Raw genomic sequence first — 57,173 nt, 5'->3', positions numbered from 1 at the left:
CGCCTGCTGATCGAATTCGGCTTCGGCGACATTTACAGCCGGCCGCAACTCGATCTGCGCGCGCGTGAAATTGCCACGATTGCCTCGTTGGCCACGCTCGGCTGCGCGCAGCCGCAGTTGAAGGTGCATATCGAGGCGGCGTTGAACGTCGGCTGCACGCGCGAGGAGATCGTCGAGGTGTTCATGCAGATGGCGCTTTATGCGGGATTTCCGGCGGCGCTGAATGCGCTGTTCGCCGCGCGCGAGATTTTCGAGCGCCATGATCAGGCGTTGATTGACGGGCAATCGGCGAGCGCGACGCAGGTGTTGGAGGAGGAAGCCCACGCGGGTTGATATCCGCGAGGCACGGGCGACAGCAAGGGTAGGGCAGGCGGCTGCTTTGCGCGGCCGCTATTTATTAAGGTTCTAACGCAACTAACGGTCTGTTATTGGCAGCCACTGCAACAGCGTGTCAGTGGCCGAGGATCAAACTACCGTTCATCAGCGCGAAAGCCGCAGCCCCGTCAAGCCGCTGAATCCACCCGAAGCGCCGCGTCCGTATGCAAATACCGCTTGCTCACCACGCGCCAATACATCAGCAAGCCAATGCCCGCAATCGCCAGACTCGCGGTATTCGCCACCCAGAAACCGCGCGCGCCGGTCAGCCATTCCGGCGTGACGCCGGTCACGTTGAAGCCGAGCACATAGCCGCCGCCGAGCCCCACGCCCCACAGCGCCACCGCGTAGATCACGGTCGGCACGACCGCCACCTTGTAGGCGCGCAGCACGAACGCGGTGGTGATCTGCAGGGCATCGAACAGGTGATAGCACACGACGATCAACACCAGCGGCAACGCCGCCGCCGCCACCTGCGCATTCGGCGTATAGCCTTCGATGATGTATGGCCGCAGCACCAGCACGATCGCGCCATAACAGCAGGCGATCGCCACGGCCATCATGATGCCGTGACGCGATAGGGTGCGCGCGGCTTCCGGACGATGCGCGCCGAGTGCTTGCGCGACCAGCGTCGACGAAGCGATGCCGATCGACAGCGGCGTCATGTACAGCACCGCGCCGATATTGCCGGCGATCTGGTGGCCGGCCAGCGTCGTCGTGCCGAAGCGCGCAATGAAGAGCGCCATGAACGTGTAGGAGGTCACTTCGATCAGATAGGACAGGCCCATCGGAATGCCCAGCCGCAGTAACGCCGCCTGACGTCGCCGGACCGGCCAGCAAAACTGCGCGAAGATCGCAAACGGCCTGAAGACGTCGACGCGCGTCAGCAGCAGCATACCGACCGTGGCCAGCGCCCAGTTAATCGTGGTGCTGGCGAGCGCGCAGCCCGGACCACCAAGCGCCGGCACGCCGAAGCCGCCGAAGATGAACCACGTATTGAGCGGCACCTTGAGCAGCAGCGCGCCGATCTGCAGGATCATCACGAGCCGCGGTTTGCCGACTGCGTTGGTGATCGAACTGTAGACGCGAAACGCGAGGCCGGCCGGCAAGCCGAAGGCCAGAATCCGCAGATATGCAACGGTGCGGTCGTGCAGCGCCTCGGGCACGCGCGCCAGCTGCAACACCGGGCCCGGGAAAAACAGAATCAGGAAACCGATCACGGTCAGCGCCAGCGCGAGCCACAAGGCCTGGCGAACTTCTTCGCCGATCTCGGTGTAGCGGCGCGCGCCGTAGAGTTGCGCGGTAATCGGTTGCAGCGCGGTCAGAATGCCGGTCAGCCCGATATACACAGAGATATAGATCGACGAGCCGAGGCCGAGCGCGGCGAGATCGACAGCCGAGTAGCGGCCGACCATCGCCGTGTCGATCACGCCGAACGCGATGATCGCCAGTTGGCCGATCAGCACCGGCCACGCGAGGCCAGCGATTTTCCGTACATCGGCGAACATGCTCAGTCGGCCTTCTTGTGCCAGCTGCGGCGTTTGACGACCGGCGGCTTTGGACGGTCGATGCGCACGTACAGACGGAAGCGTTCGTCACGGTCGGCCACGCGGCGGCCTTCCCACACCAGCTTCCAGACGAAGTCGGACATCGCGCTCGGGTCGCCGTAGTCCTGCGTGTCCTGACGCAGGATCACGTCGCAGTCCTGGTCGAAGGAGAAGTGCATGTCGCCGAAATAGGCGAAGGTCGCGATCTGCGCATTGCCGAGGCGCACCGGCGAAATGCAGGTGTAGTCGTCCGGCAGATGGGCGGATATCTGTTCAGCGACGTCCTTATAGGTCCGGCTGTAGTTGACGACCGGCAGCCATAACGTCATGAGCAGCACCCACATCAAGGTGGTGCCGGCGCTCGAGAGCACCACGCTGCGCCACAAGACTTTCGGATGGCGCGCGAGACGCCACTGCACCAGCACGAACCAGCAGATCGTCACGGCGACCGCGCACACGAACGACAGGATCTTGAACTGCGGCGCGAAGCCCGGCGCGAGACGCGCGAGATTGCGAGCGAGCGGATGCGGAAAGCCGGTCAGCCCCGCGATATAGACCAGCCAGACGAAGCTGCCGAGAATCGTGAAGCTCAGGAGCGCGAACCAGTCGATCGCGTTGATCGCGCCACGTTTGAGCGTGGGCAGCGCGAAAGCGGCCAGCACCGCGAGCGGCGGCAGCAGCAGCATGTAAAGCCGGTTCGACTGATGGCTCTGCAGCACGACCAGCACGAACAGCGGCCCGATCACCGAAAGCGGAATGGCGACGTGCGGCGCGCGGCGCAGGCCCGACCAGCTGAACCACGCCCAGAGTGCCAGCGGCCACGCCGGCCAGGTGAAGAGCGGCAGATTTTTCAGCGCATAGCCGGCGACCGAGCCGGGCGGCCCGGCGAACGAACTCAAGCTGACATGCACCCATTGATTGAGATACCAGACGGCGTCGTTGGGGAAGGCGGCGAGCGCGGCGATCGGCCACGCCACGGACAGCACGAGCGCCACCGGCAGACCCGCCAGCAGCAGCCAGCGCGAGCGCGTCTCGCGCACGATCAGGGTCATCGCCAGCGTGCCGAGCAGCAGCGCGGCGACCAGCACCGGGCTGCTGGCCAGGGTGACGAGGGCGATGGCGAGCCCCCAGATCAGCGCGCCCTGAATCGGCTTGTCGATCATGCGCACGAGCCCGTACACGAGCATCGCGATGCCGAAGAATTGCGCGAGCTGCGGCGTGGTTTCGTGGCCGCGCTCGGCGAGGCCGAAGCAGGCGAGCAGGATCAGCAGCGCGCCGTCGGCGAGCGTGCGGCCGTAGTCGCGTGGTTCCGGCTCGCCGCCGAACGCGTACTTGAACGGCTGGACTTCGGCACGCCGGCCGAGCAGGTAGGCGGCGTACCAGACGAACGCGCAGCCCGCGCAGAACATCAGGCCGGTGAAGACGCGCGAGGCATTGCTCGCATCGACCCACGGCGCGAGCAGGCGGATCGCACTGGCGCCGAACCAGTAGCCGAGCGGGCCGTCTTCAGTGAGGTACTTGCCGACCAGATTCGGCAGCAGCCAGTCGTGCGCGCCGCCATTCGCCATGGTCCACATGACGCCGAAGCCGGCTGCGTCCTCGTTCTTCCACGGATCGCGGCCGAATAGTCCGAACGACGCGTAGACGATACAGATGGTGAGCAGCAGCCAGCGCGGCAACGCACTGGTCGCTGAGGCAGTGAGGCGAACGACAGGTCTCATGCGGTGTGTGGATATTGGATAAGCGGTGCAGCCGGGACCGGACGGCATGTCCGGCTGGAATGGCCAATTTGGAGCATCCGGCATTGTAGTCGTGCCGTGCGATGCGCGTCACGGCCGGTAACGGCTCGCAACGTCGTTGGGAAAGCTGTAACACGGATTTGACGGTGAGCCGCCCGCGAGCGTTTTCGTCAACCTGGCACTGGCGATGGATCAGCCAGGCGACAAAAAAGGGCAGCTCGCGCTGCCCTTTTTGCTCCTGCTTCGCTGCCGGTCGAAGCCGACGACGGGCGGGTATTACTTCGCTGCTGCCTTGCCGGTAGCGCGCGAGCCGAACTTGTTGCGGAACTTCTCGACGCGGCCTGCCGTGTCCATGATCTTTTGCTGGCCGGTGTAGAACGGATGCGATTCCGACGACACTTCGATCTTGGCGAGCGGGTAGGTCTTGCCGTTGAATTCGGCGGTTTCACGCGTCTGGATGGTCGAGCGCGTCACAAACTTGAAGTCGTTCGACACGTCGATGAACAGAACTTCGCGGTAATCCGGGTGAATGCCTTCTTTCATGGTCTTTCCTTTAATCTGGCGGTAGCCAACCCGCGTGCAGCCGTATTTGCACGGACCGCATCTAGGCGCGAGCCACTTGCCTATGGTCGAAAAACGGCGATTATGCCAGAAAATCAGTCGCTTGACGACTGTTGCGGCGGCTTTTTGCTAGCAAGGTTTGCCGTTTTCACGGCTGTCTTGCCGGATCGCGGCCGGCGTGCGCGCCGGGCGGTGGCCCTTGCCTGCCGGGCGTTACGCGTCAGGTGCAGTGAACGTCACGCCGACCCGCGCCGGATCCTGCCGGTAATAGCGCGCAAGCAACCGGTAAAGCTCAGGATACTCGGCTTCGAACGCCTGCGGCTGGACGAACAGCGCCTCGCTGCAAACGGCAAAAAATTCCGATGGATGATCCGCTGCGTACGGATCGATCAGCGAGTCGCGTTCGAAGCGCGCCCAGCGGCGCTCCGGCACCGCGTCGACTGTCGCGCAGAAGTGGTCGTAAGCATGGTCGAACACGTCGGCCCAAGCCTGCGAATCGAGCGGCGCGTGCCAGCGGCGCATGAGCGGCGGGTGGCCGTCCGCGTCGCCGTTCAGCATGTCGATCTTGTGCGCGAATTCGTGAATCACGACGTTGTAGGCGTCCGTGCCGTCCGTCATCTGCGCGTCTTCCCACGACAGCACCACGGGACCGCCTTCCCATGCTTCGCCGCTCGCGTCCTGTTCGACTTCGTGCACCACGCCGTCTTCATCCTCGACCGTCTTGCGGATTACGAACTCGCCCGGATAGACGATCACCCCGACCCAGCCGCGATACAGATCGAGGCTCAGGTTCAGCACCGGCAGACACGCCTGGGCGGCGATCGCCACCGTCATCGCGTCGGTGAGTTCCAGTTCGTGCGCGGTCGAAAATTCTTTTTGCGCGAGGAACAGGCTCGTCAGTTCGCGCAAACGCACGAGGTCCGGCGCGGCGAGATGCGCGAGGAACGGCAGGCCGTCGAGCGTGGCTTGCCAGAGCGAATCGTCGATCGCGTAGTCGCGTAGCGCGCGCTCGCGCCGGCGTGTGCCGATCCATTGAGTCAGTTTCGAGAGCATGGCCTGAAGCAACCCTTAGTCGATCTGTTTTTGCCACGCGGCAAACAGCCCGCCGCATATCGCCACGCCGATCACGAAGTAGAAGCCGTCCAGCGAGGCCAGAAAACTGGCCTGTTGCGCGACCGTGCGGCTGATTTCCACGACCGCTAGCGAGTGCGCCTCGGACGGCGAGCGGCCAGTGGCGGTAAAGCCATTCGTCAGCGCGGCGAGCGAGTTCTGGAACACAGGATTGTACGGATTCACGAACTCCGCGAGGCGAGTTTCGTGCAGCGCCTGCCGATGCTGCTCGACGATGATTACGGAAGCCGTCGCGAACGACATCGTCAGTTGCCGCACGATGTTTTTCAGCCGGTAGCCATGCGTGAATTCTTCGATGGCGAAAATTCTGAACGTCAGATTGGCGACCGGTAGCACGATGAACAGCAGCAACAGGCCGCGCAACAGCAGCGGCAGCATCAATGCCGCTTCGCCGACGCCGGGCGACATGCGCGTCATCAATGCCGCGGCGAACGCGGCCACGGCGAAGCCCGGCACGATGATCCACTTCTTGCGCGGCAGCAGCTTCGCATAACGCAAATAGACGAACAGGGCGCTAGCCGAAATCAGCGACGTCACGCCAACCAGTTGCCCGGTGTTTTCGACCGGATAGCCGAGACCGCTCTCGAGAAAGCGCGAGATCAGATAGCTGAACACCGTCGAGATGTAGTAATAGAACATGTAGAGCACGAGCCCGACCTGGAAGACCTTCTCGCGCAGCGCATTGAGGCGCACCAGCGGCGCGGGATGATGCCACTGGTGATAGGCGAACCAGCCTAGCGCGACGATCCCGGCGACGGTCAGCAGAATCAGTCCGGGCGACGTGCTGAACAACTGGAAGCGCACCTGCTGCATCACGATTTGCAGCGCGCCTTGTGCAAACGCGAAGATGATGTACGGCCAGAAATGCGCGGCGCCGCGTTCCTCGGGCAGGCGGTTGCCGGAGTCGGGCAGCGCGAGCAAGGCCAGGACCGCGAATAGCACGCCCACGGGTGCCGTGCACGCGAACAGCGCGCGCCAGTCGAAATGTCCGATCAACTGGCCGCCGATCAGCGGCGCGAGGGCACTGCTCAGGACGATCAGCACGAGAAACGCGCGGGTGGCCGCGGGCCGCTGCTGCGGCTTGAAACTCATCTGGATCAGGATGCGGCAGGTGCCCATCATCGGGCCGATGAAGTAGCCTTGAAAGCCACGCGCGAACGCCAGTTCGATCGACGATTCGCACAGCGCCGCGGCCACCGCGCCAGCGGCATAGAGCAGCATGCAGCCGGCCACGTAGCGCCGGTAGCCGAAGCGTTCGACCCACCATTGCTGCTGCAGGATGCCCAGCACCGCCGCGACCGCATAGGCGCTCGACGCCCATACCAGTTCATCGGGCGACGCGTTGATGCCGCCGGCGATATAGCTCGTGAAAAACGAGAAGATCGAATTGTCGAAATAATCGAGGCCGGTGACGACGGCCAGCACCCAAGGGAAGAAGTCGCCGCGCAGCTTTTCGACGCTGAACAACGGCACGCGGGACGACGTCGTGCTCATGAGGATTCGCCCGGCGCGGGGTCGTCCGGTTCTTTTGCCTGCCTTGAGGGTGGTGCGTTGCCCGCTTTGGCGCGCGCGTTGCGGCGCTGCTCGAGCAGCGCCTCTGCATTTTCGCCGGCGAGGCGCCGCTTGAGATAGTCGAGGTCGGGGCTCAGTTCGGCGCGCAGCTTCTGCGCTTCCTTCAATTCGCGGCGCACGCTTTCGATGCGGGCGTCGAGTGCTGCGACCTGCTGCTCGATGGCGTCGTGAATCTGCTGCAGCGACTCGGTCGAGTAACGGTGGCCGCCGTCGACAGGTTCCAGCGGGCGCTTGAGCATTTCGGTAACGCTGTGCAACGAGAAGCCGAGCGAGCGCAAACGCAGAATGCGGCCGAAGCGCTTCAGATCGTCCTCGTCGTAAAGCCGGTAGCGGCCTTCGCTGCGCGTGGGCGAGACGAGGCCGCGCTCCTCGTAGTACTTCAGGGTGCGCGGTGTGACGCCGAGACGTTCGGCGGCGTCGCGCACCGTCAGCAGAATGGGTGAGTCCTTGGACATAGGCGTGTGACAGACATGACGGACTGGTTGCATTGTACTTCAACGTGTACGTTTACGTACATGTTGTCCCGATCGACAGCATGGACCTTGGAAAGCTGATGGGTGGTTTGCGCGCCGCGCGCGAATGGCAAAAACGACGGACGAAAAAAAGCCGCTCGTTTGCGACGAGCGGCTTTCCTGTGTGGTGCAGTCAGTGCGGCTACATCAGCCCGGGGCCTTAGCTGCCACCACCACGACGCATCATGTCGAAGAACTCCGAGTTGCTCTTCGTCTGACGGATCTTGTCGAGCAGGAATTCCATCGACTCGACTTCGTCCATGTCGTGAATGAACTTGCGCAGCACCCAGATCTTTTGCAGCACTTCGGGCTTGATCAGCAGTTCTTCGCGGCGCGTGCCGGACTTGTTCAGGTTGATAGAAGGGTAGACGCGCTTTTCAGCAAGACGGCGCTCCAGGTGCACTTCCATGTTGCCGGTGCCCTTGAACTCTTCGTAGATCACGTCGTCCATGCGGCTGCCGGTTTCGATCAGCGCCGTGCCGATGATGGTCAGCGAGCCGCCTTCCTCGATGTTGCGCGCCGCGCCGAAGAAGCGCTTCGGACGTTGCAGCGCGTTGGCGTCGACACCACCCGTCAGCACCTTGCCCGAGGCCGGCACGACCGTGTTGTACGCACGCGCGAGACGCGTGATCGAGTCGAGCAGAATCACCACGTCGTTCTTCATTTCGACGAGGCGCTTGGCTTTTTCGATCACCATTTCGGCGACCTGCACGTGACGCGCGGCCGGTTCGTCGAACGTGGAGGCGATCACTTCGCCCGCCACCGAACGCTGCATTTCGGTCACTTCTTCCGGGCGTTCGTCGATCAGCAGCACGAACAGCACGACATCCGGATGGTTCTGCTTGATCGCGTGGGCGATGTGCTGAAGCATCACGGTCTTACCCGACTTCGGCGACGCCACCAGCAGCCCGCGCTGGCCTTTACCGATCGGCGCGATCATGTCGATGATGCGGCCCGTGACGTTTTCCTCGCCACGCATTTCACGTTCGAGCAGCAGCACCTTGTTCGGGTGCAGCGGCGTCAGGTTTTCGAACATGATCTTGTGCTTCGAGGCTTCCGGCGGCTGGCCGTTGACCTTGTCCACCTTCACCAGCGCGAAATAGCGTTCGCCGTCTTTCGGCGTGCGCACTTCGCCTTCGATCGTGTCGCCCGTATGCAGATTGAAGCGGCGGATTTGCGACGGGCTGATGTAAATATCATCCGTGCTGGCGAGGTACGAGGTTTCCGGCGAACGCAGGAAGCCGAAGCCGTCCGGCAGCACTTCGAGCGTGCCGTCGCCGAAGATCGTGTCGCCCGTTTTGGCTCGTTTTTTTAGAATGGCGAACATCAATTCCTGCTTGCGCAGGCGGTTCGCACTTTCGATCTCGAGGCCATTGGCCATCTCGATCAATTCGGACACGTGCAGAGTCTTAAGCTCGGATAAATGCATACGGAGAACCCGCAGGAGAAGGTGCGACGAAATGAAATCTGGGAGGAGAGTGAGCGGAACCGCTCAAGGACTTACACGTCTTTTCGACGTTTTGCGGATTCTAGCATAGCACACGCCAGTTTCCGTCAGTGCGACGGCATGGCATCTTTCTTGTTGAGCGTGTTGCCGGCTGACAACACGCTCAACACGACGCGCCCGCGGGCCTCAGAAGGCTCCGAGCACGCCGCTGCGTCTGCTTTTACAGATTGCCGTCGAGGAACGCGGTGAGTTGCGACTTCGACAAGGCGCCGACTTTCTGCGCGGCGACAGCGCCGTTCTTGAACAGGATCAGCGTGGGGATGCCGCGCACGCCGAACTTGACCGGCGTCGATTGATGTTCGTCGACGTTGATCTTGGCGATTTGCAGGCGATCGGCGTAATCCTTCGCGACTTCGTCTAGGATCGGCGCGATCATCTTGCACGGACCGCACCATTCAGCCCAGAAATCGAGCAGCACGGGTTTATCGGATTTCACGACGTCCTGTTCGAACGATGCGTCGCTAATATGCTTGATTTGTTCGCTCATTGTATGAATACCTCTATCGGTTCGAGGCCCGCCTGAATTGCTCGCCACGATACGTCAAAACCTAAGGAAACTTCCGTTCGCTTTGCCGCAATCGGAGCCTTGCCGACACACGCCGGAAAAGGTGAAAACCCGTTTCGGAATATGTGGAGGGCTCGCGTTTGCGGGTCATCCGTACGGCAGTTTAGCTTAATTCGCTATGCGTTGCCGGGGGCGATAGTACTCATCAGGGCAGTGGGGCCAATGGCTGCCGATGAAGTGCCGCCGTGTTTCATCAACCATGACGCAACCTATCTGGTGGCTCGGTGGCCAAACTCAAGTGGCGTCCGCACGAGTGGGTCGCGACATTCGTCTATATGGAGCGAACGGCGCGATTCGGCGCGCCGTTGACGCTTTGCTCGTATTAACAGTCGCACGACGGCCCAAGCGGTGATAGAATGTTTCGTGACGGGCCTCCTCGCATGGAGGGATGGTCAACCTGGTCAGGTCGGGAACGAAGCAGCCACAGCCGTTTTCCACCAGTGCCGAGGGTCAGGCTCGTCACCTTCCTTTTCTGTTTTCTCTTGTTGTTCTCCGCCTGTTCTTCCGCAAACGCTTTCTATCTCCTGTTTTACCCTGAGTGCAGCCGCATGCAACCATGCCTTATGGTGTTTTCGCGCGCCTCATCTATTTTTTTCTATCGGTCCGTTAGCCAGTTTCAATGAAGTGGCGCGAAGCGTTCGTGCGCCGCTGCGAATCGGTTTTGCGCGGCATCGTTACTGATACAATTTCCGGATGACCTATCAAGTTCTCGCACGCAAATGGCGGCCGAAGGATTTCGCTTCGCTCGTCGGACAGGAGCACGTGGTGCGCGCGCTCACGCACGCGCTCGACGGCGGCCGTCTGCACCATGCCTATCTGTTTACCGGCACACGCGGCGTCGGCAAAACCACGCTGTCGCGCATCTTCGCCAAGGCGCTGAATTGCGAAACCGGCGTGACCTCCACGCCGTGCGGCGTATGCCGCGCGTGCCGCGAGATCGACGAAGGGCGCTTTGTCGATTATGTGGAAATGGACGCGGCGAGTAATCGCGGCGTCGACGAAATGGCGGCGCTGCTGGAGCGCGCCGTCTACGCACCGGTGGACGCGCGCTTCAAGGTCTATATGATCGACGAAGTGCACATGCTGACCAACCACGCCTTCAACGCCATGTTGAAGACGCTGGAAGAGCCGCCTTCGCACGTCAAGTTCATTCTCGCCACGACGGATCCGCAAAAGATTCCGGTCACGGTGCTGTCACGCTGTCTGCAGTTCAATCTGAAGCAGATGCCGGCCGGCCATATCGTGTCGCATCTCGAGCACATTCTCGGCGAAGAGAAGGTGCCGTACGACGCCCAGGCGCTGCGCCTGCTCGCGCGCGCGGCCGACGGTTCGATGCGCGACGCGCTCTCGCTGACCGATCAGGCGATCGCTTATTCGGCCAATCAGGTGAATGAAGAAGCCGTGCGCGGCATGCTCGGCGCGCTGGATCAGAGCTACCTGATTCGTCTGCTCGACGCGCTCGCGGACGGCGACGGCGCCGCGGTGCTGTCGGTCGCCGACGAGATGGCGTTGCGCAGCCTGTCGTTTTCGACGGCGCTGCAAGATCTGGCGAGTTTGCTGCATCGGATCGCGTGGGCGCAATTTGCGCCGTCGTCGGTGCTGGACGAGTGGCCCGAGGCGGCCGACCTGCGCCGCTTCGCCGAAGCGCTGAGCGCCGAGCAGGTGCAATTGTTCTATCAGATCGCGACGATCGGCCGGAGCGAACTAGGTCTCGCGCCGGACGAGTACGCCGGCTTCACCATGACGCTGCTGCGCATGCTTGCGTTCGAACCGGCGCCGACAGGTGGTGGTGCCGTGGGTTCGGCGCGTGCGTCTGGCCAGGCGGGAGCGAGTGGGGCGAAACGTGCCGGTGCGCCGGCTGTGGCCGCGCAGCAGGGTGCGTCGGGAGCGCCTGCGATCGCGGCTGCAAGCGCTGTGCTGGGGAACTCGCGTGGTGCGAGCGTGAACGCCACTGCGCCGGTTCGTGAAACGCAGCCGGGCAATGCTGCTGTGGCCGACAAGGGCGCCGCAGCGGTTGGCGCATCGGTCGAGCCTGCGACGCATCCCGCGCAGCAAGCCAATAGCCCGGTTGAAGTGCAGCCTGCTGTTAGCCGCATTCAACCGACGTCGCCGGATTCTCCTCAAGGCGTGGCAGCAGAGCAATCACTTGACGCTGAGCCGGCAATCACCGCCGAGTCGGCGCCGGTTGTTCAAGACGTGAATTCGGCGCCGTTGCAGTCGGTGGACGATGCCGCCGCGGCATCCGCGTCGCCAGTCTCGTCTGCAGCCTCTGCGACCGCCGCCTTGGCGCCGTGGGATGACGCACCCGCCGCTTCGGCGGCGAACGAAGCTTCCGTAACCGCTGGCCCCGATGGTTCGGCCACCACTGAAGTCCCCGCTGCGGCCTCCCTCGATGACGCAGCGCCCGAGTCTTCGCTAAGCGCACCCGCAGCTGCCGCGCTCGCACGCACCGAGCAGGCCGCCGCAGCAGCACCGTCGCAGGAACCGTCATCCGCAGGCGATAGCGCACCGCGTCGCGCAGGCGGCGCGAGCGCCGCGCTCGACGTCCTGCGCAGCGCCGGTTTGAAAGTGTCCTCGGACCGTGGCCGCGCGACCGCGGCAGCGGCCGCGAAACCCGCCGCGCCGGCTACGCCGAAACCAGCCGCACCGCGCGTCGTCGTTCCCGTGCCAACGCCGGGGGCGCCGCGCCGTGCTTCGCAGCAGAATGCCGCGCCGGCAACAGCGGCCGCCCGCGCCGCAGGGTCAGCGCCGTCATCGCCCGCACAACGCAACGGCGCTGAGCAAAGCGGCTCGTCGGTGCCGCCGTGGGACGACATGCCGCCCGACGAATACATGCCGCTCACCGCCGCGGACGAAGGCTACTACGGCCTGCCGGACGACAGCTACATGCCCGTCTTCGGCAGCGGCCCGGACGACGTCCGCGTGAGTACCGCCGCGGCGTCCACACAAGCACCGGTGGTCGATCAACGTCCGCTGCCGCCCGCCGTTCCGCTCGATCCGCTGGGTTTCAAGGGCGACTGGCCGGCGCTCGCTGTCGACTTGCCGCTCAAGGGCATTTCATATCAGCTCGCGTTCAACAGCGAACTGATGGCGCTGGAAGGCAACACGCTCAAGCTGAACGTGCCGGTGCCGCAGTACGCGGAAGCCACGCAGGTCGCTAAACTGAAAACCGCGCTCGCCGACAAGCTCGGCCAGACTGTCGACGTGCTGGTCGAAGTCGGTCCGGCGCGCCGCACGGCGGCCGCGCACGACGCCGCCATGCGCGCGCAGCGTCAGCAGGAAGCGGAGCGCGAGATCGGCGCCGACCCGTTCGTGCAGTCGCTGATCCGCGAGTTCGGCGCGAGCATCGTGCCCGGCTCGATTCGCCCGATTACTCCGGACGCCGGCTCGAACGGCGCGCCGTCGGTCCACTGATTCGCCGCGCGACATACCATAGCGCGCCCGATTTCCGAATTTCACGCTATCAAGAAGGAGCATGTCCATGATGAAAGGCCAACTCGCCGGGCTGATGAAGCAAGCCCAGCAGATGCAGGAAAACATGAAGAAGATGCAGGAGCAACTCGCGCTGATCGAAGTCGAGGGGCAGTCGGGCGCCGGTCTCGTGAAGGTGACGATGACTTGCAAAAACGACGTACGCCGCGTATCGATCGACCCGAGCCTGCTCGCCGACGACAAGGACATGCTGGAAGACCTCGTCGCCGCTGCGTTCAACGACGCCGTGCGCAAGGCCGAAGCCACCGCCCAGGAAAAGATGGGCGGCATGACTTCGGGCTTGCCGCTGCCGCCGGGCTTCAAGCTGCCGTTCTGAGCGCCGCCGCCGCGAGGCGGCGTACGCGCCGCGGTTGCTGTCGCCGCGACGCGAATGGAACAGCGGAACACGCGAGTCGCACAGGCTGTCAGTGCGACACTCGCTGCGCGCGTGTTCCGGCCTGGCTCAACTGGCCGTGGCTCGCCCGGAGGCGCATCGCGCACCCTCGAACAGGCCATCGCCAGAATGATAAACACTGCCAGAATCAACCGCATCGCCACCCGGATAGCCGGGCAACACCCACTTCGACGCCGATCCGCATGAAACAACCTTCCGCCTTGTCGGCGCTCGTCGAAGCGCTGCGCGCGCTGCCCGGTGTCGGGCCGAAGTCCGCGCAACGCATGGCGTACCACCTGATGCAGCACGACCGCGACGGCGCCGAAAAACTCGGCCGCTCGCTGCTGTTCGCCACCGAACATCTGCAGCACTGCGAGAAGTGCAACACCTTCACCGAAGCGCAGATCTGCGAGGTCTGCCTCGACGAGGAACGCGATCCCACCTTGCTGTGTGTCGTCGAGACGCCGGCCGATCAGATCATGCTCGAACAGACCATGACCTATCGCGGCCTCTATTTCGTACTGATGGGACGCCTCAGTCCGCTCGACGGCATCGGTCCGAAGGAGATTCATTTCGACCGGCTGGTCAGACGCGCGTCGGATGGCGTCGTCAAGGAAGTCGTGCTCGCGACCAATTTCACCAACGAAGGCGAGGCGACCGCGCATTACCTCGGGCAGACGCTCAAGGCGCGCGGCCTCGCCGTCACGCGCCTCGCGCGCGGCGTGCCGGTGGGCGGCGAACTCGAGTATGTCGACGCCGGCACGATTGCCCGCGCCATGCTCGACCGTCGCTCGATGTAGCGCAAGGCACCTGCCACAACGGAACGCAACGCAACGCGCGTCAGGATCAGAATGGCAAACTATCTTGCATGGGACCGGAGTAAGTGCTTTGCATGGGACCGGAGTAGCGCGCTAAAGCACGAACTGCAGTCGACAGCTAAAGCGCCAACTCTGGCCGACAGCTTTGCATGGGACCAGAGTAAGGCGCTAAAGCGCCAACTCTGGCCGACAGCTTTGCATGGGACCGGAGTAAGGCGCTAAAGCGCCAACTCTGGTCGACAAAAGGAGACACATGAGCGCTACCCCTGAAACAGGCGCGAGCGCAGCGCCTCAAGGCCCGCTCGCCGGCGTCAAGGTGCTGGAACTCGGCACGCTGATCGCCGGTCCGTTCGCCGCGCGTTTTCTCGGCGAGTTCGGCGCCGACGTCATCAAGATCGAAGATCCCAAGGGCGGCGACCCGCTGCGCAAGTGGCGCAAGCTCTATCCGGAAGTCGGCGGCACGTCGCTCTGGTGGGCCGTGCAAGCGCGCAACAAAAAGTCCGTCACGATCAATCTGAAGACCGAAGAGGGCAAGGAGATCGTGCGGCGCCTCGCGAAAGAAGCGGACATCGTCGTCGAAAATTTCCGGCCGGGTTTGCTGGAGAAACTCGGGCTCGGCTATGACGTGCTGTCGGCAGAAAATCCCGGCCTCGTGATGGTGCGCCTGTCCGGTTACGGCCAGACCGGTCCGTATCGCGACCGGCCCGGTTTCGGTGCGATCGCCGAATCGATGGGCGGCTTGCGCCATATCACCGGCTATCCGGATTTGCCGCCGCCGCGCATCGGCATTTCGATCGGCGATTCGATTGCCGCGCTGCACGGCGTGATCGGCGCGCTGATGGCGCTGCATCACAAGCAGGTGAACGGCGGCAAGGGGCAGGTCGTGGACGTCGCGTTGTACGAGGCCGTCTTCAACATGATGGAAAGCGTGGTGCCCGAATACGGCGTGTACGGCATGGTGCGCGAGCGCACCGGCGCGTCGCTGCCGGGTATCGTGCCGTCCAATACGTATCCGTGCCGCGACGGCAGCATCGTGATCGGCGGCAATAGCGATCCGATCTTCAGGCGTCTGATGATCGCGATCGAGCGCGAGGATCTCGCGAACGATCCGGCGCTCGCACACAACGACGGCCGCGTGCCGCGCACTCAGGAAATCGACGGCGCGATTGCGGCGTGGCTCGCCACGCGCACCATCGACGAAGCGCTCGCCGTGTTGAATGCGGCCGACGTGCCGGTGGGCCGCATCTACAGCGTGGCGGACATGTTCACCGATCCGCAGTTCATGGCGCGTCAGATGATCCAGCGTTTCAAGTGGCAGGACGGCCATGAAATCACGCTGCCGTCGGTCACGCCGAAGCTCTCGGCCACGCCGGGCGAGACGCGCTGGCTGGGCCCGGAACTGGGTGAACATACCGATGAAGTCCTGCAATCGCTAGGTTATGATGCTGACCACATTGCAAGGTTGCACGCGCAACAGATCGTTTGAGTAAGCGCGCCGCGCGGGCATGCTCGCCGCGCGTGATTCACGGATGTCGCGCCAACAGCGTCGCGCAAGCCGTGACTCGAACACGGATACAAACGCGGATACAAACGCGGCGCTCACGAGCGCGGCGGCAGCAAAGAAAGCCGGCAAAAAAGCCGGACAGAAAACCGGACAACAAAAGTTTGGAGACTCGAGACCATGCAACGGAGAAGCTTTCTCGCCGGCACCGCCGCACTCGCGGGCGCCACGCTCGCCGTCACGCCACTCGCTTTCGCGCAGGGCAAACCTGAAACTAGCAAGGTGGCGATCGCAGTCGGCGGCAAGAACCTGTTCTACTACTTGCCGCTCACCATCGCGGAGCGCCGCAACTACTTCAAGGACGAAGGGCTCGACGTCGAAATCTCCGACTTCGCCGGCGGCTCGCAGGCATTGAAGGCGGCGGTCGGCGGCAGCGCAGACGTGGTGTCCGGCGCGTTCGAGCACACCTTGCTGCTGCAGGCGCAAAAGCAGATGTTCCGCGAATTTGTCCTGCAGGGACGCGCGCCGCAGATCGTGCTCGCGGTCTCGAAGAAGACCATGCCGAACTACAAGTCGATTGCCGATCTGAAGGGCAAGAAAATCGGCGTGACCGCGCCGGGGTCGTCGACCTCGATCATGGCGAGCTTCGTGCTGGCTAAAGCCGGGCTGAGCGCAAAAGACGTCGCGTTTATCGGCGTGGGCGCGGGCGCCGGCGCCATCGCCGCGTTGCAGTCGGGGCAGATCGACGCGATCGCCAATCTCGACCCGGTCATGACCAAGCTCGAGCGCACCGGCGAGATTCGCGTGGTGTCGGACACGCGTACGTTGACCGACACGCGCAGCGTATTCGGTGGCGATATGCCGGCGGGCTGTCTGTATGCGTCGCAAAGCTTTATCACGAAGAATCCCAACACCACGCAGGCGCTGACCAACGCGATGGTGCGCGCGCTCAAGTGGCTGCAAACGGCGACTGGCAGCGAACTGATCAACACGGTGCCTGAAGGCTACCTGCTCGGCGACCGCGCGGTGTATCTGGACGCGTGGCAGCACGTGAAGGAAGCGATGTCGCCCGATGGCCTGATGCCGGCGGACGGCCCCGCGACGTCGCTGAAGACCTTGCAGGCATTCGACCCGAACGTGCAGGGCAAGCCGATCGATCTGTCGAAGACGTGGACCAACGACTTCGTCAAGAAAGCGCTGACCACCGTCAAGGCTTGACAGTCGGGCCTGGCGTTCGGGCTGCGAGGCAACTCGAGCGCGTTCGCCTCAGCCTCGGCGCCGCTAGCCATGTTGTGATGACAAACCAACTCCGATCTTCGAAGCGAGCTGAACGATGACCGTTGCCGCACTGGCGCTCGATAACATCACTTGCACGTTCGCCGCGCGCGACAACCGCGCGCAGCGCTACACGGCGGTGAAGGACACCACTTTGCGCATCGCGCCGGGCGAGTTCGTTTCGGTGGTCGGCCCGACCGGTTGCGGAAAATCCACGCTGCTGAATGTCGGCGCGGGTTTGCTGGGGCCGTCGTCGGGCACGGTCAGCGTGTTCGGCGAGCCGCTCAAAGGCATCAACCGGCGCGCCGGCTACATGTTTCAGGCCGACGCGCTGATGCCATGGCGCTCAGCGATCGACAACGTCATTGCCGGTCTCGCGTTCCACGGCGTGCCGCCCGTCGAAGCCCGCGTCAAAGCCGACGAGTGGTTAAAGCGCGTCGGGCTCGGCGGCTTCGGCGATCGTTATCCGCATCAGTTGTCGGGCGGCATGCGCAAGCGCGTCGCGATGGCGCAGACGCTAATTCTCGATCCGGACATCATCCTGATGGACGAGCCGTTTTCCGCGCTCGATATCCAGACGCGTCAGTTGATGGAAAACGAGTTGCTCGACTTGTGGGCCGCGAAACGCAAAGCGGTGCTGTTCATCACGCACGATCTGGACGAAGCGATCGCGATGTCCGACCGCGTGGTGGTGCTGTCCGCCGGGCCGGGCACGCACCCGATCGGCGAATTCACGATCGATCTGCCGCGTCCGCGCGACGTTGCCGAAATCCGCTCGCATCCGCGGTTCGTCGAATTGCACGCGCAGATCTGGAGCGTGCTGCGCGACGAGGTGCTCAAAGGCTATCAGCAGCAACTCACCGCCGTTTAAACGCGTCACGTATTGGCCTCAATCAATCGTCCTAGGCAAACTGAGTCATGTGGAAGACGTTGCGCCCGAACCGGGCGAATCTGGTGATCTGGCAATGGCTGCTGCTGGTGCTGTGCTTCGTGCTCTGGTACGTGCTGACCAGCCCGACGCTGCTGCCGGCGTTCTATTTCGACGACCCCAACAAAGCCGCGTTCTTCTTCGGCGAGCCGCAGAAAGTGCTGCAGCGGATCTGGGAGTGGTTCACGGGCGGCGAGATCTATCTGCACCTGTGGATCACGCTGGTCGAAACCGTGCTCGCGTTCACGCTCGGCACTGCGCTCGGGCTCGGCGTCGGTTTGTGGCTCGCGCTCTCGCCGCTCGCGAGCGCGCTGTTCGATCCGTATATCAAAGCTGCCAACTCGATGCCGCGCGTGATTCTCGCGCCCATCTTCGGCGTGTGGTTCGGACTGGGCATCTGGTCGAAAGTGGCGCTCGGCGTCACGCTGGTGTTCTTTATCGTGTTCTTCAACGTCTATCAGGGCGTGAAGGAAGTCAGTCCTGTCGTGCTCGCCAACGCGCGCATGCTCGGCGCGAACGGCAAGCAGTTGCTGCGCTTCGTCTACTTGCCGAGCGCGATGAGCTGGGTGTTTTCCAGCTTGCATACGTCGGTGGGGCTGGCGTTCGTCGGCTCGGTGGTGGGGGAGTATCTCGGTTCGGCGCGCGGCGTCGGCTATCTGATTCTGCAGGCCGAAGGCACCTTCGATATCAATACCGTGTTTGCCGGGATTCTGGTGCTGACCGCGTTTGCGCTGATTCTGGATGCCATCGTCGGCATTGGCGAGCGGCGCTTGATGAAGTGGCAGCCCAAGACGGGTGATACGGAAAAGTTGTAGGTCGGCGAGGCGCGGGGTTGATACGCGCAAGGCTCAATGAAAACGACGCGCCGGTTGGAAAACCGCGCGTCGTTTCTTTTGGCTCCGAGCAGAACGAATTGGTCGCGCCAGGACTAAGGCGTCACCACTACCTTCCCGATCACGCGACGCTCCGCCATGTCCCGCAACGCGCGTCCCGTGTCCTCGAGTGAGTAGCGCGCCGACACATACGGCTTGAGCTTGCCTTCACCGATCCACCGCGTCATCTGTTGAAACGCCGCGTGATTGTGCTGCGGTTCGCGCTTCGCAAAGTCGCCCCAGAACACGCCGACCAGACTCGCGCCTTTGAGCAGCGTCAGGTTGAGCGGCAGCTTCGGAATCTCGCCGTTTGCAAAGCCCACCACCAGATAGCGCCCACGCCAGCCGATGCTGCGAAACGCCGGCTCCGCATACACACCGCCGACCGGATCGTAGATCACATCCGGACCTTTACCGTCGGTGAGCGCCTTGATGCGCTCGCGCAGATCGTCGGTGCTGTAGTTGATGGTGGCGTCCGCGCCGTGCTTGACGCAGGTCGCGAGTTTCTCGTCGCTCGACGCCGCCGCGATCACGCGCGCGCCGAGCGCCTTGCCGATCTCGACGGCCGCGAGTCCGACACCGCCGGCCGCGCCCAGCACCAGCATCGTCTCACCCGCCTGCAACGCGCCGCGATCGACCACGGCGTGATGCGAAGTACCGTACGCCAGCGTGAACGCCGCGGCCAGCTCGAAGTCGACATCGTCCGCCAACGGCACGCAGGCCGCGGCCGGCGCAAGCGCCTGCTCCGCGAAACCGCCCTGACCGGTAAAGGCGACCACCCGCGAGCCGGGCTTGAACTGCGTGACGTCGGCGCCGACCGCGCGCACCACGCCCGCGACTTCCGAGCCGGGTGTAAAGGGCAGCGGCGGTTTGAACTGGTATTTGTTCTCGATGATCAGCACGTCGGGAAAGTTGACGGCTGCGGCTTTGACGTCGATCACGACGTGGCCTGGCGACGGCTCGAGGTCCGGCAGGTTTTCGACGACCAGGCTCTCCGGCGGCCCATATTGTTTGCAGCGAATCGCGCGCATCGTGTCTCCATATCGATCAGGGGTTCGGAAGTATTCTGAGTGTAAAACAATCAGAACGACCGTGCGTTTTTATTGCCTTGCAACGATCAGCGAGCGACCCACGCGTGTCCGGCACGCGACTCGCACCAGCTATTCGCGCTGCCAACGCGTGCGTGTTGCATACGTCGTGCGCATGGCCTGCCGTGTCGTTCGCGCGTCTTCTTTCCTCGGTTACAATCGCCGCATGCGAATCCTACTCAGCAACGACGACGGTTATCTGGCGCCCGGCCTTGCTGCGCTTTACGAAGCGCTCAAGCCGATCGCGGACGTCACCGTGATGGCACCCGAACAGAATTGCAGCGGCGCGTCGAATTCCCTCACGCTGTCGCGGCCGCTCTCGGTACTGCGCTCGGCCAATGGTTTCTATTACGTGAACGGCACGCCCACCGACTCGGTGCACATCGCGCTCACGGGCATGCTCGACCATACGCCGGACCTCGTGGTCTCGGGCATCAACAACGGTCAGAACATGGGCGAAGACACGCTCTATTCGGGCACTGTCGCGGCCGCCACCGAGGGCATCATGTTCGGGGTGCCGGCCATTGCCTTCTCGCTGGTCGACAAGGACTGGGTGCATCTCGACGACGCCGTGCGCGTCGCCGCTGAAATCGTCGCGCATTATCTCCAGCAGCCGTTGCCCGGGCATCCGCTCCTGAACGTCAACATTCCCAATCTGCCTTACGAGCAACTCGGCGACTGGCAGATCACGCGCCTCGGCAAGCGGCATCCGTCGCAGCCGGTCATCCGCCAGACCAACCCGCGCGGCGAACCGATCTACTGGATCGGTCCGGCGGGCAGCGCGCGCGACGCGAGCGCAGGCACCGACTTTCACGCCGTCGCCAACGGCCACGTGTCGATCACGCCGCTGCAGCTCGACCTGACCCATACGCAAATGCTGCCCGCTGCGCGCGACTGGGCGCGCGCAGGCAGCGGCGCTTCATGACCAGCGAGCGCGCCAAGCGCTTTCCGCTCGGCCTCGAGGATCTGGTGCGCGAACCGCGCCGGCCCGAGGGACGCCCAGGCGAAATCCGCGCGGCGGCGCTGGCCGCGAGCGCGGCACTGAACGCGCGTCAGCAACCCGCGAAGAACGCGCCGCTCGGATCCACGGGTAAGTCCCAATCCAAGCAGGCGAGGGCGCAGACCGCGGTGCAGATGAAGCCGCAAGCCAAGCCCTCGGCGGTGACGCCGCCGAAGCCGATGGCCGCGCCTTCCGTTAAAACGCCGGCCAAGCCGCTCGTTCAAAGTTCAACCGCGCGTGCGGCGCCGCAATCGACTACATCAGCCAAACCCGCTGCCCGATCCAACGAGCGCAGCGCCGCGCCGAACGTCGCTTTGAACGGCGCGATGGCGCTGACATCGGAACGGGTTCGCGAACGGATGGTCGAACGCCTGCGTGCGAATGGCGTGACCGATCAGCGCGTGTTGAACGCGATGTCGGTGGTGCCGCGCCACATGTTCGTCGACCCCGGTCTCGCGGTCCAGGCCTACGAAGATGCGGCGTTGCCGATCGGTCATCACCAGACGATCTCCAAGCCGTCGGTGGTCGCGCGGATGATCGAACTGGCCGCCGCCGGCCGCGCGCTGAACAACGTGCTCGAAATCGGCACCGGCTGCGGTTATCAGGCGGCCGTGCTGAGCCAGGTCGCGCGCGAGGTTTACTCGATCGAGCGCATCAAGCCGTTGTCCGAACGCGCGAAGACGAACTTGCGTCCGCTGCGCATTCCGAACATCCGCCTGCACTACGGCGATGGCCGGTTGGGACTGCCGTCGGCGGCGCCGTTCGACGCGATCGTGATCGCCGCGGCGGGGCTCGACGTACCGCAAGCATTACTTGAACAACTCGCGATCGGCGGCCGTCTGGTCGCGCCGGTCGGCTCGCAGGACGGCCAGAACCAGGTGCTGACTCTGGTCGAGCGCCTCGGGCCCGCGCAGTGGCGCGAGTCGCGGCTTGATCGCGTTTTCTTTGTACCCTTAAAATCCGGAGTGATTTGACACCGATGAGTATGTTGCGCGCGATGCAAAGAACCAGCCTGAATGTCCCCATGACCGTAACCCAACGTAGCGTGTGCGTGCTCGCCTTGTCCCTGTTGATGACGGCCTGCGCATCCCGGCTCGATCAGGCGCCGGTCGTCGACCGCTCCGGCGGCGGCGCGCTCGGCACGCAAGCTGCGCAGCCGGCCGTGCCGCCCGGACCGCCGCCGCCTGGCTACTATCGCGTGAAGCCGGGCGACACGCTGTACCGGATCGCGTTGGAGAACGGCCAGAACTACCGCGACATTTCGGCATGGAACAATCTGACCAACCCGAATCAGATCGAAGTCGACCAGTTGCTGCGCGTCGTGCCGCCGGGTGCGAACACCGCGGCGCTGACGCCGGGCGTGTCGACCGCGCCGATCGGCAGCGGTGGTGCGGTGCAAAGCGCACCGCTTGGCAGCACGCCGCCGGCGGCGGCTGGGACCGCTGGCGCAGCCGGCGTCGCGGCGCCGCCGATCTACGGTTCCACCACGAACAACGCGTCGCTGACGCCGCCCGCCAACCTGGGCGCGGCTAGCGACTCGAACGCCGGCGCGTCCGGCAACGTGGCCTTCGCGTGGCCGGTGCGCGGGCCGCTGCTCGGCACGTTCAACGATTCGACCAACAAGGGCGTGAATATCGGCGGCGCTGCGGGCGATCCGGTGAAGGCGTCGGCGGACGGTCGCGTGGTTTATGCCGGAAATGGGCTGCGTGGTTACGGCAATCTCATTATCATCAAGCATGATGCAACTTATCTCACGGCGTATGCACATAACCGCGCTTTGATGGTAAAAGAGGGAGACGCGGTAACGAAGGGGCAGAAGATCGCCGAGATGGGCAATAGCGATTCCGACCGTGTGATGTTGCATTTCGAAGTTCGCCGGCAGGGTAAACCTGTCGACCCACTGAAGTATTTGCCGCCGCAATAAGCGATACGACCATGCCGAAATCGAAGCGCCGCCCGCCGCAAGCCGAGTCTGAGACGATCAGCCACGCTATGTCCGCTTCGGTGGAGGAAAGCGGCGCTTCGGAAGTGGAAGAGGAGATCGCAGAGGAGCGCGAGCTCGACGAACGCCAGGGCAGCGCCGACGAAGCCGGCGAGACCCGCGAAGGCGCGAGCGAAGCCGCGCCGGACGCGGACGATTTCCGCGCGCTGCTGCAAGCCGAGCTGACGGCCGACACGATTCAGCACTACCTGAACCGTATCAGCGTCAAGCCGCTCCTGACCGTCGAGGAAGAGCAGAAGTATTCGCGTCTTGCCAAGGCGGGCGAGTTCGAAGCGCGGCAGGTCATGATCGAGCGCAATTTGCGGCTCGTCGTCAGCATCGCGAAGGGCTACCTGAATCGCGGCGTGCCGCTACTCGATCTGATCGAGGAAGGCAATCTCGGCCTGATGCACGCCATCGAAAAATTCGATCCGACGCGCGGCTTCCGGTTTTCTACTTACGCCACGTGGTGGATTCGCCAGAGTATCGAGCGCGCCATCATGAACCAGGCGCGCACCGTCCGTTTGCCGGTGCACGTGATTCGCGAGCTCAACCAGGTGCTGCGCGCCAAGCGCCATCTGGAAAAAAATTCGATGAATTCCGGCGAGGCCGCCGAGCGCCGCGACGCCAGCATCGACGACATCGCCTATCTGACCGGCAAGACCACCGACGAAGTCACCGACATCCTCGCGCTGAACGAGCACACCGCGTCGCTGGACGCGCCGCTCGATCTCGATCCGGCGAGCAGCCTGCTCGATCTGCTGTCAGACGACCAGAGCCAATCGCCGGATGCCGAAGTGCAGCACCGCGAACTGGAAACGCTGACACGTGCGTGGCTCGCGCGCTTGTCGGACAAGCATCGTCATGTGATCGAGCGCCGCTTCGGCCTGAATCACATCGAACCCGCCACGCTCGAAGAGCTGGCCGACGAAATGGGCCTCACGCGCGAGCGTGTGCGCCAGATCCAACAGGAAGCGCTCGTGCGGTTGAAGCGCTTCTTCGCCTCCAACGGTGTTCGGAAGGACGCCGTTCTATAACCTGATGACACCGATTCTTGTTTTCGACATCGAGACGATTCCCGATGTCGCCGGCATTCGCCGCCTCGAAGATTTGCCCGCCGACCTGAGCGACGCCGAAGTCGCCGAGCACGCTTTCGCCGCGCGCCGCGAAAAGACCGGTAGCGATTTCCTACCGCATCATCTGCAACGGATTGCGGCGATTTCCTGCGTGTTCCGCGACAACAACGGTTTCCGGGTGCGCTCGCTCGGCACGCTGGAAGACGGCGAGGCGGCGCTGGTGCAGTCGTTTTATCGCGTGATCGAGAAGTACACGCCGCAGCTCGTGTCGTGGAACGGCGGCGGATTCGACCTGCCGGTGCTGAACTACCGGGCGCTCGTCAACGGCATTCCCGCCTACCGTTTCTGGGATCTCGGCGAGGACGACCGCGAGTTCAAGTGGAACAACTACATCAGCCGCTATCACGCGCGTCACACGGATCTGATGGACGTGCTCGCCATGTACCAGGCGCGCGCCAACGCGCCGCTCGACGCACTCGCCAAGATGTGTGGCTTCCCCGGCAAAATGGGCATGGACGGCAGCCAGGTGTGGCACGCGTACCAGCAAGGGCGCATCGAGGAAATCCGTAATTACTGCGAGACTGACGTCGTCAATACGTACTTGCTCTATTGCCGCTTCCAACTGATTCGCGGCGCTTTCTCGCCTGCGGAGTATGCTGACGAAATCAACCTGGTCAAGAACGCGCTGGCGCTGGAAACGGCGCCGCAATGGGCCGGGTATCTGGCGGCATTCGATCAGTAAGCTGCTCTCGGGGTCGAGTCGTGAAGGGCTCGCCGGGCGCAGGATAGCAATGCCGCTGCGGCCCGTTCGCTGGGAGTGCAGACGCTGTAGTCTCCAGCCCGCGTCACGCTCGGCCATAACGCGTGCGCCGGCCATTCGCGCCGCGCCGAATGACAGCCAGGCGCGGCGCTTCGTCTACAATCTCGCCTTTCCCCAAGTTTGTCAGGAAGTCGCAGGTGTCCCGAACTGCCCCCCATCGCCGCGCGCCGAAGCGCTACAAGACGCCCCCGCCCGCGCCGGCACACGTCGTCACCGGCAACGAGCCGGTCATCGAAATCGTTTCGCTCGATATGGAAGCGCGCGGCGTCGGCCGCACCGAGACCGAAGACGGTACGCCCGGCAAGGTGATCTTTGTCGAAGGCGCGTTGCCCGGCGAGCGCGTCAGCTATTCGACGCATCGCAGCAAGCCGAAATTCGAGCAAGCCGAAGTGGTCCAGGTGTTCCGTGAAAGCGTGATGCGCACCAAGCCGAAATGCACTTACTTCGATATCTGCGGCGGCTGTTCGATGCAGCATCTCGATATCCGCGCGCAGGTGGCGGTCAAGCAGCGCGTGCTCGAAGACAACTTGCAGCATCTGGCGAAGCTGCGCCCGGAAACGGTGTTCCGGCCGATTCACGGGCCGTCCTGGGGTTATCGCTACCGTGCGCGGCTGGCCGTGCGTTTCCTGCCGGAAAAGGGCGGCATGCGGATCGGCTTCCATGAGAAGAAGAGCAGCTACATCGCCGACATGAAGACCTGCGAAGTGCTGCCGCCGCATGTGTCGGCCATCCTGATGCCGTTGCGATTCATGGTTCGCAAGCTGTCCATCTACGACCGCATGCCGCAGCTCGAACTGGCGGTCGGTTCGTCGGTGACGGCGCTGGTGGTGCGCAATTTGGAGGCCATCACGGCCGCGGACGAGCAGGTGCTGCGCGATTTCGCCGACGAGCACAAGGTGCAATTCTGGCTGCAGCCGGGCGGGCCGGACACGGTCACACCGTTCTATCCGCTCGACGTGGAACTCGACTACACGCTGCCGGAATACGACATCCGCATGCCGTTCAAGCCGACCGACTTCACCCAGGTGAACCACGCCATCAACCGCGTGCTGGTGAGCCGCGCATTGCGGTTGCTGGCGCCGGCGCGCACGGACCGCGTGCTCGATCTGTTCTGCGGGATCGGTAACTTCACGCTGCCGCTCGCGCGCATTTCGAGGGAAGTGGTGGGGATCGAAGGCAGCGAAGTGCTGACCGCGCGCGCGCTGGCCAATGCCGAGCTGAACGGCGTGGCGGGGCATACGTCGTTCGCGTGCCGCAACCTGTTCGACGTCAGCGCCGACGACATGCGCGCGCTCGGCCACTTCGACAAGTTCCTTATCGATCCGCCGCGCGAAGGCGCGCTGGCCGTCGCCAAGGCGCTGGTGGAGATTGCCCAGAGCGGCAATGGACCGCTGCCGAAGCGCATCGTCTACGTGTCGTGCGCGCCGGCGACGCTCGCCCGTGATGCCGGCCTGCTCGTGCATGAGGCGGGCTACCGGCTGGTGGGTGCGGGCGTGGTCAACATGTTCCCGCACACGTCGCATGTGGAGTCGATTGCGTTGTTCGAGCGGGATTGAGTGGCGCCGCCGGCAAGGTAAGGCGCAAACAAAAACGCCACGACCCAAGTCGTGGCGTTTTGCATTTCAGCGTGTCGCGCGGCTCAGAACTGCCACCACGACTTTTCCTTACCCGGCCTTGCATGACCCGTGATGTACGGGCTGTCGGGGAAGGTGCCGGCCAGCACGCGCTTCGTGTCGTCGGCCAGTTGCGGCTGGTTCAGCCTCTGATACGACAGCATCATGATGTGCAATGCGTCTTCGATAGCCGGTGCGTTCTTGTATTGCGTGAGCGCCAGTTGTGCGCGGTTGATCGCGGCAACATAGGCGCCACGGCGGTAGTAGTAATCCGCCGCGTGGACTTCGTGCGAGGCCAGCGCGTTCACGATATAGCGCATGCGTTGCGCGGCGTCCGGCGCATACTTGCTGTTCGGGTACTTGTCCACGACGACCTTGAAGGCGTCATACGACTCGCGCAGCGACTTCGGATCGCGCTCGCTCATGTCCTGGCCGGAGAAGCGGCCGAACAGACCGAGGTCGTCGTTGAAGTGGATCATGCCCTTCAGGTAGTACGCGTAAGCGATGTCCGGATGATCCGGGTGCAGCTGGATGAAGCGGTCGATGGCCTGGTCGGCGGCGGCGTTTTCGTTGTCTTTCCAGTTGCAGTACGCGACGTTGATCTGCGCCTGCTGGGCGAAGTGGCCGAACGGATCGCGCCCCTCGAGCATTTCGAAGTACTTGGCGCACTTGCCGAAGTCACCACCGCTCAGGGCGTCGTTCGCCTCCGTATATAATTTGTTGTTGTTCCACGTTGCCGTCTCGTCGGTCTTTTCCGGCAGGCCGTGGCAAGCCGCGACAACGGCGACGGCTGCGGCGCACGCAATGTATCCGGCCACTTTCCGGGCTGCCTTCTTGATGGCCGCCAAATTGATCGCCGCTTTAGTGATGGTGTTCAAGGCTCGCATTTTCCAGTCTAGCTTTACGTCCAGGTGACCCAGACTCAATGACCCGCTCAAATACTCCAGGCGCCGCAACCGGTGCCGGGAATAGCAACAAAGATTATAGCGTAAGCGCTGACCCCTCCGACGCGTTGGGCGTCGATTCCCTCGACGACGATCTCGGCAGCGACGCGCTCGGCGCCGCCGTTCCGCCCAGCCACGTGCCGACAGTGGCGAGCCGCGTGGCGGACGAGACGCCGCGCAGCGTCGTCGTGCCCGACGAGATGGCCGGCGAGCGTCTGGACAAGGTGCTCGCGCGGGTTTTTCCCGAGTTCTCGCGCAACCGTCTGCAAAGCTGGATTGAGGCCGAGCGGGTGCGGATCGACGGCAAGCCCGCGAAAATCCGCCAGCCGGTGCCGCTCGGCGCGACCATCGAACTGGTGCCCGATCTGCTGCCCGAGCAGCTCGCGTTCACGCCGGAGCCGGTGCCGCTCGACATCGTCTATGAAGACGACACGCTGGTGGTCATCAACAAACCGGCGGGCATGGTCGTGCATCCGGCGGCCGGCAACTGGAGCGGCACCGTGCTCAACGGTCTGCTGTACCGCTATGGCGACGCCGCGGCGGGCCTGCCGCGCGCGGGCATCGTGCACCGGCTCGACAAGGAAACCTCCGGCCTGATGGTGGTGGCGCGCACGCTCGAAGCGCAGACCGACCTCGTGCGCCAGTTGCAGGCGCGCACGGTGAAGCGCCGTTATCTCGCGCTGGTGTGGGGCAACATGCCCGAAGAGGGCACGATCGACGCACCGATCGGCCGCGATCCGCGCGAACGCACGCGGATGGCCGTGGTCACGAGCGCCTCGGGCAAACCCGCGCGTACGCACTTCCGGCGTGTCGATTCGGCGATCTGGCAGCGTCAGCCGGTTACGGCGATTCATTGCGATCTCGAAACCGGGCGCACCCATCAGATTCGCGTGCATTGCGCGCACATCGGTCATCCGCTGCTGGGCGATCCGGTGTATGGGCGCGCCCGTGGCAAGCGTTCGGTCACGCCGTTGCCGGACGGCTTCGCGCGCCAGGCGCTGCATGCATGGCGCCTCGGCTTGATCCATCCGCAGACCGGCCGCACGATGCAGTGGCGCGCCGATGCGCCGGCGGACATGGAGGCGCTGTCGGCGGCGCTCGGCCTTGGCCGCGACGACGCGGGCGAGTTCGACGAGACGTACTACGAGGAAGACGACTACGATGCGTCGCTCGACGAGGACGCCGATGAAGACGGCGCACTCGATCACGACGAAGCGGGCGATGAAGCCGACGAACACGACGAGGACGACCACGCATGAATGTGCCCGAGCTGAGCTTTGCCGATGTCGTGCAACCCGCATGGAATGTCTCGCCTCGCGTGCGCGCGCTCGTCACCACGCGTGACGGCGGCGTGAGCGAAGCGCCGTTCGGCCGCTGGCAGAACGGCGCGGACTTGCCGGGAGGCCTGAATCTGGGCATGAAATCCGGTGACGATCTGGCCGCGGTCGCGGCCAATCGCGCGCGTCTGCTGAAGCTGGCCGGCGTGAGCGAGGCCGCGTGGCTCGAACAGATTCACGGCGCCGGCATCGTGCGTGCGGAAGAGGTGCTCGCACAGGCGCGTGCGAACGGCGCGCCGACGCGCGCCGATGCCAGCGTCACCGATCGCCCCGGCACTGTGTGCGTCGTGATGGTGGCCGATTGCATGCCGGTGCTGTTCTGCGACGACGCCGGCCGCGCGGTCGGCGCGGCGCACGCGGGGTGGCGCGGGCTGGCGGCGGGCATCGTCGAACAGACGGCGCAGCGCGTCGCCGAACTTGCCGGCGTGGAGGCGGGCGCGTTGCACGCTTATCTCGGCCCGTCGATCGGTCCTGACGCCTTTGAAGTCGGCGCAGACGTGCGTGACGCCTTCATGAATGGCGTCGGCGCCGCACAACGCGATGCGACGGCAAACGCCTTCGTCGAGCATCCGCACAATCCTGGCAAATATCTCGCCGATCTCCCCGCGCTGGCGCGTTTGCGTCTGCAGCGGCTCGGCGTGACACGCATTGCCGGCGGCGATCTCTGCACGGTCACGCAACGTGAGCGTTTCTATTCCTATCGCCGCGATCGCGAGACCGGCCGCATGGCCGCGTTGATCTGGCTGGACGATCAGGCGCAATCCATCGCGGACTGACTTGCGACGCGCATCGCGCGCGGCCATTTTCCGGCGAAATTCAAGGCACACATGCCCGCATCACGACGTCCGCACGGCGCGACGTCGCGCATGTGGGCATGCTGGTCTGAGCATTTCCATCTCTCGCACGACCTTTGCCCGCAAGCACACCTATGAGGGTTTGTTCGGAGAAGCGCAGGCGTTTTTGCTGCACTGCCAGAATTCCGGACGCTGGCGTAAATCTGCCGCCAAAACTGTCCGCCCGCGAACGGATAAGTGCACATAAGCCTATGCAATTTGGGAGCTTTTTTCGTTCCCATGTGCCTCGAACCACGCGTGTTCCAAAAGCGCGTTCTTCTACACAGGGAAAACGATAATTAAAAAACTATCGCACTGCGGCAAAATCGGGAACAAGCATTGACATGCCTTGCGATGGGGAGCAAGAATGTTCCTCACGGCTCCTCGTACAAGGGACAGGGCGTGACGAGGTCGCGAGCAATGGCTCACGTGCGCACGAACCTGCCTCTCAACCCGTCCGCAAGGACTTACCGGTCAAAAGCAGGTATGGCAGCTTCACATTCCTCAGCTTCCCCCAGCACGGACTCCTCGACGGAGCACACGCAGCAGGCCGGTACGAGCGGTGCAACACCGGCCGCAGGCATGCAGCAGTTTCTCGACGCCTGGATGAACGCATGGCGTTCGCTCGGCACATCGCCTGGCGGTAGCAGCATGCCTTTCGCGATGCCTCAGATGCCGCTGCAAATGCCTCAAATGGGTCTGCCGCAAATGCCGTCGTTTCCCGGCATGCCGGACTTCAGCAAACTCGCGGCGGGATCGATGCCCGCCATGCCGTCCTTCGCCGGTCTGAATATACCGAGCGCGGCCATTCCCTCCGAGCGTCTACAGAAACTGCAGGCTGATTATTCACGCGAGGCGATGGAGCTGATCCAGCAAGCCGCCACGTCCGCGACTCAGGCGCCCCAACTCAAGGACCGCCGCTTCAGCTCCGACGCATGGAGTTCGGCGCCGGCCTATGCATTCACTGCCGCGTGGTATCTGTTGAACGCGCGCTATCTGCAGGAAATGGTCGACGCACTCGACATCGAACCCAAGGTGCGCGAGCGCATCCGTTTCGCCGTTCAGCAGTGGACCGCGGCGGCATCGCCGAGCAACTTCTTCGCCTTGAATCCGGAAGCGCAAAAGACCTTGCTGGACAGCAAGGGCGAGAGCCTGCGCCAGGGCGTGATGAACCTGCTCGGCGACTTGCAGCGCGGCAAGATCTCGCAGACCGACGAATCGGGTTTCGTGGTCGGTGAAAATCTCGCGAACACCGAGGGCTCGGTCGTGTTCGAAAACGACCTGATGCAGGTGATCCAGTACAAGCCGCGCACGGCGACCGTGCGTGAGCGGCCGCTTCTCATCGTGCCGCCTTGCATCAACAAGTTCTACATTCTCGATCTGCAGCCGGAGAATTCGCTGGTCGCTCACGGGCTCGATTCGGGGCACCAGGTGTTCCTGATTTCGTGGCGCAATGCCGATCAATCGATCGCGCATAAAACGTGGGACGACTACATCGGCGAGGGCGTGCTCACCGCCATCGATACGGTGAGCAAGATCAGTGGGCGCGAACAGATCAATACGCTTGGATTCTGCGTCGGCGGCACGATGCTCGCCGCGGCGCTGGCAGTGGCCGCCGCGCGCGGCGAACATCCGGCCGCGTCCATGACGCTGCTCACCGCCATGCTCGATTTTTCGGACACGGGCGTGCTCGACGTGTTCGTCGACGAGGCGCATGTGCAGATGCGCGAGCAGACCATCGGCGGCAAGAACGGTACGCAGCCGGGACTGATGCGCGGCATCGAGTTCGCCAACACGTTCTCGTTCCTGCGCCCGAACGATCTCGTGTGGAACTACGTCGTCGACAATTACCTCAAAGGTCGCACGCCGGTGCCGTTCGACCTGCTGTACTGGAACAGCGATTCGACCAGTCTGCCGGGCCCGATGTATGTCTGGTATCTGCGCAATACGTATCTCGAGAATCGTCTGCGCGAGCCGGGTGCGCTGACCACGTGCGGCGAGCCGATCGATCTGTCGAAGATCGACGTGCCCACCTTCATCTACGGTTCGCGCGAAGACCATATCGTGCCGTGGCAAACGGCGTACGCGTCGGTGCCGCTCCTGAACGGGCCGTTGAAATTCGTGCTCGGCGCGTCGGGTCACATCGCCGGCGTGATCAATCCGCCCGCGAAGAAAAAGCGCAATTTCTGGATGCTGGACGGCGACGTCAAGTCGCTGCCGGAGAACCCGGAAGAATGGCTCGATCAGGCGACCGAAGTCCCCGGCAGCTGGTGGCCCGAATGGACCACCTGGCTCGATCAGTACGGTGGCAAGAAGGTGAAGCCGCGCGCCACGGCCGGCTCGGCTGACTTCCCGGTGATCGAACCGGCGCCGGGGCGTTACGTGCGGCAACGGGAGTAAGTTCGAGCGCGCTCCATGGCGCGGTTGTTTGCGGTGTGAATGAGCGTCTGATTGAGTCAGGGCGTGATTAAGAGCAACGAGATTTTTAACTTGACGGGCAGCGGCGCATGCGGCCGACCGCCCGGAGGATATGGAAATGACTGATGTTGTGATCGTATCGGCCGCCCGTACGGCAGTAGGCAAATTCGGTGGGTCGCTGGCGAAGATCGCCGCGCCCGAACTCGGCGCCACGGTGATTCGCGCCGTACTCGAGCGGGCTGGTCTGAAACCCGAGCAGGTGAGCGAAGTGATCCTGGGTCAGGTGCTGACGGCAGGGTCGGGCCAGAATCCGGCGCGTCAGTCGCTGATCAAGGCGGGTTTGCCCACGGCTGTGCCCGGCATGACGATCAACGTGGTGTGCGGCTCGGGTCTGAAGGCCGTGATGCTCGCGGCCAACGCCATCATCGCGGGTGACGCGGATATCGTGGTGGCCGGCGGTCAGGAGAATATGAGCGCGGCGCCGCACGTGCTGCCCGGTTCGCGCGACGGTTTCCGCATGGGCGACGCAAAGCTGATCGACTCGATGATCGTCGACGGCCTGTGGGACGTCTACAACCAGTATCACATGGGCGTGACGGCGGAAAACGTCGCCAAGGAATACGGCATCACGCGCGAGCAGCAGGACACGTTCGCGGCGCTGTCGCAGAACAAGGCGGAAGCCGCGCAGAAGTCGGGCCGTTTCGACGACGAAATCGTGCCGGTCGAAATCCCGCAACGCAAGGGCGAGCCGCTGCGTTTCGCAACCGACGAGTTCGTGCGTCATGGCGTGACGGCTGAATCGCTGGGGAGCCTGAAGCCGGCGTTTTCGAAGGAAGGCTCGGTGACGGCGGCCAATGCGTCGGGTCTGAACGACGGCGCGGCAGCCGTGCTGGTCATGTCGGCGAAGAAGGCGGAGGCGCTCGGCCTGACGCCGCTCGCGCGCATCAAGGCGTACGCCACCTCGGGTCTGGATCCGAAGGTGATGGGCATGGGCCCGGTGCCGGCCTCGCGCCGCTGTCTCGAACGCGCGGGCTGGACGCCGGCCGATCTGGACCTGATGGAAATCAACGAAGCGTTTGCCGCGCAGGCGTGCGCCGTGAACCAGCAAATGGGCTGGGACGCATCGAAGATCAACGTGAACGGCGGTGCGATTGCGATCGGCCATCCGATCGGCGCGTCCGGTTGCCGGATTCTCGTCACGCTGCTGCACGAGATGCAGAAGCGCGATGCGAAGAAGGGTCTGGCGTCGCTGTGTATCGGCGGCGGCATGGGTGTGGCGCTGGCGCTCGAGCGCGCCTGAACAAGGGCGTGTGGCGGACGCCGCAGGCGTCGGTTACGCGTCGAATGGAACGTTGCCGCGCGCTGTGGCGCGCGGTCAGCGGAGGCCTCGTCGGCCGGTCGCCCGGCGGCAGCGGAGATGAAGCATAGGCGAGGGAAGAGGCAGCCAGTCGGCGCCTCGAAAACGATAACGGAGTGTAGTTTATGACACAGCGAATTGCGTACGTAACGGGCGGGATGGGTGGCATCGGCACGAGCATTTGCCAGCGGCTGCACAAAGAGGGCTTCAAGGTCGTCGCGGGCTGCGGCCCGAACTCGCCGCGCCGCGTGAAGTGGCTCGAAGAGCAGAAGGCCTTGGGCTTCGATTTCGTCGCGTCTGAAGGTAACGTCGGCGATTGGGAGTCGACCAAAACCGCGTTCGACAAAGTCAAAGCCGAAGTCGGCGAGATTGACGTGCTGGTGAACAACGCGGGCATTACGCGCGACGTCGTGTTCCGCAAGATGACGCACGAAGACTGGACGGCGGTGATCGACACCAACCTGACCAGCCTCTTCAACGTCACCAAGCAGGTGATCGACGGCATGGTCGAGCGTGGCTTTGGCCGCATCATCAACATTTCGTCGGTGAACGGCCAGAAGGGCCAGTTCGGCCAGACCAACTACTCGACCGCGAAGGCCGGCATTCACGGCTTCACGATGTCGCTGGCGCAGGAAGTGGCCACCAAGGGCGTGACGGTCAACACCGTGTCGCCGGGCTACATCGGCACCGATATGGTCAAGTCGATCCGCCCCGACGTGCTGGAAAAGATCGTCGCGACGATTCCGGTGCGCCGTCTCGGCCAGCCGCAGGAAATCGGCTCGATCGTGGCATGGCTGGCATCGGACGAATCAGGTTTCTCCACGGGCGCTGATTTTTCGCTGAACGGCGGTTTGCATATGGGCTGAGTCACCGGCGCGCCGCTCACAAGGCAGTGCGCTTCGGCTCAGATGGTTCGGCGGCGTCTCGACTGCGCAATGGCCCGATTGCGCAGCCGCTGACGCCGTTTCCGCGCTCAACTTGCGCTCAAAGGCGTTACATGACCACTACTACAAAGAAAACAGCCGAACGACTGATCAAGAAATATCCGAATCGTCGGCTCTACGATACCGAGACAAGCACGTACATCACGCTGACGGACGTCAAACAGCTCGTGTTGGATCAGGAGGATTTCAAGGTCATCGATGCCAAGAGCAACGAGGACCTGACGCGCGCCATCCTGTTGCAGATCATTCTCGAAGAGGAGAGCGGCGGCTTGCCGATGTTCTCGTCGTCGATGCTTTCGCAGATCATCCGGTTCTATGGTCATGCGATGCAGGGCATGATGGGCACGTATCTGGAAAAGAACATCCAGGCCTTCATCGACATTCAGGCGAAGCTCGCTGACCAGTCGAAGAATCTGTACGAAGGCAAGGCGATGAACCCTGAGGTCTGGTCGCAGTTCATGAACATGCAGGCGCCGATGATGCAGGGCATGATGACCAGCTACATCGAGCAGTCGAAGAACATGTTCGTGCAGATGCAGGAGCAGATGCAGAACCAGGCGAAGTCGATGTTCGCCACGTTCCCGTTTACGCCGGGTGGCGCGGTCAATGCGACCAATCCTGGCACTGCACCGGCTAATCCGCAAAGCAATCCGGAGGTCAATCCGGAGCCGGAGAAGAAGTAGGGGCGCAGATGCCGGTTGCGGCGGGGACTGCTCCAGCGCGTATGGGGGCAAGCACTGCCGCGTGACCGCGGGCGCCGTACAGCGGCGTGCTGCGCACTGGACATATTTCCGAAGGATGGTTTGGCAACCCGCAGACGCAACGGTCTCTCGCCGCGCTGTTTGTCATTGTGGCTATTCGTCGCCACTACGTGTTGCTCCTACCCTCTATATTGCCGACCACGTCCTCCACGGAGTTGATGCCCTCACGTCCGAAGGGGCGTGCCAGGCGAACCCGGCCACCTGCCGGGCACTCAAAAAGATCCAATCCCATCCACGCTTCGCTGCGGGATAGCCCCCGCACGAAGATGTCGCCGAGACTCGCGGATGGTGGACCGATCGAGCACGCGTCGGAATTGCGTTGACTTGCCGAAGCCTCGTTTTTTGGGATGTCCCGACACCGTCCTTTACAATGCGCCTTTGGTCCATTTCGTGACCGCGCCGGTCCCGTTCGCCTGGGCGGCGACGAACCTGCTTTATCGATGGTGTTTTTTCTCATATGACCGACCTCGAACTGGAGACACCCGACTGTCCTTTATGTGGAAGCTCGCAGCGAAAACGGCTGTATGCCGAGCAGAAAGGCGGTCCGTTTGGGGTTTGCAACTGCACACAATGCAGCATGGCCTATCTGGCGCCTCGAGCCTCCGAACGACAAATGCTGTCGCTCTATCAGAATGACGACTATTTCGGCGGGGGCGACGGTGATGGGTATGAAAGTTATTCCGACCAGCAAGAGGCGTTGCGCCGAACCTTCCGGCGCTTGTTGACGCATCTGGAGAAGCAGAAGAAGACCGGCGGGTCGCTGCTCGAAATAGGCTGTGGCTTCGGCTATCTGCTCGCAGAGGCTCGCCCCTTTTTTAGCCACACAGTTGGGACTGACTATTCCGCGAACGCGGTTCAGCATTCGCGACAATTTGCTGATCAGGTCTGGCACGGTGGTGTCGACGCGGTTCCCGACGACGAACGGTTCGACTGTGTGATCGCTACGCATGTTATCGAGCATGTGTATCGTCCAAAGGAATTTGTCGAAGCGCTGGTCAAGAAACTCAAACCAGGTGGCAGCCTACTGATCGCAGCTCCGGATTTTGGAAGCTTTTGGAGAAAACTCATGGGAAACCGCTGGCCGTCATTCAAGTTTCCCGAACACGTACTTTACTTTGACGCCCGCACGTTAAGCCGCTTGATGGCGGAGTGCGGTCTTTCCAGCGTCGAGCCCGTACCGTATCCGCACGCATTTCCATTGCCGCTGATTGCGTCGAAGTTCGGCGTCAAACTCTCTGGATCGCTGGGTCAATACAACATGTGGCTTCCGGCTACGACAGTTGCTTGCATTGGTCAAAATAATGCGTAAGGGTGACGATCAATCGCTGCTTTCGCTCGTGATCCCGTTGTACAGGGAGGCGAGCCACTTCGCCAACTCACTCAAAGAAATCATTGCAATTCTTGACGAAATTCCGGTCCGTTATGAACTTGTGCTGATCGACGACGGCTCCCCAGACGACACCTGGCAAGTCATCCAGCAGCAATGCGAGCAATTTCCGCAAATCAAGGCCGCTCGCCTAAGTCGAAATTTTGGCAAGGAAGCGGCATTGGCGGCTGGTCTCGAGCACGTCAGCGGCGACGCCATCGTTGTCATGGATGGCGATTTGCAACATCCGCCGCAGCTCATTCCGGAAATGGTCGAGCAATGGCGCAAGGGCGCTGAAGTGGTGGATGCCGTGAAGCGTGCGCGCGCAACGGAGAGTGCTTCCGCGCGCTTCAGCAGCCGGATGTTTTACGCTATGTTTTCCAGACTGACAGGCTTCGATCTGCACGGCGCGTCCGATTACAAGTTGATGGATCGACGGGTTGTCGATGCCTGGCGAGCAATGGGCGAGCGCAATCTGTTCTTCCGGGGCATGAATGCCTGGCTCGGTTTCCGGCGCGTTCAGATTCAGTACGACGTGGATGAGCGAGCCGGAGGCGAGAGCGGCTGGTCGAAACTGCAACTCGTTCGGCTGGCGATGACAGCATTCGCATCGTTTTCCTCCGCGCCGCTTTACCTGCTGATTGGTGCAGGCTTCGCCTTCGCGATCCTGGCGGTCATACTCGGCGCGCAAACACTATTTCACAAACTGACTGGCAATGCAGTCGATGGGTTTACCACGGTAATCTTGTTGCTGCTGATCCTCGGTTGCGTATCGATGCTTGGTATGGGGCTGATCGGCATCTATGTCGCGCGCATTTACGAGGAGGTCAAGCAACGACCGCGGTACGTGATTGCAGAATGGAAGGTGTGAATGATTACCCGGCAGTTCGTTCGATATATCGTGGCAGGTGGATTAGGGACGCTCGCACACCTGGCGGTCCTCGCCGCCTGTGTCGAACTGCTTGGCTGGCGGCCGGTTGGGGGTGCGGTCGCCGGCTTTTGCGCGGCGCTGCTGATCTCGTACGGCCTGAATTATCAGTGGGCGTTTCAGTCAAGGCGCTCGCGCGTAGCGGGATTCTGGCGTTACGTCGTCGTCTCGCTCGGCGGACTCTGCCTGAATACCGGCATGGTATTCGCTCTGGTCAACTATGCGCACTGCAATTACTTCAGCGCGCAGCTTTACGTCATCGCAATCGTTCCGGTGTGTAATTTCCTGATCAACCGTTATTGGACTTTTGATGCGGCCCGCCAGACGGGTGATGAACCGTCGGCGTGACAAAAGTGCCCTCGCGTTCGGTTCGCGAGGCCATGGCCGCACAAATTTAAGGATTTTTGTTGAAGACTGATCCAAACACTGCTCGTGCTTCTATGGAATTCAAGTCGCGCCGCGATGGGGCGGCAATGAGTGTTTCCAGACTGGCAATTTCGCGTCTGCTGGTATTGCTGATCATTATGACGGTGGTCGCATTTTATCTGCGGGCCGATATGCATGCCGTCATGCAGCGCGACGGGGCGCATTTCGTCTTCATGGCGAATAATATTGCGCACGGCGAGCCGCCTTATTGGGCCTCGTTCGAGACGAAGAATCCATTGGTGGAAATATATTGGAGCCCGTTTATCCGGCTCTTTTCCGCTGCGTTCGGAATCGTCGAGTCGGCACGAATCGCCGAGGCGTGCTGGGTGGCCGCCACGGCGCTTCTGATTTTCTTCGTCGTATCGGTGCCATCGCGCGCAGCGCTGCCGCGGCAACGGGACGCGTCGCCGATCGCAAGCACCGTTTTGCCTGCGGCGGCGTTCTCGCTCCTTTACGTCGTCCTTGCGCTGGACGTGCGCGTAACAGACGACGGTTTGAATATCGCGCTGTATCAGTCTTTGCCCGAGCTTGCGCTCCTCGCCTTGCTGTTGCGCGTGCCCAGGAATCACTGGTTTGCGCATGGTTTTTTGATCGGCGTCTTTGTCTTTCTCGGCTGGTTTGTCAAACAGACCTCGCTTTTGCCTGCCGCACTTGTCGTTGTCGCATGGCTGGCAATCATGCGCGGCCGTCTCAGGTATTCATGGCTGATCGGTGGCTGCCTCGGCGCGTTGGTCTGTTTGGGCGGTTTCGCGCTGCATCTGATTTTGACGGACACGTTGCAGAACTATCTGTTGGGCACGGTGAAATTTCGCGCGGGTCTTTCCCCTGTCCTGATGGACCAGTTCATCGCGAACGCGAAAGCGTCCTATCTGGTTCCGTTGTGGTCGCTGAATCTTGAACAGTTTCTTTCCGCGCATCGAGTCTGGACAGCCATCGCGATGGTGATCCTCACGCCGTTGGCGGCCATTCGTTTGTACAACACGCGATCGGAAGGCTGGACAATCCGCCGGGTCGCATTGGTACTCGCCGTTGCGTGGATGTTCGGCGCGTGGCTACAGGCCGTTCTCGCCCTGACATTTTTTGCACATTATTTTCTCGCCTCGCTCGCACCGGTTGTCGTCGTGGCGGGACTGTTGCTGTCGATGTCTGGCAAGCGGGTGATTTTTGCATCGTCGGCTGTCGTGCTCGCGCTCGTTGCTGGACTCATCTACAGCTACGTCGGGATGAAAGCGGTCAATGAATTGAAGAGCGCCGCAGCGCCGATCAACCGTTCCACGGCTGAAGTCATGCGCTTCATCAAACCCGGCGACAAGGTGTTCAACTGGAGCGCATTACCTCACGTGCTGGTTGCTCAGGGCGCGCCGAGCGCCTATTCGATGAATATGTGCTGGCCGTACATTCTCGCATCGCTGCCGGAGGCCACCAGAACGCAAATGCTCAAGCAGACGTTACGGATGCCGCCTGATGTTGTTGTATCGATGGATGAAGAGTCCCCGCCGGATCAGGGTTTGCGCAACTACCCAATGACTGAGGTCCGACTGAAGGAGCTCACTGGCCAGAACTATGTGCTCGTCCATACGACAGCTCCGATTGCCGGTCGATATGGCAATCCGGTTAGCGTGTTTCGGCGGCAGTAGGTGGGTACGTTGCGGGCAGTATTGGATTGCCGACAAGTCGCGAGCCCGTTTCGTAAGACGCGGCCGTACCCGGCGCAGCGCGCCAACGCTGCTCCCGTTCCAGCGATCGATCTAACTCATGCTTCATAAACGCTCCGCCTGCCGTCACGAACAGCGCCACCTCTGGCCGCCCATTCCCACATGAGCCGGCTCTATCTCGCCCCGATGGAAGGCCTCGCGGACTACGTATTGCGCGACGTGCTGACCGGCATCGGCGGATTCGATGGATGCGTGTCAGAGTTCATCCGCGTGACGGGCTCCCTGCTGCCCAGTCGCGTCTACGAGCGGGAAGCGCCCGAAGTGCTCGACGGAGCCCACACCCCCAGCGGCACGCCGATGGTGATCCAACTGCTCGGCAGCGATCCCGAATGGATGGCCCTGAATGCCGCCCACGCATCCACCTTGTCGCCGCATGGGATCGACCTGAACTTCGGATGTCCCGCCAAGGTCGTGAATCAGCACGGCGGCGGAGCCATGCTGCTGGCCGACCCTGAACAACTGAACCGGATCGTGTCGGCTGTTCGGGCCACGGTGCCTGCCGGCATCGCCGTGACGGCAAAGATGCGCCTCGGCGTGTCCGATACCTCGCTGGCGATCGAATGCGCCGAGGCGCTGGCGGAGGGCGGCGCGGCCTCGCTCGTCGTGCATGCCAGAACACGCGATCACGGCTACCGGCCGCCCGCCCACTGGGAGTGGATCGCGCGTATCGATGCCGCCGTGGACGTGCCTGTCGTCGCGAACGGAGAAGTCTGGACGGTAGCCGACTGGGAGCGCTGCCGCGCGGTCAGCGGTTGTGCGGACGTGATGATCGGGCGCGGCGCCGTATCGGATCCTTTCCTGGCGCTGAGGATACGCGGACTGATGGATCGCTCCCCATCCGACGGGGAATGGCAGGACGTGCTTGCACATCTCGCCGGTTATTTGCGGAAATTGCAGGCCCGTGTCGCCTCCCGTCACGAGCACGGACGTGTCAAAAAGTGGCTCAGCTACCTGCAGCGCACCTGGCCGCAGGCGGCCGAACTGCATGCGGCGATCCGCCGGGTGCAGGATTCGCATGAAATCCTGGAAGTGATCGAGCGTGCTTTGGGCGTCGGCCCATTAATGGCGACACATCGATCCGCGCCCCTCGGCCGACTCGATCCGGTGGACGTCGCGGTCGTTTGAAGGCGAATATTCAAAGACTTACGAGCGGCAGCCGTGGCGAACCGCTACAATTCAGGGTTTAACGTCTTCAAGCGGTCCCCCATGTCTGCCACACCCCCGATTGCCCCGACTGCCGCGCCGAAGGTCGGCTTTGTATCCCTCGGCTGCCCGAAAGCCCTGGTCGATTCCGAGCAGATCATCACCCAACTGCGCGCCGAAGGTTACGAGATTTCCGGCACGTACGACGGCGCGGACCTCGTGGTCGTCAACACCTGCGGCTTCATCGACGAAGCGGTGCAGGAAAGTCTCGACGCGATCGGCGAGGCGCTCAACGAGAATGGCAAGGTGATCGTGACCGGCTGTCTCGGCGCCAAGAAGAGCGCGAGCGGCTCGGGGCTGATCGAAGAAGTGCATCCGAAGGTGCTGGCCGTGACCGGCCCGCACGCGCTCGGCGAAGTGATGCAACACGTGCACACGCATCTGCCGAAGCCGCATGATCCGTTCGTCGACCTGGTGCCCGCCGCCGGCGTAAAGCTCACGCCGCGCCATTACGCGTACCTGAAGATTTCCGAAGGCTGTAATCACCGCTGCACGTTCTGCATTATCCCGTCCATGCGCGGCGACCTCGTATCGCGCCCCGTCGCCGATGTGATGCTTGAAGCGGAAAATCTGTTCAAGTCAGGCGTGAAGGAACTGCTGGTGATTTCGCAGGACACGAGCGCCTATGGTGTCGACGTCAAATATCGCACGGGTTTCTGGAACGGCAAGCCGATCAAGACGCGCATGACCGATCTGGTCGGCGCGCTCGGCGAACTCGCCGCGCAATACGGCGCGTGGGTGCGTCTGCATTATGTGTATCCGTATCCCAGCGTCGACGAAGTGATTCCCATGATGGCCGAGGGTCCGTACAAGGGCCACGTGCTGCCGTACCTCGACGTGCCGTTCCAGCACGCGCATCCGGAAGTGTTGAAGCGCATGAAGCGCCCGGCCAACGCCGAGAAGGTGATGGAACGCGTGAAGAAATGGCGCGAGATGTGTCCGGATCTGACGATCCGCAGCACGTTCATCGCGGGCTTCCCCGGCGAGACCGAAGAGCAGTTCCAGACGCTGCTCGATTTCATCCGCGAGGCGGAACTGGATCGCGTCGGCTGCTTCGCCTATTCGCCGGTCGAAGGCGCGACCGCAAATGAACTCGACGGCGCATTGCCCGACGAAGTGCGCGAAGAGCGTCGCGCGCGTTTCATGGAAGTCGCCGAAGAAGTGTCGGCGAAGCGTATCGCGAAGAAGGTCGGCAAGACGCTGAAGGTGCTGGTCGACGAGATCAACGCGGATGGCGGCATCGGCCGCACCGCGGCTGATGCGCCGGAGATCGACGGCGTCGTGTATATCGCGCCGGCCGTCAAGGCGTCCAAGCGCTACAAGGTCGGTGATTTCGTGTCGGTGAAGATCACCGGCGCGGACGGTCACGACCTGTGGGGCGAGGTTTAATCGATGGCCGCGAGCACAACCGCCGCGCCGCAAGCCCGGCGCCCCGAGATCCTCGCGCTCGGCGAGGCGATGATCGAATTCAACCAGTCGGCCAAAGACCAGCCGAACTATCTGCAAGGCTTCGGCGGCGATACGTCGAACTTCTGTATCGCGGCGTCACGGCAAGGCGCGAAGACCGGTTTCGTATCCGCGGTCGGCGCGGATCACTTCGGGCGTTTGCTGGTCGATCTGTGGGAACGTGAACAGGTGGACACGTCGCTGGTGCGCGTCGATCCGCAGGCGCCCACTGGCGTTTATTTCGTGTCGCACGGTCCGAATGGCCACGCGTTCGACTATCTGCGCGCCGGCTCGGCCGCGAGCCGCTACGCGCCGCACGATCTGCCGCTCGACGCGATCGCCGCGGCCAAGGTGATTCATCTGTCCGGCATCAGCCTCGCGATCAGCCTGAGCGCGTGCGACGCAGCTTTGGAAGCGATCGCGCACGCCCGCGTCAACGGCGTTCGGGTGAGCTTCGACACCAATCTGCGTCTGAAACTGTGGCCGCTCGCGCGGGCGCGCGCGGTGATGCTCGAAGCCATCCGCCAGACGGACATCTGCCTGCCGAGTTGGGACGACGTCACCGACCTCACCGGCCTGACCGGCCGTGACGAAATTGTCGATTTCCTGCTGTCGCACGGTCCGCGCGTGGTCGCGCTGAAGCTCGGCAAAGAGGGCTCGTATATCGCGACGCCGAACGAGCGGCGCGTCGTGCCGGGCCACGTCGTCAATGCCGTCGATGCCACCGGCGCGGGCGACTGCTTCGGCGGCGCATTCATCGCGCGCATCGTCGCGGGCGACGATCCATTCACAGCGGCGCGTTATGCGAACGTCGCCGCGGCGCTGTCCACGCAAGGTTACGGCGCGGTGGCGCCGATTCCGTCGCGCGCGACGGTCGAACAACTTCTGGCGGGCTGAACACGCGCTATAGAGCGCGGCCCGCCGAGGCAAGATCATCTTTAGAGACTGGAAGAGGAGCGAGCGATGGAACGGGACGTAGTGGTGGTAAGCGGTGTGCGTACGGCAGTCGGTGGTTTTGGCGGCAGTCTGAAAGATTTTTCGCCGACCGATCTGGGTGCGCGCGTGGTGCGTGAAGTGCTGGCGCGCGCCAACGTATCGGGCGACGACGTCGGTCACGTGGTGTTCGGCAACGTCGTGCATACCGAACCTAAAGACATGTACCTGGCGCGCGTGGCGGCGATCAACGGCGGCGTGGCGCAACATGCGCCGGCGTTGACCGTGAACCGTCTGTGCGGCTCCGGCCTGCAGGCCATCGTTTCGGCCGCGCAAAGCGTGCTGCTCGGCGACGCCGACATCGCGATCGGCGGCGGCGCGGAAAACATGAGCCGCGCGCCTTACTCCATGCCGGCCGCGCGCTTCGGTCAGCGCATGGGCGACGCGCGCCTCGTCGACATGATGGTCGGCGCGCTGAACGACCCGTTCCAGTCAATTCATATGGGCGTGACCGCCGAGAACGTCGCGCGCAAATACGACATCTCGCGCGAAGCGCAGGACGCGCTCGCCCTCGAATCGCATCGCCGCGCGGCCAACGCGATCACGAGCGGGTACTTCAAGCAACAGATCCTGCCGATCACGATTCCGTCGAAGAAAGGCGACGTCGTGTTCGACACGGACGAACACGCGCGCATGAACGCCTCGGCCGAAGATTTCTCCAAGCTGAAGCCGGTGTTCGCGAAAGAAAATGGCACGGTGACGGCCGGCAACGCGTCGGGCATCAACGACGCCGCCGCGGCCGTCGTGCTGATGGAGCGCAGCCTTGCAGAACAGCGCGGCATCAAGCCGCTGGCACGGCTCGTGTCATACGCGCATGCTGGCGTCGATCCGGCATACATGGGCATCGGTCCGGTGCCGGCCACCCGCAAGGCGCTCGAACGCGCCGGCCTGACGGTTGCCGACCTCGACGTGATCGAGGCGAACGAAGCGTTCGCCGCTCAGGCCTGCGCGGTCAGCAAGGAACTGGGCTTCGATCCGGCCAAGGTCAATCCGAACGGCTCGGGCATTTCGCTCGGCCACCCGATCGGCGCGACCGGCGCGCTCATCACCGTCAAGGCGCTGTACGAACTGCAGCGGATCGGCGGGCGTTATGCGCTGGTCACGATGTGTATCGGCGGCGGGCAGGGTATCGCGGCGATCTTCGAACGGATCTGATGCGCGGCATGCCAGTAGCAAGCGGTATCGAGCAATAAGGAAGGAAGGGATGCGGGAATTGAAAGCGATGAAGGGTGCGGTGCGCCGGCGCAGTTGGGCAGTCCTCCAGGGAGGCGTCCTTCGGGGCGTAGTGGGCGCTGCCGCATTGCTATGTGCCGGCGCGGGGGCGATGCTGCCCGCGCAGGCCTGGGCGGAAAGCGACGCGGTGAAGGAGTTGGCGGCGCCCCCGCCGATCCAGTTGCCGCTCAAGCCCAGTCCCGAATTCGCGAAATTCCCGCGCTACGCTGGCATGCTGGGCTCGCGCCAGATCGTGCTGAAGCTCGGCCCGAAAAGCGATGACCCATCGGGCGTGCACGGCGAGTATCAGTTCACGGACACCGGCGCGGTGATCCTGATCGCGGGCGACCGCGACGGCGACACGCTCGAAGTCGAGGAATCGAACGACGGCACCCATATCACCGGCAACTGGGTCGGCAAGTTTGCGGCAGACGGCTCGGTGGCGGGCGACCGCATGAACGTCGACGATTCCGACCCGCAGCCGTTCGATCTGAAGCCGCTGGCGGCAGGGCAGGCGGTGCCGCCTCCCGGCGCGCCGGCGACCGCCGCGAACAAGGCTGCGCCGCAGCCTTCCGCGGGCGCTGCCACGGCGCCGGCTGCGAGCGCCGCCGCGACCGGCGGCCACGCGGTGGGCGGCGTCAGCAACCTGCAAACCGGCGAGTGAATCCGCAGCCGCGCGGCGCCCGACAGTTCGCGCGCTGTCTCGCAAGCGAAATCCCGCCGGCTCGTCTACTCTTGCGTGTGCGGCGCGCGCCCTGAAACCGCGCGCCCTCCGTTTCCGTCTGCTTCTCACCGAAACCCACCATGACCCAATCCAAACTCCAACGCGGTCTGCAAACCCGCATCGTGCGTGCCGAGGACCAGCTCACGCCGGGCTTCGAGTCGTTCTCGATGCCGGTCACGCGGGCGTCGACGGTCGTGTTCCCCGATCTCGCCACCATGCGCGCGCTCGACTGGAAAAACGACGCGCAATGGCGCTACGGCCTGCATGCCACGCCGACCTCGCTCGCGCTGGCGCAACGCCTTGCCACGATAGAAGGCGGCAACCACGCGTTGCTGCAGCCGTCGGGGCTGTCGTCGATTTCGAACGTGTATTTCGGCCTCGTCAAAGCCGGCGACGACGTGCTGATTCCCGATAACGTCTATTCGCCGAACCGCGATCACGGCGACTGGCTGGCGCGCGATTTCGGCATCACCGTGCGCTACTACGATCCGATGATCGGCGCGGGCATCGCCGATCTGATCCGGCCGAATACGCGCCTGATCTGGCTCGAGGCGCCCGGCTCGGTAACGATGGAAGTGGCCGACGTCCCCGCCATCACCGCGGTGGCGCGCGCGCGCAACGTCGTCACGGCGATCGACAATACGTGGTCGGCGGGGCTCGGTTTCCGGCCGTTCGATCATGGCGTCGATATCTCAGTGCAGGCGCTCACCAAGTATCAGTCGGGCGGCGGCGACGTGCTGATGGGCGCGACCATCACCGTCGATCGCGAATTGCATCTGAAGCTGAAGGCGGCACGCATGCGCATGGGTATCGGCGTCTCGTCGGACGACTGCTCGCTGATTCTGCGCAGCCTGCCTACCATGCAATTGCGCTTCGAGCAGCATGACCGCGCGGCGCTCGGCCTCGCGAAATGGCTGAAGACGCGGCCGGAAATTTCAGCCGTGTTGCACCCGGCGTTAGCCGACTGTCCCGGCCACGAGTTTTACGAGCGCGACTTCACGGGCGCGGGTGGGCTCTTTTCCGTCGTGTTCGACGGCCGCTACAGCCCGGCGCAAATCGACACGTTCTGCGAGTCGCTCGAACTGTTCTCGCTCGGCTGGAGTTGGGGCGGTGCGCACAGCCTCGTGATGCCGTACAACGTCGCGTCGATGCGCACGGCGGGGCAGTGGCCGCATAGCGGGACGTTGGTGCGGTTCTATATCGGCCTCGAAGCCGAGGCGGACTTGCGTGCGGATATGGAGCAGTCTCTGGCGACACTAGCTTAGACCGCCAGCGACGTTTTTCCGTAGGACAGGCAGGCTCATCGGGACATGTTCCCGGTGGGCTTTTTTCTTGTCAACGGCGAGTGTCAATATAGCCAGTAAGCCTAACCATTCGGCCGAATGTTCAGCGTAAATTCTCGACGCTACGATGGTGCGCATTCCGACTAACGGTTGCCGCACCATGGTGAGCTTCGATGAATCTTTTCTTCTGGATGTTGCTGAATCTCGGCGTGCCGATCATCGGCCCGATCTTTACGCTCGCGCTTGTCGCCCCCGCGTACGGTTGGCGCGTCGCAAAGGCGTTGATCGCCGGCTCGGTGAAAGACGGCCAACTGTGCTGGTGTGCGATCGGGCTGTTTGCGTCGGCGGTTTATGAGGTGGTGACGGCGCTGGAGCGGGGCCGTGGCGAGGCGTCGGTTCTGGCGTACTGGGTGGTTGGACTGTGTGTGATGGCATTTGCCTGTTCCAGCCTCGTGATGTCGGGGCTGGTCAATCCACATTCCATGAGGGCAAGGGCGTGGGCGCCGCAGCGGAACAGCTTATTTGCTGATGGAAGCTTCTCGCCCACCGAGATAGTCCTGTCGATTTTCTTCACGGTTATTGCCGCAGTTTTCCTGGCATTCCTACATGTACAGCTGATTTAGATTTTTTTAGATAGTGCAGCATTTATACTGATCCTCTCCAGGAGGCAATCATGAAAAAATTCTCGTTGTGGCTAGTCTCAGAGAAAATTTACCCGCGCTTTTTGCTGTGGACCGCGATCGTCGTGAGCCTTGATGCGATTAGCATGATGGTGGTATTCACAACGGACATTCTGAAAAGATAACGGCACGGCCAGCGCTGGCCGTCATTGCGTCGGCCAGCGCATCGAACCAATGTCAAAACAGGCGCAACAACCCGTCCAGCCCGACATGGTTGAACGCCACGCTGGCCGCTTCGCGCACCACCGGCTTCGCACGGAACGCAACGGAGAGTCCGGCTTCGGCCATCATCTTCAGATCGTTGGAGCCATCGCCCATGGCGATTGCGCGGCTCGGTTCAATGCCCAATTGCGCGCATGTTTCGCGCAACGTGCGTGCTTTGACATCGGCATTGACGACCTCGCCGATTACCTTGCCGGTCAGTTTGCCGTCCACGATTTCAAGCGTGTTTGCGCGAGTGAAATCAAGGCCGAGGCGTGCCTTCAGCTTCTCGGTGAAGAAGTTGAATCCGCCCGACACGAGCAGCGTTTTCAACCCAGCCGCCTTCGCACCAGCCAGCATCCGCTCGGCGCCCGGCGAGAGTTGCAGTCGCTCTTCGTACACACGCTCGAGCGCGCTCGCGTCGAGGCCTTCGAGCAGCGCCACGCGGCGCGTCAGGCTTTCGTTGAAGTCCTTGATTTCGCCGCGCATCGAGGCCTCCGTGATCGCGGCCACTTCTGCTTTCAGTCCGCAGAAGTCGGCGATCTCGTCGATACATTCGATCGTAATCAGCGTCGAATCCATGTCCATCGCGACCAGCCCGAAGTCGCGCAACTGGCGGCCGGCTTCGACAAACGCGTAGTCCAGTTGATGAGTGCCGCAATAGACGTCGAGGTCCGCGCGCTGGGTGATGTTTGCGTCGGCAATGCGAATCGCGTTCGCGTCGATGACGCTGGCGTGCGAACCGCGCGCGAGCGCGACGAGCGCTTTGTGATGGTCGGCGGAAAGGGGCGCGGAGCTTTGAATGACGAGGTTCATGGACGACGACGCAGTAACGCGGAAAAGGACGGACGCGCGGCGCGCGCGGAAAATCCCGCTATTGTAACGGTTCGCCGGTCCGCATCGCGTCTCGCGGTCCGCTCCGAATGCTGCTTCGGGTGGCGCCGCGCATTGCGCCGTGCAATCCTGCGGCGCGCGGTTCATACTGGCGCATCGAACGACGCCTCGCAGCCACTGCGCGCACTGACCGTCGCATCCGCCACTTCGCGGGGCGCAACGTCCGGCACGCGAACGCACCGGCACCTATGACGAGGCGCATCACTACGGAGACAACGCATGACCCCGGCGACCGCCAGCGACGCATCCACTCTTGCGCGCGACTTCGATCTGCGCCACCTCAATCCCGCTTTCCATGCCGATCCATATCCGGTCTATCACGCGCTGCGTGCTCACGAGCCGGTCAAGCGCATGCCGGACGGTTCGCTGTTTCTGACACGGTTTCGCGATGTGCAAGCGGTGTATCGCGACCCGAAAACCTTCAGCTCCGACAAGACAATCGAATTCAAGCCGAAGTATGGCGACTCGCCGCTGTACACGCATCACACTACGAGTCTCGTCTTCAACGACCCGCCGCGCCATACGCGCGTGCGCAAGCTCATCGCCGGGGCGCTGACGGCGCGCGCCATCGCGGCGATGGAGCCGGGCCTGGTGCGCCTCGTCGACGGCTTGCTCGATGCCGCTGCCGAACGCGGAGGGATCGATCTGATCGGCGAGTTCGCGTCGGCGATTCCGGTCGAGATCATCGGCAATCTGCTGGATGTGCCGCACGCTGAGCGCGAGCCGCTGCGTGACTGGTCGCTCGCGATTCTCGGCGCGCTCGAGCCGTCGCTCACCGAGGCGCAGTTCGAACGGGGCAATCGCGCGGTGAACGAATTCGTCGACTATTTGCGCGATCTGGTCGCGCGACGCCGGCGTGAGCCGGGCGACCCACAGCATGACGTGCTGACGCGTCTGATTCAGGGCGAAGAGGGCGGCGAACAGTTGTCGGAAGCGGAGTTGCTGCAGAACTGCATTTTCATTCTGAACGCTGGTCATGAGACGACCACCAATCTGATCGGCAACGGCCTCGTCACGCTGATGCAATGGCCTGAGCAGCGCGCGGCGCTGCTGCGCGAGCCGTCGCTGATCGAATCGGCGGTGGAGGAATGTCTGCGGTTCGAGAGTTCGAATCAGCTCGGCAACCGCATGGCGACCGTCGACACCGAGATCGGCGGCGTCGCGGTGGCGCGCGGCACGCCGGTCACGCTGTGCATCGGCGCGGCCAATCGCGACCCGGAACAGTTCGCGGATCCGGACCGCTTCGACATTCGCCGCGATCCGAACCGGCACCTTGCGTTCGGCTTCGGCATCCATCAGTGCGCCGGGCTGTCGCTCGCGCGACTCGAGGCGCGCATCGCGATCGGTCGTTTCGTCCAGCGGTTTCCGGCCTATCGCCTGAATGGCGAGCCGACGCGCGGTGGCCGCGTGCGGTTTCGCGGCTTCGCCGCGGTGCCGCTCGAGCTCGAACCGGCAGGATCGCAAACGGCGTAGCGTACGGCGTAGCTTTTGCAGGCCTGACGCAAGACTTACAACCTGTGCATGAGGCCGCCAGATGGCGGCGCGCGCCGGCTATGGCCGACAAGCCGTGGCACGCTTGCTGCTTCACCTCAGGTCTTCGGCCTAGGGGAACGCACGATGGCACACATGATCTGGAAAGGCGCAATCAGCTTCGGCCTCGTCCACGTGCCGGTGCAGTTGTATCCGGCGACGCAGTCGGAAAAAGTCGGCTTCAATCTGCTGGATAAGCGCACGATCGATCCGATCGGCTACAAGCAGATCAACAAGCGTACTGGCAAGGACGTGACGCGCGACAACATCGTGCGTGGTTTCGAATACGAGAAGGACAAGTACGTCGTACTCTCGGACGACGAGATCCGCTCGGCGAACCCCGAGTCGACGCAAACGGTCGATATTCTCGCGTTCGTCGACGCACCCGACATCTCGTTTCTCTATCTCGACACGCCTTATTTCCTCACGCCCGACCGCAAGGGCGAAAAGGTCTACGCGCTGCTGCGCGAAGCCATGAAGGCGTCGGGCAAGGTCGGTGTGGCGAGTGTCGTGCTGCACAACAAGCAGCATCTGGCGGCGCTGATTCCGGTGGGTCCGGTGCTGGCCTTGAACACGCTGCGCTGGGCCGCGGAAGTGCGCGACTTCGACGACTTCAAGCTGCCGGCCGACGGTGTAAAAGCCGCTGGCGTGTCCGCGCGCGAGCTCGACATGGCGAAGAAGCTGATCGACGACATGAGCGACAAGTGGGATCCGTCGCAGTATCACGACACCTTCCGCGACGACATCATGGCGCTGGTCGATCGCAAGATTCGCGCGGGCAAGACCGAGGAAATCACCGAAGTCGAAACGCCGCACGAGTCGCGTCAATCCGCCGACATTCTCGATCTATCCGACCTGCTCAAACGCAGCCTGGGTCGCGGCAAGAGCAAGCCGGCGGCGGGCGGCCGCAAGCGCGCCGCGGACGACGACGGCGAAGAGGACGACGCCGAGGCCGATACCGAGGCGCCAGCCCGCAAGAAACCACGCGCGACACGCACGGCGAGTACGACGCGCAGTCGCGGAACCAGCGGCAGCAGCGGCACCAGTGGCCGTGTGAGCGCCAAGACCTCATCGACGCCGGCCGCCCGCAAACGTCGCGCGGCGGCCTGATCGTCGGCGTCGCGCTGAGCCACTCACGACGACGTCATCGCCATGAACGACAGACTCGACCTCTACAACCGCAAGCGCCGCTTCGACGACACGCCGGAGCCGTCGGGCGCGCGCGCGAGTCGCAAGCAAAGCGGCCGGAAAACGACGAAGCAGGCAGCCGACGAGGTGCTCTCCTACGTGATTCAGGAGCACGACGCGCGGCGCTTACACTACGACTTCCGCCTCGAACTGAACGGCACGCTCCTGTCGTGGGCAGTGCCGAAAGGGCCGAGCCTCGATCCGTCGGTGAAACGGCTTGCGGTGCATGTCGAAGACCATCCGGTCGAATACGGTTCGTTCGAAGGCGAAATCCCACCAGGCAACTATGGGGCGGGCAGCGTGATCGTTTGGGATCGCGGCACCTGGGAGCCGATTGGTGGCGCGGCGGAAGCGGCGCGATCCTACGCGGCCGGCAAACTCAAGTTCCGGTTGCACGGCGAAAAGCTGCAAGGCGGCTGGACGCTGGTGCGCAGCCATATGCGCGGTAGCGGCGACAAGGAGCAGTGGCTGCTGATCAAGGAACGCGACGACGAAGCGCGCGATGAGAGCGACTACGACATTCTGAAGAAGCGTCCGGGCAGCGTGCTCAGCGGCAGCGCCCCGGCGGGCAAAGGCGCGAAAGCGATGCGGACAGCGGCAACCAAGGGCACAGGCAAAGCCGCCTCAGCCACGAACGCGACTGCTGCGGTCTCTGATACGACGTCAGCCGCAAAACGGGCCGGCAAGAACGGCGCGAAAGCCGCTTCATCGGGTCGCGCCGACCCCAAGCGACCCGACATCGTAGCGACACGCAACGCACAGTCGCTGCGCGAACTCGCCGCGTCGCCCTCGATCGAGGGCGCGGTGAAAGCCCGCCTGCCCGCGACCTTCAAACCGCAACTGGCGACGCTCGTCGACGCCGCGCCTCCCGGCGACGAATGGTCGTATGAAATCAAGTTCGACGGCTACCGCGTGCTGGCTCGCATCGATCGGGACGCCAAGGGAAGCGGAGTCCAGGTGTTCACCCGCGCCGGCAATGACTGGACCGCGAAGTTCAGCAAACAGGTCAAGGCGTTCGAACGGCTCGGCATCGAAAGCGCATGGCTCGACGGCGAAGCCGTGGTGCTGGACGAGAACGGCGTGCCGAATTTTCAGGGGCTGCAAAACGCCTTCGATGCGAACCGCCCGCAAGACATCATCGTCTACCTGTTCGACATCCCGTTCCTGAACGGCTACGACTTGCGCGGCGTGCCGCTCGAACAGCGCCGCGCGATTTTGCGCGCATTGATGGAAGAGGTCGACGACAGCGTGTTGCGCTTCTCGAACGATTTCGACTTCAGCGCGGAAGACCTGCTGAGGAGCGCGTGCGACATGGCGCTGGAAGGCATCATCGGCAAGCGGCGCGACAGTGGTTATATGTCGGGCCGTTCGTCGACGTGGATCAAACTGAAATGCCGCCGACGCCAGGAGTTCGTGATCGGCGGCTATTCGGAACCGTCCGGCAGTCGCGCGGCGTTCGGCGCGCTGCTGCTCGGCGTCTACGACGGCAAAGGCAAATTGCAGTATGCAGGGCGTGTCGGCACCGGCTTCGACGCGGCGTTGCTGCGCTCGGTCAAGAAAGAACTCGATGCGCACAAGACCCAGCGCATGCCGTTTGCCGCCGCGCCGCGCGAGCGCAGCCGCACGCCAGTGCATTGGGTCGAACCGGTGCTCGTCGCCGAATGCAATTTCGCGGAATGGACGGGCGATGGCATCGTGCGTCAGGCGTCGTTCGTGAGTCTGCGCAACGACAAGCCGGCGCGCCAGATCGTCAAGGAAACACCTCGCCAGGGAGCCGACGTGCAACAGCAAACCGATTCCATATCCGACGAAGCGCCGAAGAAACGTGCGGCGCGCAAAACTTCCACTAGTACTGCGGCCGCATCCGGCGCGGGAAAAACTGGCGCGGCAAGCTCGAAGGCCGAGGCGAAAACGGCGGACGCAAAAGACGTTAGCACCAGGACGGCTGCGACAAAAACCGCGGCCGCCAAAACCAAAGCATCCAAAGGCACGGCGGCAAAATCGACCGCCGCGTCGACTCCCGCCGAAGTCGCCGGCGTGCGCATTTCCCATCCCGATCGCGTCATCGACAAAAGCAGCGGCACGCGCAAGATCGATCTCGTGCAGTACTACGAATCGGTCGCCGACTGGATGCTGCCGCATCTGCAGGACCGCCCGGTGTCGCTGGTGCGTGCGCCGGAGGACATCGGCGGCGAACTTTTTTTTCAGAAGCACAGCCAGAAACTGTCGATTCCCAATGTCACGCAGCATCCGGGCCTCGATCCGGGCCATCCGGCGCTGATCACCGTCGATACGCTCAAGGCGCTGGTCGGCGCCGCGCAGATGGGCACCGTCGAATTTCACACGTGGAATGCCGTCGTGTCGAGTATCGAAAAGCCGGACCGCGTGGTGTTCGACCTCGACCCCGACGCGTCGCTGGGTTGGGAACGCATGATCGAAGCCGCGCAACTGACGCGTTCGCTGCTCGAGGAGCTCGGCCTCAAGTCGTTCTGCAAGACGAGCGGCGGCAAGGGCTTGCACGTGGTCGTGCCGCTCGCGAAACAGGCCGGCTGGGACGAAGTGAAGGACTTCTCGCAAGCCGTCGCGCAGCACATGGCGGCGACGCTGCCCAAGTACTTCAGCGCGAAGATGGGCGCGCAGAACCGCAAGCAGAAAATCTTCGTCGACTATTTGCGCAACAACCGCGGCTCCAGCACGGTCGCCGCATTCTCGGCGCGCGCGCGTCCGGGCCTGGGCGTATCGGTGCCGCTTTCCTGGGACGAAGTCGCCGCCACCACGGGTGGCGATCAATGGACCATCGAGAATCTGCACGAGCGCCTGGCCGAGCTCAAAAGCGACCCGTGGGCGGACTATGCGAAGACGCGTCAGCGCATCACCGCAGCCATGAAAAAACGTCTGGATGACGCAGAGTAAGCGCTTCGACGGACCCGATTCAGAACGACAAGGAGCAATACCATGAAGACCTCACCGCAATCGTCCGACGGCGACAAGCAGGCGGACCCGCATGCCAAAAAGCAACCCGAATCGATGCAGGAAGCTGCCGCGCCGCTGCCGCATGAAGCCGATCAGGATCCGGAATCGCAGCACGAGGACGGTCCGCGCCATGTCGGCAAGCAGGCGCATCGCGACCTCGAACGTGGGCTGAAAGATACCGACCGCCGTGGCGGCGACGAGTATCAGCAAAAGACGCAGAACGACGCGAACACCGACGTCAACTCTGATGGCAAAGGCGCCGGCAGCACACGCGGCAAGCATTGACGACGTATCGATTCGGGCACTATCACCGGCGCATCTGTCTCAATCCGGCTCTCTGTCCCAGTAAGGCGGATCGCCAAAATGGGCCGCCAGGAATTCGATCAAGGCGAGCGTCTTCGGCGGCACGAACGAACGGCTCGGATACACCGCCCAGATTGCCACGCTCTCCGCGAGCGGATAGCTGTCCAGCACGCTGACCAGTTCGCCGCTGCGCAAATAAGGCGCGACGTCCCAGGTCGATTTGAGCGCGATGCCGAAACCGTCCAGCAGGGCGTCGCGGATCACTTCGCCGTTGTCGGTGACGAGGCGCCCGCTCACGCGCACTTCGAGCGATCCGGCGGGCGTGACGAAGGCCCAGTCGCGCTGGTCCGACAGAATCATGCACTCGTGTTCCGCGAGGTCCGAAGGATGATGCGGCGTGCCGCGGGCGGCAAGATAGGCGGGCGCCGCGCACAACACCCGCCGATTCACCGCGAGGCGCCGCGCCACCAGCGACGAATCCTTCAGCACGCCGACGCGGATTGCCACGTCGATACCCGCATCGACGAGATCGACTAGCTGATCGGTGAGCCGCAAATCGACACTCACGCCGGGATAGCGGCGCAGAAATTCGCTGATCACCGGCGACACGTGCTGCCGCCCGAACGACGACGGCATCGAGACCCGCAAGCGGCCCTGCGGTTCGGCCTGCGCCCGGCCTACCGAAGCGCGTGCAGCGGCGGCCGCGTCGAGCAGGGCTTCGGCGCGCGTCATGAAGACTTCACCGTCCTGCGTGAGGCTGATGCGGCGAGTGGTTCGGTGCAGCAGACGCGCGCCGAGCAGCTTTTCCAGCTGCGCGATGCGGGAGCTCGCCACCGCCGCCGACAAGCCGAATTCGCGCCCGGCCGCCGACACGTTGGCCAGCAGTGCGGCGCGCACGAACAGGGCGACGTCGAGCAGATCGAGGCGCTCCCGCTCGCCGGGCGAGGTACGTGTGGACGAGGCCGGAAGGTTCATTCTTCTGAAATTCAAAAAGATGTTTCAGCCATTATGACGGTTTTAAGAGAATAAAAACCGCCTTAGGATGACGCCAATGGGATCGATGACGCGCAAACGGCACGACAGGCCGTCCGCAAAAATCGCGATCCTCCAGAAACCTCATCTGAACCAACAGGAGCCTGTATGAAAGCTGTGGGTCTTTATCGCTATTTGCCGATCGATCAAGCCGAAGCCTTGGTCGATGTCGAAATCCCAAAACCGGAAGCCACCGGCCGTGACCTGCTGGTCAAGGTCGAGGCGATTTCCGTCAATCCGGTCGACACCAAAGTGCGCGCCCCGAAAGACACGGTCGAGAAGACGCCGCGCGTGCTCGGCTGGGACGCCGCCGGCACGGTAGTCGCTGTCGGACCAGACGTCACGCTGTTCAAGGTGGGCGATCCGGTGTTCTATGCGGGCAGCATCACACGGCCGGGCGCCAACAGCGAGTTCCACCTGGTCGACGAGCGGATCGTCGGGCGCAAGCCGGCGTCGCTCGATTTCACCCACGCCGCCGCATTGCCGCTGACCGCGATCACCGCCTGGGAAGCCTTGTTCGACCGCTTGGGCGTGTCGCCGCAAGGCGCGGACGAGGGGCGCACTGTGCTGATCTTCGGTGGCGCCGGCGGGGTGGGCTCCATCGGCATTCAACTGGCGAAGCAACTCGCGAAGCTGAAGGTGATCGCGACTGCGTCGCGGGCTGAATCGGCGAAATGGGCCACGGAACTGGGCGCGGATGACATCGTCGATCACTTCGGCGACATGCCCGCGCAATTGAAAAAGCTCGGCATCGACCGGGTCGATTACGTGCTGATGTTCAACGACACCGACAAGAATTTCCCGGCCGCGGCGGAAGTCATCAAGCCGCAAGGCAGCATCTGCACGATCGTGGAAAACAGCAAGCCGGTGGCGGTCGAACTGTTGAAAGCGAAGAGCGCCGCGTTTCACTGGGAGTCCATGTTCACGCGTTCGACCTTTGGCACGCCCGACATGATCGAGCAGCACAAACTGCTGACCGAAGTGGCGCGTCTCGTCGACGCGGGCACGTTGCGCACCACAGTCGGCCAGAACCTCGGCACGATCAACGCCGCGAATTTGCGCCGCGCGCATCAACTGCTCGAAGAAGGGCGCGCGATCGGCAAGCTGGTGCTGACCGGCTTTGAGGCGTAAACCGCGTTTCGCCTGAACCGGGCATGAATGAACATGGCCGGCGTCGCAGCAATGCGCGCCGGCCATGTTCGTTTTGATGCGCATCAAACTGTGCGATCTGGCGCCCTGGCGTGTGTCGATTGCAGCATTGCGGCGCGGCGTGCGCTGTCGTGCGCCTGAGCCGGCACAGGCGCAGAAAACGCGTCGCCGCAAGCGGGTTAACACCCGATTCGCAGGCAGCGCGCGCAGCGTCGCTTGGCGTTAGACTGACAGGGCATCATGCTAAAACAGTTGCGTGTCTCGCGGCCCGACGTCGTCCAGTCAGGCGGTGCGTGAGCAGTAGCGCTGAAGCGGGCGCGCAGCGGCACAACAACGAGGTGACAGTATGAGCTTCAGACTCTCCGCCGTTTCAGGTGTTGCTTCTCTCGCATGCGCGCTCGCGCCCGGCATGCTCGTGCCGGTGGCTTACGCCGCCACGCCGATCACGGTCACGTCCCAGTCTGCCCTCGACGGTCCGATTCGCTACACGGTGCGCGTCACGTCGAAACAGTTCGGCAATTCGCAGGAAACGCGCACGATCCGTTCCGGCGAATCGGACGACTTCACGTGGAAGACCGTGCCGCCGGGCGGCCCTGTTCCCGCGACGGATGCGTGCCCGAACTACTCATCGCTGCCGATCGACACCAACGGCGCGATGATCCGGCAGACGCAGATCCGCTTCGCGCCGGTCGTCGGCGGCGACGGCACGGCGACCGTGCAATTGAGCTTCCAGGCGCAGACGCCGAAGGGCGTGAAAACCGTGACGAGCGGCGGCAAAACGCTCAAGTGTCCGAACGACGTGACCATCAGTCAGATTGTGCGATTCACGATGCCGGTCAATGGCAGCACGAAAACGCTCACGCTCAGCGACGGCACGGAAGTCGCGATCAGCGCGAAACGTTGAGTCCGGCGCGTGACGCGGGCCTGAGCGCGGCTCAGCGCCGCGCCGCGGCCCGCTCGACCAGCCGCGCCGACAGAAACCGGTGC

50 protein-coding genes and 1 other RNA gene (2 of these 51 cut by a window edge) are annotated in these 57,173 nt (G+C 63.3%); 38 read left to right on the top strand and 13 right to left on the bottom strand.

What is annotated here, in order from left to right; all coding sequences use genetic code 11:
- On the top strand, positions 1-333 hold the 3' portion of the coding sequence (locus PQR32_RS10685; RefSeq protein ID WP_408225541.1) for a carboxymuconolactone decarboxylase family protein. 117 nt of this gene lie to the left of the window's left edge; 333 of the gene's 450 nt are visible here — the last part of the coding sequence; its start codon lies off the left edge, out of view; its stop codon occupies positions 331-333.
- A 170-nt stretch (positions 334-503) separates the two neighbouring features.
- Here the strand turns inward: PQR32_RS10685 and PQR32_RS10680 are convergent, their stop codons facing one another.
- From PQR32_RS10680 to trxA, 8 genes are all read right to left on the bottom strand, one after another.
- Positions 504-1,883, bottom strand: a complete 1,380-nt coding sequence (locus PQR32_RS10680; protein WP_408225538.1) for an MATE family efflux transporter — start codon at positions 1,881-1,883, stop codon at positions 504-506.
- A 2-nt stretch (positions 1,884-1,885) separates the two neighbouring features.
- Entirely contained in the window at positions 1,886-3,643 is a 1,758-nt protein-coding gene (locus PQR32_RS10675) for an ArnT family glycosyltransferase (RefSeq protein ID WP_408225535.1), read from the bottom strand.
- A 294-nt stretch (positions 3,644-3,937) separates the two neighbouring features.
- Positions 3,938-4,204: a type B 50S ribosomal protein L31 gene (locus PQR32_RS10670; protein WP_064269917.1), complete on the bottom strand. Its 267-nt coding sequence runs from the start codon at positions 4,202-4,204 to the stop codon at positions 3,938-3,940.
- 231 nt (positions 4,205-4,435) lie between these two features.
- The gene (locus PQR32_RS10665; protein WP_408225532.1) at positions 4,436-5,275 is read right to left on the bottom strand and encodes a M90 family metallopeptidase; all 840 of its coding nucleotides are present in this window, start codon (positions 5,273-5,275) and stop codon (positions 4,436-4,438) included.
- Positions 5,276-5,290: 15 nt separating this feature from the next.
- On the bottom strand, positions 5,291-6,847 hold the full coding sequence (locus PQR32_RS10660) for an MFS transporter (RefSeq protein ID WP_408225529.1): 1,557 nt from the start codon (positions 6,845-6,847) through the stop codon (positions 5,291-5,293).
- Entirely contained in the window at positions 6,844-7,380 is a 537-nt protein-coding gene (locus tag PQR32_RS10655) for a MerR family transcriptional regulator (RefSeq protein ID WP_408225526.1), read from the bottom strand. Before PQR32_RS10655 ends, PQR32_RS10660 begins: the two co-directional genes overlap by 4 nt.
- 217 nt (positions 7,381-7,597) lie before the next feature.
- Entirely contained in the window at positions 7,598-8,866 is a 1,269-nt protein-coding gene (gene rho / locus PQR32_RS10650; protein ID WP_006048863.1) for a transcription termination factor Rho, read from the bottom strand.
- Between the two features lie 238 nt (positions 8,867-9,104).
- Positions 9,105-9,431, bottom strand: coding sequence for a thioredoxin TrxA (gene trxA, locus PQR32_RS10645; protein ID WP_006048864.1), 327 nt, complete (start codon positions 9,429-9,431; stop codon positions 9,105-9,107).
- Positions 9,432-9,874: 443 nt separating this feature from the next.
- Here trxA and ffs point away from each other — a divergent pair.
- The 8 genes from ffs (at position 9,875) to PQR32_RS10605 (ending at position 18,711) form a co-directional block, all read left to right on the top strand.
- An RNA gene (ffs, locus tag PQR32_RS10640) (signal recognition particle sRNA small type) lies at positions 9,875-9,973 on the top strand.
- A 229-nt stretch (positions 9,974-10,202) separates the two neighbouring features.
- Positions 10,203-12,923 carry a DNA polymerase III subunit gamma/tau gene (gene dnaX, locus PQR32_RS10635; protein ID WP_408225523.1) on the top strand — a complete coding sequence of 907 codons (2,721 nt, stop codon included), beginning with the start codon at positions 10,203-10,205 and terminating at the stop codon, positions 12,921-12,923.
- Between the two features lie 67 nt (positions 12,924-12,990).
- The gene (locus PQR32_RS10630) at positions 12,991-13,317 is read left to right on the top strand and encodes a YbaB/EbfC family nucleoid-associated protein (protein WP_007182071.1); all 327 of its coding nucleotides are present in this window, start codon (positions 12,991-12,993) and stop codon (positions 13,315-13,317) included.
- A 260-nt stretch (positions 13,318-13,577) separates the two neighbouring features.
- Entirely contained in the window at positions 13,578-14,174 is a 597-nt protein-coding gene (gene recR / locus PQR32_RS10625; protein ID WP_011488245.1) for a recombination mediator RecR, read from the top strand.
- A gap of 271 nt (positions 14,175-14,445) precedes the next feature.
- Positions 14,446-15,678: a CaiB/BaiF CoA transferase family protein gene (locus tag PQR32_RS10620; RefSeq protein ID WP_408225520.1), complete on the top strand. Its 1,233-nt coding sequence runs from the start codon at positions 14,446-14,448 to the stop codon at positions 15,676-15,678.
- A gap of 195 nt (positions 15,679-15,873) precedes the next feature.
- A complete protein-coding gene (locus PQR32_RS10615; RefSeq protein ID WP_408225517.1) occupies positions 15,874-16,911 on the top strand; it encodes an ABC transporter substrate-binding protein in 1,038 nt (345 codons plus the stop codon).
- A gap of 115 nt (positions 16,912-17,026) precedes the next feature.
- On the top strand, positions 17,027-17,839 hold the full coding sequence (locus tag PQR32_RS10610) for an ABC transporter ATP-binding protein (RefSeq protein WP_408225514.1): 813 nt from the start codon (positions 17,027-17,029) through the stop codon (positions 17,837-17,839).
- A gap of 47 nt (positions 17,840-17,886) precedes the next feature.
- Positions 17,887-18,711, top strand: a complete 825-nt coding sequence (locus PQR32_RS10605) for an ABC transporter permease (protein ID WP_310812065.1) — start codon at positions 17,887-17,889, stop codon at positions 18,709-18,711.
- A 113-nt stretch (positions 18,712-18,824) separates the two neighbouring features.
- On the opposite strand, the gene PQR32_RS10600 is transcribed toward PQR32_RS10605, so the two are convergent.
- Positions 18,825-19,799, bottom strand: coding sequence for an NADPH:quinone oxidoreductase family protein (locus tag PQR32_RS10600; protein WP_408225510.1), 975 nt, complete (start codon positions 19,797-19,799; stop codon positions 18,825-18,827).
- A gap of 223 nt (positions 19,800-20,022) precedes the next feature.
- Between PQR32_RS10600 and surE the strand changes: the two genes are divergently transcribed.
- The 6 genes from surE (at position 20,023) to rlmD (ending at position 26,289) form a co-directional block, all read left to right on the top strand.
- Positions 20,023-20,781 carry a 5'/3'-nucleotidase SurE gene (gene surE / locus PQR32_RS10595; RefSeq protein WP_408225507.1) on the top strand — a complete coding sequence of 253 codons (759 nt, stop codon included), beginning with the start codon at positions 20,023-20,025 and terminating at the stop codon, positions 20,779-20,781.
- Positions 20,778-21,830, top strand: a complete 1,053-nt coding sequence (locus tag PQR32_RS10590; protein ID WP_408225504.1) for a protein-L-isoaspartate(D-aspartate) O-methyltransferase — start codon at positions 20,778-20,780, stop codon at positions 21,828-21,830. The genes surE and PQR32_RS10590 overlap by 4 nt, the downstream gene beginning before the upstream one ends.
- A 5-nt stretch (positions 21,831-21,835) precedes the next feature.
- Positions 21,836-22,780 carry a peptidoglycan DD-metalloendopeptidase family protein gene (locus tag PQR32_RS10585; protein ID WP_408225501.1) on the top strand — a complete coding sequence of 315 codons (945 nt, stop codon included), beginning with the start codon at positions 21,836-21,838 and terminating at the stop codon, positions 22,778-22,780.
- A gap of 11 nt (positions 22,781-22,791) precedes the next feature.
- Complete coding sequence (gene rpoS, locus PQR32_RS10580; protein ID WP_408225498.1) at positions 22,792-23,874, top strand: RNA polymerase sigma factor RpoS; 1,083 nt, start codon at positions 22,792-22,794, stop codon at positions 23,872-23,874.
- A 4-nt stretch (positions 23,875-23,878) separates the two neighbouring features.
- Positions 23,879-24,655, top strand: a complete 777-nt coding sequence (locus tag PQR32_RS10575) for a 3'-5' exonuclease (RefSeq protein ID WP_408225495.1) — start codon at positions 23,879-23,881, stop codon at positions 24,653-24,655.
- 215 nt (positions 24,656-24,870) lie between these two features.
- Positions 24,871-26,289 (top strand): 23S rRNA (uracil(1939)-C(5))-methyltransferase RlmD, encoded by a 1,419-nt coding sequence (gene rlmD, locus PQR32_RS10570; protein WP_408225492.1) that lies wholly within the window; start codon positions 24,871-24,873, stop codon positions 26,287-26,289.
- Between the two features lie 83 nt (positions 26,290-26,372).
- On the opposite strand, the gene PQR32_RS10565 is transcribed toward rlmD, so the two are convergent.
- Positions 26,373-27,233, bottom strand: coding sequence for an outer membrane protein assembly factor BamD (locus PQR32_RS10565; RefSeq protein WP_408206290.1), 861 nt, complete (start codon positions 27,231-27,233; stop codon positions 26,373-26,375).
- Between the two features lie 38 nt (positions 27,234-27,271).
- Between PQR32_RS10565 and PQR32_RS10560 the strand changes: the two genes are divergently transcribed.
- The 17 genes from PQR32_RS10560 (at position 27,272) to PQR32_RS10480 (ending at position 46,859) form a co-directional block, all read left to right on the top strand.
- Positions 27,272-28,549 (top strand): RluA family pseudouridine synthase, encoded by a 1,278-nt coding sequence (locus PQR32_RS10560; RefSeq protein ID WP_408225488.1) that lies wholly within the window; start codon positions 27,272-27,274, stop codon positions 28,547-28,549.
- The gene (gene pgeF, locus PQR32_RS10555) at positions 28,546-29,403 is read left to right on the top strand and encodes a peptidoglycan editing factor PgeF (RefSeq protein ID WP_408225485.1); all 858 of its coding nucleotides are present in this window, start codon (positions 28,546-28,548) and stop codon (positions 29,401-29,403) included. Before PQR32_RS10560 ends, pgeF begins: the two co-directional genes overlap by 4 nt.
- A 639-nt stretch (positions 29,404-30,042) precedes the next feature.
- Positions 30,043-31,860: a class I poly(R)-hydroxyalkanoic acid synthase gene (gene phaC, locus PQR32_RS10550; RefSeq protein ID WP_408225687.1), complete on the top strand. Its 1,818-nt coding sequence runs from the start codon at positions 30,043-30,045 to the stop codon at positions 31,858-31,860.
- Positions 31,861-31,996: 136 nt separating this feature from the next.
- Positions 31,997-33,178 (top strand): acetyl-CoA C-acetyltransferase, encoded by a 1,182-nt coding sequence (locus PQR32_RS10545; protein WP_408225482.1) that lies wholly within the window; start codon positions 31,997-31,999, stop codon positions 33,176-33,178.
- 182 nt (positions 33,179-33,360) lie between these two features.
- Positions 33,361-34,101 (top strand): 3-ketoacyl-ACP reductase, encoded by a 741-nt coding sequence (locus PQR32_RS10540; RefSeq protein WP_408225479.1) that lies wholly within the window; start codon positions 33,361-33,363, stop codon positions 34,099-34,101.
- Between the two features lie 131 nt (positions 34,102-34,232).
- A complete protein-coding gene (gene phaR / locus PQR32_RS10535) occupies positions 34,233-34,862 on the top strand; it encodes a polyhydroxyalkanoate synthesis repressor PhaR (protein ID WP_408225476.1) in 630 nt (209 codons plus the stop codon).
- Between the two features lie 535 nt (positions 34,863-35,397).
- Complete coding sequence (locus PQR32_RS10530; RefSeq protein WP_408225473.1) at positions 35,398-36,249, top strand: class I SAM-dependent methyltransferase; 852 nt, start codon at positions 35,398-35,400, stop codon at positions 36,247-36,249.
- Positions 36,242-37,177, top strand: a complete 936-nt coding sequence (locus PQR32_RS10525) for a glycosyltransferase family 2 protein (RefSeq protein WP_408225470.1) — start codon at positions 36,242-36,244, stop codon at positions 37,175-37,177. Before PQR32_RS10530 ends, PQR32_RS10525 begins: the two co-directional genes overlap by 8 nt.
- On the top strand, positions 37,178-37,582 hold the full coding sequence (locus tag PQR32_RS10520) for a GtrA family protein (RefSeq protein ID WP_408225467.1): 405 nt from the start codon (positions 37,178-37,180) through the stop codon (positions 37,580-37,582).
- A gap of 125 nt (positions 37,583-37,707) precedes the next feature.
- Positions 37,708-39,297, top strand: a complete 1,590-nt coding sequence (locus PQR32_RS10515; RefSeq protein WP_408225464.1) for a hypothetical protein — start codon at positions 37,708-37,710, stop codon at positions 39,295-39,297.
- A 180-nt stretch (positions 39,298-39,477) separates the two neighbouring features.
- Positions 39,478-40,500: a tRNA dihydrouridine synthase gene (locus PQR32_RS10510; protein WP_408225461.1), complete on the top strand. Its 1,023-nt coding sequence runs from the start codon at positions 39,478-39,480 to the stop codon at positions 40,498-40,500.
- Positions 40,501-40,581: 81 nt separating this feature from the next.
- The gene (gene rimO, locus PQR32_RS10505; protein WP_408225458.1) at positions 40,582-41,967 is read left to right on the top strand and encodes a 30S ribosomal protein S12 methylthiotransferase RimO; all 1,386 of its coding nucleotides are present in this window, start codon (positions 40,582-40,584) and stop codon (positions 41,965-41,967) included.
- Between the two features lie 3 nt (positions 41,968-41,970).
- Positions 41,971-42,921 carry a sugar kinase gene (locus PQR32_RS10500; RefSeq protein WP_408225455.1) on the top strand — a complete coding sequence of 317 codons (951 nt, stop codon included), beginning with the start codon at positions 41,971-41,973 and terminating at the stop codon, positions 42,919-42,921.
- 66 nt (positions 42,922-42,987) lie between these two features.
- Positions 42,988-44,172 (top strand): beta-ketothiolase BktB, encoded by a 1,185-nt coding sequence (gene bktB / locus PQR32_RS10495; protein WP_408225452.1) that lies wholly within the window; start codon positions 42,988-42,990, stop codon positions 44,170-44,172.
- 49 nt (positions 44,173-44,221) lie between these two features.
- Complete coding sequence (locus tag PQR32_RS10490; protein ID WP_408225449.1) at positions 44,222-44,893, top strand: hypothetical protein; 672 nt, start codon at positions 44,222-44,224, stop codon at positions 44,891-44,893.
- A 140-nt stretch (positions 44,894-45,033) separates the two neighbouring features.
- On the top strand, positions 45,034-46,218 hold the full coding sequence (locus PQR32_RS10485; RefSeq protein WP_408225446.1) for a cystathionine beta-lyase: 1,185 nt from the start codon (positions 45,034-45,036) through the stop codon (positions 46,216-46,218).
- Positions 46,219-46,409: 191 nt separating this feature from the next.
- Positions 46,410-46,859 (top strand): hypothetical protein, encoded by a 450-nt coding sequence (locus PQR32_RS10480; protein ID WP_408225443.1) that lies wholly within the window; start codon positions 46,410-46,412, stop codon positions 46,857-46,859.
- A 234-nt stretch (positions 46,860-47,093) separates the two neighbouring features.
- Here PQR32_RS10480 and serB read toward each other — a convergent pair whose 3' ends face one another.
- Positions 47,094-47,933 carry a phosphoserine phosphatase SerB gene (gene serB / locus PQR32_RS10475; RefSeq protein WP_408225440.1) on the bottom strand — a complete coding sequence of 280 codons (840 nt, stop codon included), beginning with the start codon at positions 47,931-47,933 and terminating at the stop codon, positions 47,094-47,096.
- A 297-nt stretch (positions 47,934-48,230) separates the two neighbouring features.
- Here serB and PQR32_RS10470 point away from each other — a divergent pair, with 297 nt between their 5' ends.
- From PQR32_RS10470 to PQR32_RS10455, 4 genes are all read left to right on the top strand, one after another.
- Positions 48,231-49,484 (top strand): cytochrome P450, encoded by a 1,254-nt coding sequence (locus PQR32_RS10470; RefSeq protein WP_408225437.1) that lies wholly within the window; start codon positions 48,231-48,233, stop codon positions 49,482-49,484.
- A gap of 144 nt (positions 49,485-49,628) precedes the next feature.
- The gene (gene ku, locus PQR32_RS10465) at positions 49,629-50,651 is read left to right on the top strand and encodes a non-homologous end joining protein Ku (RefSeq protein ID WP_408225434.1); all 1,023 of its coding nucleotides are present in this window, start codon (positions 49,629-49,631) and stop codon (positions 50,649-50,651) included.
- Positions 50,652-50,693: 42 nt separating this feature from the next.
- On the top strand, positions 50,694-53,642 hold the full coding sequence (gene ligD / locus PQR32_RS10460) for a DNA ligase D (protein WP_408225431.1): 2,949 nt from the start codon (positions 50,694-50,696) through the stop codon (positions 53,640-53,642).
- A gap of 42 nt (positions 53,643-53,684) precedes the next feature.
- Positions 53,685-53,987, top strand: coding sequence for a hypothetical protein (locus PQR32_RS10455; RefSeq protein ID WP_408225428.1), 303 nt, complete (start codon positions 53,685-53,687; stop codon positions 53,985-53,987).
- Positions 53,988-54,026: 39 nt separating this feature from the next.
- Here the strand turns inward: PQR32_RS10455 and PQR32_RS10450 are convergent, their stop codons facing one another.
- Positions 54,027-54,980: a LysR family transcriptional regulator gene (locus tag PQR32_RS10450; RefSeq protein WP_408225425.1), complete on the bottom strand. Its 954-nt coding sequence runs from the start codon at positions 54,978-54,980 to the stop codon at positions 54,027-54,029.
- 165 nt (positions 54,981-55,145) lie between these two features.
- On the opposite strand from PQR32_RS10450, the gene PQR32_RS10445 reads away from it, so the two are divergent.
- Complete coding sequence (locus PQR32_RS10445; RefSeq protein ID WP_408225422.1) at positions 55,146-56,168, top strand: zinc-binding alcohol dehydrogenase family protein; 1,023 nt, start codon at positions 55,146-55,148, stop codon at positions 56,166-56,168.
- Positions 56,169-56,532: 364 nt separating this feature from the next.
- Positions 56,533-57,090 carry a DUF6013 family protein gene (locus PQR32_RS10440; RefSeq protein ID WP_408225419.1) on the top strand — a complete coding sequence of 186 codons (558 nt, stop codon included), beginning with the start codon at positions 56,533-56,535 and terminating at the stop codon, positions 57,088-57,090.
- A 31-nt stretch (positions 57,091-57,121) separates the two neighbouring features.
- On the opposite strand, the gene PQR32_RS10435 is transcribed toward PQR32_RS10440, so the two are convergent.
- Positions 57,122-57,173 carry the end of an ABC transporter permease gene (locus PQR32_RS10435; protein WP_408225416.1) on the bottom strand. It continues 755 nt past the right edge of the window, so 52 of the gene's 807 nt are visible here — the last part of the coding sequence; its start codon lies off the right edge, out of view; its stop codon occupies positions 57,122-57,124.

The organism is Paraburkholderia dipogonis (genome assembly GCF_046027395.1).
Classification (GTDB): domain Bacteria; phylum Pseudomonadota; class Gammaproteobacteria; order Burkholderiales; family Burkholderiaceae; genus Paraburkholderia; species Paraburkholderia dipogonis_A.
The sequence above is the reverse complement of the archived record's forward strand: the minus strand, read 5'-3'. Positions and strand labels throughout refer to the sequence as shown.

What these genes read in the sequence shown, in the direction of transcription:
- PQR32_RS10680 (WP_408225538.1), bottom strand. Translation starts at nt 1,883, where the DNA reads ATGTTCGCCGATGTACGGAAAATCGCTGGCCTCGCGTGGCCGGTGCTG.
- PQR32_RS10675 (WP_408225535.1), bottom strand. Translation starts at nt 3,643, where the DNA reads ATGAGACCTGTCGTTCGCCTCACTGCCTCAGCGACCAGTGCGTTGCCG.
- PQR32_RS10670 (WP_064269917.1), bottom strand. Translation starts at nt 4,204, where the DNA reads ATGAAAGAAGGCATTCACCCGGATTACCGCGAAGTTCTGTTCATCGAC.
- PQR32_RS10665 (WP_408225532.1), bottom strand. Translation starts at nt 5,275, where the DNA reads ATGCTCTCGAAACTGACTCAATGGATCGGCACACGCCGGCGCGAGCGC.
- PQR32_RS10660 (WP_408225529.1), bottom strand. Translation starts at nt 6,847, where the DNA reads ATGAGCACGACGTCGTCCCGCGTGCCGTTGTTCAGCGTCGAAAAGCTG.
- PQR32_RS10655 (WP_408225526.1), bottom strand. Translation starts at nt 7,380, where the DNA reads ATGTCCAAGGACTCACCCATTCTGCTGACGGTGCGCGACGCCGCCGAA.
- rho (WP_006048863.1), bottom strand. Translation starts at nt 8,866, where the DNA reads ATGCATTTATCCGAGCTTAAGACTCTGCACGTGTCCGAATTGATCGAG.
- trxA (WP_006048864.1), bottom strand. Translation starts at nt 9,431, where the DNA reads ATGAGCGAACAAATCAAGCATATTAGCGACGCATCGTTCGAACAGGAC.
- dnaX (WP_408225523.1), top strand. Translation starts at nt 10,203, where the DNA reads ATGACCTATCAAGTTCTCGCACGCAAATGGCGGCCGAAGGATTTCGCT.
- PQR32_RS10630 (WP_007182071.1), top strand. Translation starts at nt 12,991, where the DNA reads ATGATGAAAGGCCAACTCGCCGGGCTGATGAAGCAAGCCCAGCAGATG.
- recR (WP_011488245.1), top strand. Translation starts at nt 13,578, where the DNA reads ATGAAACAACCTTCCGCCTTGTCGGCGCTCGTCGAAGCGCTGCGCGCG.
- PQR32_RS10620 (WP_408225520.1), top strand. Translation starts at nt 14,446, where the DNA reads ATGAGCGCTACCCCTGAAACAGGCGCGAGCGCAGCGCCTCAAGGCCCG.
- PQR32_RS10615 (WP_408225517.1), top strand. Translation starts at nt 15,874, where the DNA reads ATGCAACGGAGAAGCTTTCTCGCCGGCACCGCCGCACTCGCGGGCGCC.
- PQR32_RS10610 (WP_408225514.1), top strand. Translation starts at nt 17,027, where the DNA reads ATGACCGTTGCCGCACTGGCGCTCGATAACATCACTTGCACGTTCGCC.
- PQR32_RS10605 (WP_310812065.1), top strand. Translation starts at nt 17,887, where the DNA reads ATGTGGAAGACGTTGCGCCCGAACCGGGCGAATCTGGTGATCTGGCAA.
- PQR32_RS10600 (WP_408225510.1), bottom strand. Translation starts at nt 19,799, where the DNA reads ATGCGCGCGATTCGCTGCAAACAATATGGGCCGCCGGAGAGCCTGGTC.
- surE (WP_408225507.1), top strand. Translation starts at nt 20,023, where the DNA reads ATGCGAATCCTACTCAGCAACGACGACGGTTATCTGGCGCCCGGCCTT.
- PQR32_RS10590 (WP_408225504.1), top strand. Translation starts at nt 20,778, where the DNA reads ATGACCAGCGAGCGCGCCAAGCGCTTTCCGCTCGGCCTCGAGGATCTG.
- PQR32_RS10585 (WP_408225501.1), top strand. Translation starts at nt 21,836, where the DNA reads ATGAGTATGTTGCGCGCGATGCAAAGAACCAGCCTGAATGTCCCCATG.
- rpoS (WP_408225498.1), top strand. Translation starts at nt 22,792, where the DNA reads ATGCCGAAATCGAAGCGCCGCCCGCCGCAAGCCGAGTCTGAGACGATC.
- PQR32_RS10575 (WP_408225495.1), top strand. Translation starts at nt 23,879, where the DNA reads ATGACACCGATTCTTGTTTTCGACATCGAGACGATTCCCGATGTCGCC.
- PQR32_RS10565 (WP_408206290.1), bottom strand. Translation starts at nt 27,233, where the DNA reads ATGCGAGCCTTGAACACCATCACTAAAGCGGCGATCAATTTGGCGGCC.
- PQR32_RS10560 (WP_408225488.1), top strand. Translation starts at nt 27,272, where the DNA reads ATGACCCGCTCAAATACTCCAGGCGCCGCAACCGGTGCCGGGAATAGC.
- pgeF (WP_408225485.1), top strand. Translation starts at nt 28,546, where the DNA reads ATGAATGTGCCCGAGCTGAGCTTTGCCGATGTCGTGCAACCCGCATGG.
- phaC (WP_408225687.1), top strand. Translation starts at nt 30,043, where the DNA reads ATGCAGCAGTTTCTCGACGCCTGGATGAACGCATGGCGTTCGCTCGGC.
- PQR32_RS10545 (WP_408225482.1), top strand. Translation starts at nt 31,997, where the DNA reads ATGACTGATGTTGTGATCGTATCGGCCGCCCGTACGGCAGTAGGCAAA.
- PQR32_RS10540 (WP_408225479.1), top strand. Translation starts at nt 33,361, where the DNA reads ATGACACAGCGAATTGCGTACGTAACGGGCGGGATGGGTGGCATCGGC.
- phaR (WP_408225476.1), top strand. Translation starts at nt 34,233, where the DNA reads ATGACCACTACTACAAAGAAAACAGCCGAACGACTGATCAAGAAATAT.
- PQR32_RS10530 (WP_408225473.1), top strand. Translation starts at nt 35,398, where the DNA reads ATGACCGACCTCGAACTGGAGACACCCGACTGTCCTTTATGTGGAAGC.
- PQR32_RS10525 (WP_408225470.1), top strand. Translation starts at nt 36,242, where the DNA reads ATGCGTAAGGGTGACGATCAATCGCTGCTTTCGCTCGTGATCCCGTTG.
- PQR32_RS10520 (WP_408225467.1), top strand. Translation starts at nt 37,178, where the DNA reads ATGATTACCCGGCAGTTCGTTCGATATATCGTGGCAGGTGGATTAGGG.
- PQR32_RS10515 (WP_408225464.1), top strand. Translation starts at nt 37,708, where the DNA reads ATGAGTGTTTCCAGACTGGCAATTTCGCGTCTGCTGGTATTGCTGATC.
- PQR32_RS10510 (WP_408225461.1), top strand. Translation starts at nt 39,478, where the DNA reads ATGAGCCGGCTCTATCTCGCCCCGATGGAAGGCCTCGCGGACTACGTA.
- rimO (WP_408225458.1), top strand. Translation starts at nt 40,582, where the DNA reads ATGTCTGCCACACCCCCGATTGCCCCGACTGCCGCGCCGAAGGTCGGC.
- PQR32_RS10500 (WP_408225455.1), top strand. Translation starts at nt 41,971, where the DNA reads ATGGCCGCGAGCACAACCGCCGCGCCGCAAGCCCGGCGCCCCGAGATC.
- bktB (WP_408225452.1), top strand. Translation starts at nt 42,988, where the DNA reads ATGGAACGGGACGTAGTGGTGGTAAGCGGTGTGCGTACGGCAGTCGGT.
- PQR32_RS10490 (WP_408225449.1), top strand. Translation starts at nt 44,222, where the DNA reads ATGCGGGAATTGAAAGCGATGAAGGGTGCGGTGCGCCGGCGCAGTTGG.
- PQR32_RS10485 (WP_408225446.1), top strand. Translation starts at nt 45,034, where the DNA reads ATGACCCAATCCAAACTCCAACGCGGTCTGCAAACCCGCATCGTGCGT.
- PQR32_RS10480 (WP_408225443.1), top strand. Translation starts at nt 46,410, where the DNA reads ATGAATCTTTTCTTCTGGATGTTGCTGAATCTCGGCGTGCCGATCATC.
- serB (WP_408225440.1), bottom strand. Translation starts at nt 47,933, where the DNA reads ATGAACCTCGTCATTCAAAGCTCCGCGCCCCTTTCCGCCGACCATCAC.
- PQR32_RS10470 (WP_408225437.1), top strand. Translation starts at nt 48,231, where the DNA reads ATGACCCCGGCGACCGCCAGCGACGCATCCACTCTTGCGCGCGACTTC.
- ku (WP_408225434.1), top strand. Translation starts at nt 49,629, where the DNA reads ATGGCACACATGATCTGGAAAGGCGCAATCAGCTTCGGCCTCGTCCAC.
- ligD (WP_408225431.1), top strand. Translation starts at nt 50,694, where the DNA reads ATGAACGACAGACTCGACCTCTACAACCGCAAGCGCCGCTTCGACGAC.
- PQR32_RS10455 (WP_408225428.1), top strand. Translation starts at nt 53,685, where the DNA reads ATGAAGACCTCACCGCAATCGTCCGACGGCGACAAGCAGGCGGACCCG.
- PQR32_RS10450 (WP_408225425.1), bottom strand. Translation starts at nt 54,980, where the DNA reads ATGAACCTTCCGGCCTCGTCCACACGTACCTCGCCCGGCGAGCGGGAG.
- PQR32_RS10445 (WP_408225422.1), top strand. Translation starts at nt 55,146, where the DNA reads ATGAAAGCTGTGGGTCTTTATCGCTATTTGCCGATCGATCAAGCCGAA.
- PQR32_RS10440 (WP_408225419.1), top strand. Translation starts at nt 56,533, where the DNA reads ATGAGCTTCAGACTCTCCGCCGTTTCAGGTGTTGCTTCTCTCGCATGC.